This window comes from Phyllobacterium trifolii, from assembly GCF_014192095.1.
Taxonomy (GTDB): Bacteria; Pseudomonadota; Alphaproteobacteria; order Rhizobiales; family Rhizobiaceae; genus Phyllobacterium; species Phyllobacterium trifolii.
In genome coordinates this window covers 170,409-226,888 of sequence record NZ_JACHXN010000010.1, presented here as the reverse complement: position 1 = coordinate 226,888, position 56,480 = coordinate 170,409, and the positions used below count along the sequence as shown (strand labels likewise).

Below are 56,480 nucleotides of genomic sequence, written 5' to 3'. Positions count from 1 at the left end.
TCATCGTCGTTGAGGAGAATAAAAGCAACGAGGGATTGGCGACGGCATCCGGCATCGTGTTTGTCGTTGTCATGGGGATCGCATTGTTCGACCGTGGGCTGACAATGGCCTGGGCGGCAGTCGTTGGCTGGTTCAACTAAGACCTTTTGGGGAGCGGCCGCGCATTGCGACGACCTCCGGTGGCACCAAGAACCCATTTCAGGAGATCTCATTCGCTTCTATAATTGACACAAAGCCCAGTTTTGTGGGGCTTTTGCCATTCATGGGCTTCCAGATAGTACCAAGACATCCCAGATTTTTGTTGGTATATTTTCTGGTATTCTTCAACACACCCACAAATGTGACGCCGAACGGCTCGAAACTCTGGCGGCTTTCTTACCGACATAACAATAAGCAAAGCTGCTCTCGTTTGGCGTATACCCCGCCGTATCGCTCGCCGACGCCCGCAAAGAGCCCGACTCTTCGATCAAGCGTTCCACGATCGACCTTGAGGCGGGCAAAAGGGTGCTTTGTGTTTTCTGGTGGAATACACCCCTCTACAATATTTCTGGTATTCGCCGGGAAGAATGGTTCCCGTTCTTCGCCGTGCAGGCGGTTCCGCGCGACGGCACCCGTCATGGACACGCCAAGCACATGCTGCGCCTGCGCCGCGACGACGGCATCGGCAAGCCGGAGGCTGCTGAAGTCATCATCGTCAATTCGCATGACGGAACGAGCAGCTACCAGATGTTCGCCGCGATGCTGCTTTTCGTCTGCACCAACAGTCTGGTTGCGGGCGAGCGGTTCGAGGATGTTCGCGTCCCGCACAAAGGCAATATCCAGCATGACATCATCGAAGGCGTATATACCGTCGCGGAGGATTTCCCGCACCTGATCGACGCCAGTGAGACCATGAAAGAAATCACCCTGTCGGCGGACGAGCGCCGCGTGCTGGCCGAGGCGAGCCATGTCGCCCGCTATGGTGAGGAGGAAAGCCCCATCCGCCCCGAGCAGATCATCGAGCCGCGTCGTCGCGAGGACGCCGCGCAAAGCCTCTGGATGTCCTACAATGTCATTCAGGAGAATATGATAAGGGGCGGATTGAACGGGCAGCGGCGCAACGCCGAGGGCCGCATTCGCCGCAGTCAGACTCGCGCCATTAACGGCATCGACCAGAATGTGACCCTCAACCGCGCGCTCTGGACGCTGGCCGAGGGTATGCAGCGCCTCAAGACGCGATGACCCGGAAAGCCATAGAGTTGGGTTTCCGGCTCTACGGCTTTCCGCCTTTTAGGCAGTTTTACTACCTATGCGTGGCCCGGATCGAAATTCATGAGTACGAGGGGTCGATTTTCACGACGATTTTTGGCGCAACAACTCGCACGGATCAACGCCCAGCGCATCGGCTATTTGGCCAAGTACGGTCACGCTGGCCGAGACTTTGCCGCGTTCGATCGCGCCGACATAGCGCATACTCAAATCGGCCCGCGCTGCCAAATCTTCTTGCGTCAGGTTCTTTTCATGGCGAATGCGACGCAGGTTGACCGCCATGGATTCCTTCAAGTCCATGACAGATGGGAAGCAGAACCGGAACTATCGTTCTAGGAACGATAGTTCCTATTCGTCTCCGATGTGCTATATAGGCCGAGTATTGTAGCGGCAGACCAACGGGTAGGTGCGTTTGGTGATCAAGTTCAGTCGATCGTAGCTTGCTGTTAATGGCTCTCGCGGGATGTACCGCGACATACTCGCTCCACGGGGATTGATAGATGCTCCGCCGAAATGTCCAGCAGCCAGAAACGCCATCGCGGTCGCGTTACCAGCAAGCACCTATGTGCGAATGCCCGCATGCTGCTGATCTTTATGTCGGGCGTCAGGTTGCCGCCGTGCGCATCCATTCGAATGTGACGCAGGCCGAGCTTGCCCGCGCTGTCCGGGTAAGCCCGCAGCAACTGCAAAAATACGAGAACGGCAAGAACCGCATAAGTGCGTCCATGCTGTTTGAAATCGCGACATTCCTCGGCGTGCCTGTCAGCCGCTTTTTCGAAGGTCTGCCTGGAAATGAGAAGCAAAGCGGCGAGGTGGCCTCGCTTCCCGTCGACGAGCGGATCACATTCATAGCAAGCAGTGAGGGGCGCCGCCTCGTTGAAGGGGTGATGCGGCTGCCTCCTCGCACGCGCCGCCGCGTATCCTCGTTCATCGCCGCTTTGGGCGAGGAACTGGCAGCTCTGAACGGCGCCATGGCGTGCCCTGTGCCGAAGACGGAAAAAGGGTATGGCAGGGCACCGGACACATATGGGGCAGGGCGGACGGGCTCTACATCCGATGAGGATCGGGGATGAACATGGCGATCTCCGAGCCGCCGCCCGCCTTCAAGGTTGGTGACTGCAGGACAATCTCCCGTGACAAGAGGTCATGGCATCGCCTCGAGGCCGACCTTGTCCGGCGCAGCGGGCTTGCCAAGGAGGAGACGGCGATCACCTCCAGCCGTCACGTTGTCCTACTTAATGTGCAGGGCAACTGCGAGCGCGGCGAATACTTCATAGATGGCAGGAACGCCGGGTTTGTACCGCGAAAGCCCGGCGCAATCCTGTTTGTTCCCGCCGGATGCAGCTGGCGGGGCTGGGAAGCTGGCGCCTCGACAGCCGCCTATCTGGCAATCCAGGTCAACCCGGCACATGTGGCAGAGCTTCTTGCCGGGGGGCAACTCGACGCGCTGCCGTCGCTCTCGCCGGATCTCGGCTTCGAGGATCCCATCATACTGAACGCAGCGCGCGGGATAGGCGCAGAGATCCGTGACCGCAATCCTCTCAGCGCCATGCTTGTCGAGAGCTATACGGCGACGATCTTCGCCCAGCTGATGCGCAGGCAAAGATATCCGGCTGCTGTCCGCAAGGGCGGGCTCGCCCCGATGAACCTTAACCGGGTGATTCAGAGAATTGATGATGACCTCACGGCTGACTTGTCGCTTTTGCAACTGGCCGACCTTGCCGGTTTGAGCGTTCCTCACTTCTGCCGGGCGTTCAGGCAAACGCTTGGCTGTCCGCCCTATGCCTTCATTATCCGGCGCAGGATCGAGCGGGCAAAGGACTTTCTGTGCCATTCCTCGATGCCTGTCACCGATATCGCGCTGTCGTGTGGCTTCTCCAGTTCAAGCCACTTTTCCAATGCCTTTCGCCGGGAAGTGGGCACGACCCCCGTGGCATATCGCGGCAGCTGGCCGGGCAAAGCCTAGCAATGATTTACTGATCAGATTTCGCACCTGCATCAATTTACTGCAAGCACCCTTGCGCTGGCTGTCGCATCTTCGCAAAAAACAAACGAGGGTCTCCAGTGCATACTCAATCGGATAACGGTAAATTCAGCCCCTCATTTCTGACATCAATGCCCCGCTGCGCGTCAAAAATCTGAAGAAGCGCTTTGGCACGCTCGAAGTCCTCAAAGGGATTTCCATGACCGCGCAGCGCGGCGATGTCATCTCCATCTTGGGAAGCAGAGGTTCAGGAAAAAGCACCTTTTTGCGCTGTGGACTGGTAGATTACTCTGTCTGGAAGGCATTTCTGGAGTCCCAGATGGTGCGATGGCTGTGCTCTACGGCCCCAGAATTTCGGGCGGGCTTTTCGGTCCAGGTGTGGGCATCGGTTTGCGGAAGCAGGACAAGCAACTTGCCGCGCTCTTCAGTAGCGCGATCGGAGCAATCGACGCGGACGGATCGTTGAAAGCGATAAGCCTTAAATGATTTGGAGCGGATTTGGTGTCGAACTGAACCAATTTCGGCGACGGATTGGCAAGCGCTTTTAACTTCCTCCGAAGTATCATTCTTGACTTTACCGAAAATGAGTAACTCCGCACGAAACATGGTCTGCGCAATTGGGATCCAAGTGAGCGATTGACGACTTCGGCGCTGGCCATCGCTCGATCTTGCAACGTTCGAGGTCTGGGAAGGGGCGGAGCGGTCGATTCATGGGCAATTCCTTTGCTCCAATAAGCTATCGCTACGAAGTCGCGCTTCGAATTCGAATCCACCACTCTATATGTCGGCTATCGTCTTAGCCGCCTCGGTGACGTCGTTGTCAATGTCGTGCTGTCCCATTTCTTTGGTGATGCGATCAAAGATCTGGGCGCCGTGCTTGACAACGCGGTGAAGCCTGGCTGCCTGAGCCGGGCTTGAATCAGGGATCTCCAGAGTTTTAGAGACGTCATCTGGCGATCTGCCTCATGAACTTCATCAGCGAAACCATCCCGTCACCCGATTCAAAAAATAGTTGATTATTTTAGTCATAAATACTAAGCCGCTACCAACCGAAGATTGCGCCGCTCGACGGAGGCCAGGTTGATCGACGAGCCAGGGCCGTTTGCAGCGAATGTAGTGAAGGATTGCGGAGCGATGCGACCAACCCCCAAAAAGCATTCAACAGCCGGCAATTTTGCTGCGGTATTGAGAATAGGAGCTTTGGGATGTGCGCTGGTCGTGTGCGGTCCGACTGCATTAATAGCCTATGCTCAAGACAATATGGCTCCAGCGCCTCAGAACGAGGTTGCACCGCAGCCCCTACAGCAACCAGAGATAACCCAGTCGCCAATCATGCAGCCAACTGCACCAGTGGAGGGGAACCAACCTGGTCAGACGAATGGGACGCTGCCACATAATCTTTCGCCCTGGGGCATGTTCATGGCCGCCGACTGGGTGGTCAAGTCGGTGATGATCGGTCTCGCTTTTGCCTCGCTGGTCACCTGGACTGTCTGGCTGGCGAAGACGCTTGAGCTTGCCGGAGCAAGAGTGCGGGCCAATCGCGCGCTCAACGCCATCGGCAGTGCTCGCACGCTGCTCGAGGCTGAACGGTCGCTCGAAGGCCGCGGCGGCCCGGGCGCATCGCTTGTCAACGCGGCACGAGAGGAAGTGCGTCTTTCCCGTGAGGTTCAAGGATATGCGAACGCCGATGGTTTGAAGGAGCGCGTCGCCTCGCGCCTGTCGCGCATCGAGGCCCAAGCAGGGCGTCGCATGAGCCGCGGCACAGGAGTACTGGCAACCATCGGTTCAACTGCGCCCTTCGTCGGGCTTTTCGGCACGGTCTGGGGCATCATGAATTCGTTTATCGGCATTTCAGAGTCCCAAACGACGAATTTGGCAATCGTTGCGCCGGGCATCGCAGAAGCGCTTCTCGCCACAGCGATTGGACTCGTCGCCGCCATTCCGGCCGTTGTGATCTATAATGTTTTCGCCCGGTCGATCACCGGCTACCGGCAGCTGCTCGCCGATGCGTCGGCGGGGGTAGAACGTCTCGTCAGCCGCGATGTGGATTTTGCCACGGTGCCCTCGGCGCGCGCTGCTGCGGAGTAGGGAGGAGCGACAATGGCTGGTGGCATCAGGCACAACGTATCGGATGACGAGCTTCAGGAAAATCACGAAATCAACGTGACGCCGTTCATCGATGTCATGCTGGTCCTGCTTATTATTTTCATGGTAGCGGCACCGCTGGCGACGGTCGATATCAATGTGGATCTGCCAGCCTCGACAGCAACGCCCGCGACGCGTCCCGAGCAACCGCTCTACCTGACGCTCAAGGAAGACAAGTCTATCGCAGTCGGCAACGAAACGATTTCGCGCGAAACGCTTGGCAGTTTTCTGGATCAACGTACGCAGGGCGACAAGGAAACCCGGGTCTTTCTTCGTGCCGACCGGGCAGTTGACTACGGCGCCTTGATGGATTTGATGAACGGACTGCGCGACACAGGTTATCTCAAGATAGCTCTTGTCGGTCTGGAAAGTGTTTCTCCTCGACCCGCACCGACCGGTGAAGGCGTACAGTAGTGCATCAGCAGACAACAACTGCAACCAGAAGAGGTTTCCTGCGTCCAGATTGGCGCGAGGTTGGTCTTTGGTCGGTTGCGGGACTGGCGGTCATCGGCATTCATGCAGGTGCTGCGTGGTATGTTCAGAACTATCAACCTGAGACACCCGCAAGCGATATTGCCGCCGCCGTAATGATTGACATGGAGCCATTGCCGGCACCAGTGGTGCCAGAACCGGTTAAGGAAGAGCCGCCGGCCGAAGCTGAGCCAATCAAGCCGGATACCATGGAACAGGAAGCGGCAGCGCCCGAGCCTATCCCGGATGTGCAGCCGGAACCCGAGCCAATTAGTCCATTGGAAGAACTGATTCCGGATCAGCCTGAACCTGAGGTGGCCGAAGAGCCCCAGCCGGAACCAGAAGTGACCGACCCGCCCGAAGAACAGATCGAAGAGGTCGTGGAACTGCCAAAGGTAGAAGTGCCGCTTCCGGTGGTTCGTCCAACACCGAAAAAGCCCGACGTTCCGAAAAAGCAGGTTACCGAGAAGGTCGTGCAGAAGCCAGCGAAGAAAGCCAGCACCGCGACAGTCCAAGACGCGACGCCCCGGGAAGCAAAACAGCAACCAAGTGTTTCGAGAGCAGCGTCAGCGCGGCAATCGGAGACCTGGCGTTCAAGGGTGCAGTCTTATCTGGCGCGCAGAGCAAACCGCGCCCGTGCGGAAGGGCAGGGTACCGTCAGGATACGCTTTGTGGTTACCAATGATGGCGCGATCGTTTCGGCTAGTGTCGTCGGAAGCTCCGGCGTGCCTCAGTTAGACCAGAGCGTGCTTGAAACCATTCGGCGGGCGTCCCCAGTTCCGTCAGCGCCCGATGGAGTTGATGTATCGCGGCAAAGTTTTACCGTACCATTTCAGATAAGGTAGCCACTAACCCCTCGTGATCATGTCTGCGGCCTTTTCGGCGATCATGATCGTTGGTGAGTTGGTGTTACCCGAGGTGATCGACGGCATGATCGAGGCATCGGCCACACGCAGACCTTGAATGCCTCGCACGCGCAATTGCGGATCGACGACCGAGTCGGGATCAGAACCCATGCGGCAGGTGCCGACGGGGTGAAAGATGGTCGTGCCAACGGCACCGGCGGCTTCGACCAATTCCTCTTCCGTTTGATAGTCGGTGCCGGGTTTGAACTCTTCCGGATTGAAACGCTGCAATGGCTCTTGCGCCACAATATTGCGCGTGATGCGGATCGAATCCGCCGCGACGCGGCGATCGCTTACTGTTGTCAGATAATTTGGCTGTATGGCTGGCTGCAAGCGATGATCCGGTGACTTGACGTGTACGGAACCGCGGCTTTCGGGACGCAGATTGCAAACGCTCGCCGTGAATGCCGGGAAGGAGTGAACGCTTTCGCCAAACTTTTCCAGGGAGAGAGGTTGCACATGATATTGCAGATTGGCTGTCTCAAAAGAGGGGTCTGACCGGGTAAAAACGCCAAGCTGGCTCGGCGCCATCGACATGGGTCCCGAGCGGCTGATGAGATATTCCAGCGCAATCGCAGCTTTGCCAAGAAGGCGGTTGGCTTTCTCGTTGAGCGTAGGAATTCCGGTAACCTTGTAGGCACAACGCAGCTGCAGATGATCCTGAAGGTTTTCTCCGACATTGCGCCGTTCCAGGACCGTTTCAATACCTGCACTCTGCAAGATGTCGCCGCGACCGATGCCTGACAGTTCGAGAATATGTGGTGAGCCGATTGACCCCGCGGCCAGAATGACCTCGCGCCTGCATTGGATCGAACGGACAGCCCCGGCCTGTTCGAATTCAACACCTTTAACGGCCAAATCCTGCAGGATCAGCTTTCGTACATGCGCTCCGGTTTCAACCTTGAGATTAGGACGTCCCAGGGCAGGGCGCAGAAAAGCCTTTGCCGTGTTCCAGCGGATCCCGCGCTTCTGGTTGACCTTGAAATAGGAGGAACCTTCGTTGTCGCCGCGATTGAAATCGTCGGTACGAGGGATGCCGGCAGCTTCCGCAGCATCGCGGAATGCATCGAGGATATCCCAATGCAGACGCGCTTCTTCCACGCGCCATTCGCCACCAGAACCATGGAAATTGTCGGCGCCGAGATAGTAATCTTCAGACTTCTTGAAGTAGGGAAGGACATCATCCCAACCCCAGCCGCTACAACCGTCCTGTCGCCACAAATTATAGTCGCGCGCCTGGCCGCGCATATAAATCATGCCGTTGATCGAAGAGCAGCCACCCAAGACCTTGCCACGCGGATAACTGAGCGAGCGGCCATTTAACCCCGGTTCTGGTTCAGTGGTGAAGCACCAGTCCGTGCGCGGATTGGAGATGCAATAGAGGTAGCCAACGGGAATATGGATCCAGTGATAATTGTCCTTGCCGCCTGCCTCGAGCAGCAGCACGGAGACATCCCTGTTTTCGGAGAGACGGTTGGCGAGCGTGCAGCCGGCAGTGCCGGCTCCGATAACGATATAGTCGTAGGTTGACATTTCAGTTGTCCGGCTTGCTCTCGAGTCTTTTGCCGAAGCGCGAAGCATAAAGCTCACCGATGATGCCACGCCGAAACACAAGCACGCACACCATGAAGATGATGCCGGTGATCACGGTGACCGGAAACTCCGAAGTCGCGAGATAATTTTCGAGGGCGGCCACAAGCCCTGCACCAAAGATCGGTCCGACCAGCGTGCCAATGCCGCCGAGCAATGTCATCAACACGACTTCTCCAGACATCTGCCAGCTGACATCGGTGAGCGTGGCAAACTGGAAGACGATTGCTTTCAAACCACCAGCAAGACCGGTCAAGGCGGCAGACATGACAAAGGCAGCGAGCTTGTAACGTGCAACCGAATAGCCAAGTGAGATCGCGCGCGGTTCGTTTTCGCGTACGGATTTGAGGATCATGCCAAAGGGCGAGTTGATGATGCGCCAGATGATGAACATGCCGATGAGAAATACGGCAAGCACGAAGAAATACATGTTCAATGGCTGATTGAGGTCGATGAAGCCCAACAAGTAGCCGCGCGGTACCCCCTGAATACCGTCTTCGCCATGGGTGAAAGATGCCTGCAGACAGAAAAAGGCAAACATCTGGGCGAGTGCCAGCGTGATCATCGTCGAATAGATGCCCTGGCGCCTTATGGCAAAGAAGCCGATGATCAACCCGAGGATAGTTGCACCGAGTACACCGACAAGAATGCCGAGTTCGGTCGGAAGACCCCATTCCTTGACCGCATGCGCCGTGAAGTAAGCAGCGCCACCAAAGAAGGCGGCGTGACCAAAGGAAAGAATGCCGGTGTAGCCCAGGAGAAGATTAAAGGCGCAAGCGAAGAGTGCGAAACAAAGCACCTTCATGAGGAATACCGGATAAAAATAGAAAGGTGCGAGAATAAGCCCGATGATTCCGATCAGGATCAGCGTCGTTTCGAGTGTCAAAAGGCGTGGCTTCGGTGCAGATGTAACGGTCGCTTGCGTCATGTCATACATCCTTTCCGAACAGGCCCGCGGGTCGGACGAGCAGGACGATCGCCATGATGACGAAGATGACGATGCTGGACGCTTCCGGATAGAACACTTTGGTCAGACCTTCGAAAATACCGAGCATATAGCCGGTGATGATGGCACCTAGAATGGAGCCCATACCGCCAACAACGACCACGGCAAAGACAACGATGATCATGTTCGATCCCATGAGCGGGCTGACCTGGTAGATCGGCGCCGCCATGATACCCGCGAGCCCTGCAAGACCTGCGCCGAGACCGTAGGTGAACGTCAACAGGAGGGGCACGTTGATGCCGAAAGCACGTACCAAAGTTGGATTTTCGGTCGCTGCGCGCAGATAGGAACCAAGCCGGGTCTTCTCGATGAGCAGCCAGGTGCCGAGACAGACAACAAGGGAAGCAATGACAACCCATGCGCGGTACATCGGCAGGAACATGAAGCCAAGATTAACACCTCCAGCCAATGCGCTAGGAACTGCGTAGGGCTGTCCGGCCGCACCGTAGTAATAGCGGAACGTGCCTTCAATCACGAGTGCAAGTCCGAACGTGAACAACAGCCCATAGAGGTGGTCGAGGTTGTAAAGGCGTGACAGCGCGACCCGCTCGATGAGCGCGCCCGCCAGACCCACAACCAAAGGAGCAAGGATCAACGCCGGCCAGTAACCGATGCCGAGCTCCGCGAGCAAAAGATAGCCGACGAAAGCACCCAGCATGTACTGTGCACCGTGTGCGAAATTGATGACACGCAGCAAGCCGAAGATGATTGCGAGGCCCAGGCTGAGCATCGCGTAGAATGAGCCATTGATGAGGCCGATCAGCAATTGGCCGAGGAAAGCCTGGAGGGGAACGCCGAAGATCATGGTCATGTCGTCAGACTCCCAATGCTTCGTTGAGCATGGTCATGCGGTCGGGCAGCTCCCTGACGTGGAAATTGTCGATTATCTTGCCATGGTCCACCACATAGAAGCGGTCAGCGACCTTGCTGGCAAAACGGAAATTCTGTTCGACCAGGAGAATGGTCATGCCGCGCTGTTTCAGCGTCACAAGCACTTCGCCGATACGTTGGATGATGACCGGTGCAAGGCCCTCCGTCGGTTCGTCCAGAAGCAGCAGCTTGACGCCTGTGCGCAGAATTCGGGCAATGGCCAGCATCTGCTGCTCGCCGCCAGAAAGCTTCGTGCCAGGGCTGTTGCGTCGCTCCTTGAGGTTGGGGAACAGGTCGTAGATCTCGTCAATCGACATGCCGCCCTTGGCGACGATCGGCGGAAGATTGAGGTTTTCATCGACGGATAGCGTAGCGAATATGCCGCGTTCCTCCGGCACAAAGCCGATGCCTGCATGGGCGGTGCGATGCAACGGCACGCGCATCATGTCCTTGCCTTCGAAGGTGATCGTCCCTGTGCGTTTGCGGATGATCCCCATGATGGAGCGCAGCGTTGTCGTCTTGCCGACACCATTGCGGCCAAGCAGGGTGACCGTCTCGCCTTGGTGGATGTCGAGGTGGACGCCATGCAAGGCGTGACCTTCGCCATACCAGGCATGCAGGTCCCGGACGGAAAGCAGCGTGTTACTCATGTTCGGTCCCCATATAGGCAACACGCACGCGCTCGTCCTGACTCACGGTGCGATAATCTCCGGAGGTAAGGATTTCGCCCCGTTGCAGCACCGTGACTTTGTCGCAGAGGTCAGCGACGACCTTTAGATTGTGTTCCACCATCAAGATCGCGCGGTCTCTCGCCACCTCGCGAATGATATCCGAGACGATGTGCACGTCTTCGTGGCCCATGCCGGCCATTGGCTCGTCCAGCAACAGCACTTGCGGATCCAGCGCCAGCGTCGTGGCGATTTCGAGTACACGCTTGCGGCCATAGGACAGGTCGGCGGCGAGGTGGTTACGGGCATCTTGAAGGCCGACAGCCTCGATCAATTCCATTGCTCGTTCGTTGAGACGGTTCAGTGATCCCATCGGCAGCCAGAACTGGGTCGACAGTCGACCGGGGCGCTGCAGGGCAACGCGGACATTGTCGAGGATTGTCAGATGCGGAAACACTGCCGATATCTGGAACGAGCGCACAAGTCCCATTCGAGCCACCTTGGCCGGATCCGTCTTTGTGATGTCTTGGTCGAGTAGTGTGATCGTTCCGCTTGTCGGTTGCAGAAATTTGGTCAGTAGATTGAAAACTGTGGTCTTGCCAGCACCGTTCGGGCCGATCAGCGCGTGCACCTTGGCATGGTGCACATCGAGATCGACATTGTTGACGGCAACGAAGCCACCAAAGTCACGGCGCAGACCGCGAGCGGACAACACCACCCGCGAATCTTGACCTCCAGAGGCGCCGGGAGAGGATTGGCCTCCCCCGAACGCTGCATCATTCAGCGAAGCAGTCATTACTTGACCAGCGGGCAGCCGCTTTCGGCCGGTTTGATAAAGGCTTCGTCACCCGGGACTGTGGCCAGAACCTTGTAGTAATCCCAGGGCGCCTTGCTTTCATCCGGCTTCTTGACTTCCATCAGATAAACATCGCTGAACAGGCGGCCGTTGGGACCAACCTTCGCACCGCGGCCAAAAACGTCATCGACCGGCATTTCGTGCATCGCCGCCGCGACTTTCTCGGTGTCGTCGGTACCAGCCTTCTGAATGGCCTTCAGATATTGCGTCACGCCCGAATAGGTTGCTGCCTGAATCATGTTTGGCATGCGGCCCGTACGCTTGAAGAACTTCTGTCCGAACTCACGGGACTGATCGTCGCGATCCCAGTAGAAGCTTTCAGTAAGGGTCAGGCCCTGCGCCGCCTCCAGACCGAGACCATTTACTTCGGCCAGGGTAAATAGCAGCGCTGCGAGGCGCTGACCGCCGGACACGATGCCAAATTCAGCTGCCTGCTTGATGGCATTGGAGGTATCGAGACCGGCATTGGCGAGACCGATGACCTTTGCGCCGGACGATTGAGCTTGCAGCAGGAACGAGGAATAGTCGGTCGTTGCCAGTGGATGGCGAACCGAGCCGACGACCTTGCCGCCCTTGGACGTGACGAATTTGGAGGTCTGTTCCTCCAGCGAATAGCCGAAGGCATAGTCTGCAGTCAGGAAGAACCAGCTGTCGCCGCCCTGGGCAACCAGCGCGCCGCCAGTGCCGACCGCCTGCGAGTGTGTGTCATAGGCCCAATGGAAACCGTAAGGCGAGCACTGCTTGCCCGTGAGTTCCGTCGTGGCCGCACCGGTCACAAGGTCGATCTTCTTTTTCTCTTTGGAAATGCCCTGCACGGCAAGCGCCACCGAGGAAGTCGTCAGTTCCATGATGCTATCGACCTGTTCGGTGTCATACCACTGGCGGGCGATATTGGAAGCAATATCCGGCTTGTTCTGGTGATCTGCGGTGATGACCTCGATCGGTGCATCCAGCACCTTGCCACCGAAATCCTCGGCAGCCATCTTCGCTGCTTCGTAAGACCATTTGCCGCCAAAGTCCGCATATACACCGGACTGGTCGTTCAGGATGCCGATCTTGACCTTGCCATCGGAAATCTCGGCGCTTGCTGCAGGAATGACCGTGGCTGCCATCAGGGCAGCCGTTGCAATTGCTAGTAACTTCATTCGTATCTCCTCCCAAAGAATGACCGCTCACAGGATCATCGCATGATGGCTGTCGCGGACGGAACGGTTCAAATTGAAAACGTCAATAGAGATGCCGCGGATCCCGCCCGCATCCCGCTAGTTGTTTATCCTCCTCAATCCAGCTTTGGCTTTCCAAGCCGGACAATACTCATCCCCATGATTGCGCTGTTTCTTCCGACCGGCAACCATGATGTCGAAAAAACTCTAACATTGACAAATAGGTACACAAACATCTATTTATGCACATAATAAGTACAAAAATGTACATTTACTGAAAGAGTGCCATGCGGCAGTTTACCTGGGACGATCTGCAATATTTTCTCGCCGTTGCGCGTACCGGACAATTGACCACTGCGGCGCGAAGACTGCGCACCAATCATGTCACCGTTTCAAGAAGGATAGACCGGCTGGAAGAAGCCTTGTCGGCGCGACTGTTCGAGCGCAACCCGCGTGGTTATATCCTGACGGCGCTCGGCGAGAAGCTTATCGAGTCTGCCGAAATTGTGGAGCGCGAGGCCGATCGATTCCAGAACGAGGCTTCCGGGGGAACGATTTCCCTGAGCGGCGTCGTCCGTCTCAGTATATTGGAAGGGTTTGCCAATTTCTTCTTGGCGGACCGGCTGCCGCTGATGGCGCAGTCTTATCCAAGTCTTTCCATTGAAATGGTGACGATCCAGCAGATCGTGTCGCTCTCGCGGCGCGAGGCGGATTTGTCGATCACGCTGCATGCGACACGGACAGGTCCGTACCATCAGGAAAAGCTGATGCCCTACCGCCTGTTCATCTACGGATCGAAGGACTACCTCTCACGTCATCCGGAGATCAGACAGCAGTCAGACCTCTCCAGTCACCAGTTCATTGGCTATATCGAAGACATGATCTTCACGCCGGGCCTCGACTACATGCGCGAGATCTTGCCGGGGTTGCGCGCCTTATACCAGAGTTCCAGTATTTTCGCCCAGCTCAGCGCGACACGATCAGGCTTCGGGCTATGCATCCTCCCCTATTACATCGCCTGCAATTACCCCGAGTTGGTGCCGGTCATGCCAAAGCAGCTCCATCTCAACCGGGACTATTGGCTGATTTGCCACGAGGATATTGTCAGCACGCCGCGCATCCGCGTTTTGAGTAATTTCATCAAGTCCGAACTGGAGAACCAGACTGAGATATTTGCTGGTCAATCGCTTCTGGCGTGATCAGCCAAAGCGGTCGGGCGATAGTTTTGCGAGGAGTGCTTCGATGGCCCTTTCCGGATCTCGTCTCGCAATGAGCGCCGCTGCGAGCGTCGAGAGTGCAGGGGAGGTTTGAATGCCGTAACCGCCCTGACCGGCGAGCCAGAAAAAGCCATCGACCTCACCGTCGAAACCGGCCACGGGCGTCCGGTCCGGCGCGAAAGTGCGCAAACCCGCCCAGCTGCTCTCGACACGGGTGACCGGTATAGTGACGGCTTGTTCGAACCGATAGAGGCCTTCGGCGAGGATCATATCATCGACATAAGCATCATGCGGATCAACCGGTGTCTCATCGCAGGGTGAAACGAACATTCGTCCCCCATCGGGCTTCATGTACCAGGCTTCATTCACGTCATCCACGAGCGGCCAGCTTCTGGTGTCATGGCCGTCCGGAGCGGGCAATACTGCAATGGACCGCCGCATGGGCGTTAGTCCAAGCGGGCGAGCGCCGAAGAGTCCAGCAGTGATATCTGCCCACGCACCCGATGCGTTGACCACGGTTTTGGCGTGGAATGTGCGGTCGCCCGTCTCAACCTCCCATTCACCGGCGACCCGGTTAGCCCCAACAACTTCGCATTTTGTGTAAAGTTGAACGCCCAACCCGGTTGCTTTCCGCAGCCAGCCCTGATGCAGAGCGTTGACGTCGATATCCCAAGCGTCGTCCTGGTAGCACGCTGCCTTGACATGATCGCGATTAAGGATCGGAACCATGTCAATGGCGCGATCGATATCAATCGCCTCTATTCCAACGCCATTGCGGACAAAGTCTTCGCAAGCCTCAATACCATCTTCGCCAGCGACGGTTAGAGACCCGCGCCCGGTCAGCAACGGCGCTTGAAAAAGGCCGACATCGCGCTGTTGGAAAAGCGGTGCGCTGGCTTGGTTCAATCCACGAATAACATCATTGCCGTAGTTGGGAAGGAAGATGGCGGCAGAGCGACCGGTCGAGTGATATCCAGGCTGGGTTTCACGTTCAAGAATCACGACCCTATGTGTGTCGGCCAATGCGGCTGCGACACCCACACCGGCGATGCCCGCGCCAATCACAAGGACATCAGTTTCGATTATTTCGGTCATGCTGAACCCAGGTCTCTAAGGTAGGGATTGCCGGTGATGGATACGGCGAAGGCGCCAGGATCGATATCCGCAAAAATTAAACTTTCCGCATCATCGCTGCAGGCCGCGATCAGACTGCCATCGGGCGCGGCAATTCGTGAGTTTCCAGCAAACGTAAATCGTTCGTCAGCACCAGCATGATTGATGTAGGCGACGAAAATCTGGTTCTCGAAGGCGCGGGTTTGGATCATGTGATTGGCGATGAACGTTCCGGAAGGGCCGGCAGGAAGAGCTGTCGGCACAAGCACGGCGTCGACGCCGGCAAGGGCGAGCCGGCGGACGTTCTCTGGGAATTCCACATCGTAGCAGATCAGCATGCCGAGCTTCAGACCGCTCAATTCGACAATACAACTAACAGGTGTTTCCGGCTTGAAGAGCGATCGCTCATAATCGCCGTAAAGATGCGATTTGCGGTAGATCGCAGGTGTGGCGTGGCCATCGACAAATGCAGCGCTGTTATAAACGTCCGCGCCAACACGCTCTGCAAAACCCGCAACGATGGCGATGCCATTTGCCGACGAAATGGCTTGCAATGCCTTGATCTGGTCGCCATTCGCCGTTTCAGCCAATGCGGTGATTGCGTCTCCTGCGCCATAACCCGTGATGCAAAGTTCTGGCGTAATCAAAAGGTCAGCACCGCCTTGAGCCGCCTCAACAGCCGCTCGTTCGATGCGCCCGAGATTGGCCTGCACGTCACCGGAGACCGATTGCATTTGCAGAGCTGCGACACGCATCATGATTCATCCGACGCCATTGCGCCGAGCAGCTTGGGCAGATCGCCGAACTTCGCGACCAAAGAGAAGATGACGGCAGCGGTGAAAACGAAAAGTATGGTCACGGACGCCATTGTCGGCGTGTAGCCGTAACGCAGTGCATTGAAGATCTTGATCGGCAGCGTTTCCAGTGTGAAGCCAACGGTCATGTACGCGACGATGTATTCGTTGAGCGATAACACGAAGGCGAAAGCGTAACCCGATACGAGATAGGGCAGGATCAGCGGCAGCACAACCGTGCGAAAAATGGTTCTGTCATTGGCACCCATTGTGGCGGCTGCTTCGACAAACGAGCGGTCGATAGCCGAGAAGCCGAGCGATAAGGTGACCAATGGCAGAGTAACAAAAAAGATCGCGTGTCCGATGACCGCGGTCCACGGCTGGCCGTAGAAACCTGTCGTCGCCCAGAAGGTCAGCAGCCCGAGTGCCGTGATGACCGGAGGCAGGGTGAATGGCGCGATGCCAAGGACCTGAAATATGTTCGCCCACGGCGCGATGCGACGCCACAGAAACCACGACAACGGGAGGGCAATTAGGACAGCGAGCGCGGCCGAGGTCGTTGCCAGAACGACCGAGGCGATCAGCGCGCTGCGCCACTCAGGGTTGGCGAAGATTTCGCCATACCAGCTGAGGGAAAAGCCCTGTGGCGGAAAGGCCAACGTCTGCTTGGCATTGACCGATACGCCCGCCACAACGATCAGCGGCAAGCTGAGGAAGAGCCCGATGAGCAGGAAATAAAATCGCTTGAGCCAATGGGTCATGCCTTTTCTCCCTTGCGGCCGATGAGCAATGTCAATGCCACGAGGCCGAGCGTAACCAGCACAAGAAAAACAGCCATCGCCGCGGCAAAGGGCATATTGGACTGATAGATCGCCTGATCGGTGATGAGAACCGAAAGCGTCCAATGTTGCGGCCGGCCGAGGATCTGCGGCAACAGGTACGAGCCGAGCGCGAAGATGAAAACCATGATGAGCGTCGCCATGATCGTATTGCGCAGCGCAGGCACCAGTACGTTGAAAAAGGCACGGATGGGCGAAGAACCAAGGGTTCGCGCCGCCTCCATCAGAGTGGGATCGAGGCGAACGATGGCCGGGTAGAGCACGAGGATCGTGTAGGGCAGGGCTTGATAGACCATACCTGTCGGCACGGCGCCGAAACTCGGGAACAGCGCGACGGGCTGCTCAAGAAGCCCGATCTTTACGAGCAAATTGCTGAGGCCTGCCGTGCGCGAGAGCAACGTTGACCAGGCAAACCCGATAATCACCTCCGACAGCGAAAGCACCGAGAGAAGTGCAACAAGCCAGATCACCTGCAAGCGCCGTGTCAGCCGCGAAAGCAGGTAAGTGAAGGGCAGTGCCAGCACGACGCAGCAGATCGCGACGGTCACTGCAAGCATCAGTGAAAAGCCGAGTACGCCCCCGAAGAACGCGGTGAGGAAGCGCTCGTAGTTGGAGAAGACGAATGCTGGTGTGTAGAAGCCGCCTTCCTGCCGCTGAAAGAAGCTGACGGCAATCATCGTGCCAAAAGGCACAACGAAGAAGATGAGCAGCATGCCGGCAGGAAAGAACAGGGGCCCATAATCGGCGATGGATTGAGGTGGTTCGCGCTTCATTGCTTCAGCACCACGCAGACATCAGGGGACAGAGCGATGCCTACGGCCTGGCCGGCAGTAACCTCGGGCCGTTCGCGCGGGGTTGATACGGCAATGATCTGCTGGCCGCCGGCTTCGACAAACGTTTCGATTGTGCCGCCCAGATCGCGGACGAAGGTGACTGTTCCATCGATGGCACCATTGCCGGGTGCTGTCAGGTGGACGTCTTCGGGGCGCACCGAAATCGTGGCCTTCTGTGCGCCGGCGGGCAGGACAATGCCTTGAACCCGATGGCCGAATATGGTCGCCGCACCGGAACTGTCGACTTGAGTTTCGATCAGATTTGTCGAGCCGATGAAATCCGCAACGAATGTATCGGCAGGCTTGCGGTAAATTTCGATCGGTGAGGCCGCTTGCCTGATATGGCCGCCATTCATGACCACGACCGTATCGGCCATGGTCATCGCCTCGCGCTGATCGTGAGTGACGACGATGGTCGTAATTCCGAGCTTTTGCTGAAGCTGCCGTAGCTCCACTTGCATGGCTTCGCGCAACTTTGCGTCCAGCGCAGAGAGCGGCTCGTCGAGCAGGAAGATCTTCGGCGACAGCGCCAGAGCCCGGGCGATAGCGACGCGTTGACGCTGACCTCCGGATAGCTTCGACACCGGCCGGTCGCCATAGCCGGACAAATGGATGAGGGTGAGCAATTCGTCGACGCGTTTTTTCTGCTCTTCGCGGGATGCTCCGCGAATGCGCAGTGAGTAGGCAATATTTTCACCGACACTCAGATGCGGAAACAGCGCCAGCGATTGAAACACCATTCCAAGATTCCGCTTGTGCGTCGGAACGTCCGTAATATCGGCTCCGTCGAGCAGGATCGTGCCATTCGTGGGGTCTTCAAGTCCGGCGATCATGCGCAACAGCGTGGTCTTGCCGCAACCGGATGGTCCAAGCAGGCAAACAAAGGTACCGTGCGGCACCGACAGATGCACATTGTCGACCGCGGTGAATGCGCCGAATTGCTTGGTGACATTGTTCAAAACCAGTCCGGACATAAGTCCCCCGTCTCTTTGGTTGTGTTTTGGCGGCCCCACCCCTTGCAGCAAGCAAAGAATGAGGCCGCGCAGTGTATTAACCGACGATCAGCTCAGTCCATTTCTGATTCAGCCAGTCGGACTTGGTTGTATAGAGGTCATAGCGCGGAATGATCGGCTCGATATCAGAAGATACAGCCGCGAATTCCTTGTCGCTCAGATCGAGCAGTTCGCGTTTCACTGTCGGAGAAGTACCTACCTTGCGCGACAGCGTCGCCTGAATGGCAGGCTGGCTCATGTAGTCGATGAAAATATGTGCTTCGTCGACCTTCTTCGACGCGCGCGACAGAGCCCAGCAGCCGGAGTCCTGAACGCCGCCTTCCTTGGGGAAGGTGGAACGAACCGGATGACCCTCGGAGGCAGCGAGGCCCGTCACATCGTGGTAGTACTGACCCATCGGAATTTCGCCGGACTTCAGCGATTGTTCGAACTGGGCCTCGTCACGGTACCACAAGCGAACGTTGGGCTTGACCTCTGCAAGCTTATCGAAGGCCTTCAGCAGGCCTTCTTCCGTATCGAGGGCGTTGGTGCTGCCAAAGAAGGTCTTTGCCGTTATTTCCAGGAGGAAGGAGTTCGACACCAGTGCAAGCAAGCCAAGCTTGTCAGCGTTGGCCTTGTCCCAGAAAGCCGCCCATGATATGGGCGCCTCTTTGTAAACATCGGTGTTGGTAACGAGCGTGATGTACCATGAGACGGCGCCGATACCCGCGACGGAGCCATCGGGGTACTTGTTGACGAAGCGGTCAATGAGGTTCTTTGAATTCGGAATCTTTGCCAAATCGAGAGGCGTCCAAAGTTTGGTCGTCTGGCCCTTCAGCATTGCCACCTGCGACATCATCGAGACGTCGGCGGGAGCGGCTCCAGCTTTTGCAGCCTGCTCAAGCTGGACGAGCCAGGCTTCGCCTGTCGGCTCCGCGACGGATTCAACTGCAATGCCTGTCGCCTTGGTGAATTCCGGAAAGATGTTCTTGTCGAACGAGTCTTTGAAGTAGCCGCCATAGACGCCAACCTTCAGCGACTTGTCCTGCGCGCGCAGGATGTTTGGCATTGCCAGAACGGCGGCACCCATCACGCCGGCGCCGAGCACCGTGCGGCGACTGATGCTCTTCTTCAGAAAAGTGTCCATTTGTCGTATCTCCTTTTTAAAAGCCAGTTTACTGGCCGATTTCCCACTTCTGTTTTTGTCTGATGTTCAGCTGTCGTTCAATGCTGACGAGCGGTCCGGAGCTCCAATATCTTTGTATAGCGCGTCAGCGGATAGCACAGAACAAAATAGATTAGCGCTACCAATCCATAGACCGTGAAAGGTTCGAACGTTGCGTTGTTGATGGCATTCGACGTGCGCACCAACTCCTCAAAACCAATAATCGACGTTAGTGCAGTGCTCTTGATCAACTGCACCAGAAAACCGACCGTCGGTGCCCGTGTAATCGCGAACGCTTGCGGCAGGATGATGAGCCGCAGCTGCCCTATGTAATGCAAGCCGAGGCTGCTGCCCGCATCCCACTGGCCGCTTGGCAACGACTGCACGCCGCCGCGCCAGATTTCGGCGAGGTAGGCACTTGCACAGAGCGTTAGCCCAAGGACTGCGGCCGTCCACGCTTCAATACGGAAGCCCAGCAACGGCAGGCCGAAGAACAACAGGAACAACTGCATCAGCAGGGGTGTGCCTTGGAAGAGCCCGATGTAGTATTCGGCAGCGCGACGTAGCCAGCGTCGCTTGGATATACGAAGCAACAAAATCGCCACCCCGGCAATAGAACCGCCGGCAAAGGCCACGATTGAAAGCAGAACTGTCCAGCGAGCAGCCAGCAGCAGATTGCGCACGATGTCCCAGAAAGTGAATTCGATCATGCCATGCCTCCGGCGATCGCGCGTCGTCCCCCAGCAAACAACAAACGGCGAAGGCCGATGCTCATTCCGAGATAGACCAGGGTCACGATGAAATAGGTTTCGAAAGCGCGGAAAGTTCGCGCCTGCAGCATGTCCGCCTCGTAGGTGAGCTCGCGAACCGCAATCTGCGAAACAACCGACGACTCCAGCATCATGATGATGATCTGGCTGGTCAGTGCCGGGAAAATGACTTTCAGCGCCTGCGGCAGCACGATCTTGATGAATACGAGCCACGTCGGCAGACCCAGCGCCGCCGCAGCTTCCCTCTGACCTTTGGGTACGGCGTCGAGCCCGGAACCAACGATCTCGGTGGTGTAGGCGGTCATGTTCAGCGTCATCGCCAGCATGGCGGCAACGACCGGATCAAGACGAATGCCAAACCGCGGCAGCCCGAAGAAAATGAAGAAGAGCTGCACCAGAAATGGTGTATTGCGAATGAGCTCGACATAAGCCGCGACGGCCTTGCGCAAGATGGGATAGCGGCTGCGCTTGGCCGCGGCGCCGAATATGCTCAGGATGACGCCAGCAACCGTGGTGACAGCGATCAGGAAGATCGTCATCGCCGCGCCGCTGGCGATCATGCCGATTGCGCCATTCAGCCAGCCAAAGTCGAGCGCATAGCCCACAGATCAATCCTTGAGGTTTTCAGGATTGAGCGGTGTCTTCAGCCAGGCTTCCGAGCTCTTGTTGAGGCTGCCATCGCTCAGCATCTTGGCCACGGTGTCGTTGATGGCCTGCTTGAGGCGATCTTCCTTCTTGTTGAGGGCAATGTGCGACGGCGATGTCAGCAGCTGGAATTTCTGCTCGGGAGCCAGAGCTTCCTGGCGTGCAAGAACCTGTGCACCGACATCATTGCCGACTACCATCAATTGAGTCTGGCCGGAAATGAAAGCCTGGATCACTGAGTTGTAGTTGTCGAAGCGCTTGACGTCGGCCGAAGCCGGAACCACCTCGGTGAGCGACGTGTCTTCCAAGGTGCCACGATTTACGGCAATGCTCTTGCCCGCAAGATCGTCCTTGTTCTTCACTTCAAGGGCCTTCGGACCGATAACGGCAATATAGTAGGGCGCATAGGCTGCTGCAAAATCGATGACCTGTTCGCGCTCTTTGCTGTAACCGACACTCATAAGAAGATCGACGCGATGCTCGGTCAAATAGGGGATGCGGTTCTGTCCAGTAACACTGACTGGAACAAGCTTGACCTTCAGGGCATCGGCGAGCGCCTGGGCAACGTCCATGTCATAGCCCTTAAGCGTCATGTCGGCGCTGGCGGAAGAGAAAGGCGGGAAGTCGGCAAAGACGCCGACATTGAGGACGCCCGCCTTGGTGATGTCGTCGATCGCGTCGGCATTGGCCGCACCTATGCTCGCTCCGCTGATCAGCAGCAGGGCGGCAAAGGATGATCGCAGTGTTGTGTAGATTGTCATTTTATTCCCCTTCGTTGTTATTGTGATTGATGATTCTGGATGCATCAGCGCTTGCCCTGAACGAACGGGCTGAACACCATCAGGCTGAGGATTTCGAACAGCACCTGAGCACCCGCATGGGCTGTATTCGTCGTCGCATCATACTGTGGCGCGACTTCCACCACGTCACCGCCGACGAGGTTGATACCCTTGAAGCCGCGGATAAGCTCGAGTACTTCGCGCGTCGTCAGGCCACCGACTTCCGGAGTACCTGTGCCCGGTGCAAAGCTTGGGTCGAGACTGTCCACGTCGAAGGAAAGGTAGGTAGGACCATCGCCGACAATTTTTCTCGCCTTTTCGATAATAGCGGGAATGCCGAGACCGGTTACTTCTTCCGCATGAACGACCGTCATTCCGGATTCGTAGGAGAACTCCCACAGATATTCTGCCGATCCGCGAATGCCGATCTGGATCGTACGGCTCGGATCGAGCACGCCGTCGAGGACCGCATTGCGGAAGGGACCGCCATGATGGAATTTTGTCTGATCGAAGGCGCCGCCCGTATCGCAGTGAGCGTCGATATGGATCATGCCCACCGGGCGCTTCTTGCCGACAGCCTTCATGATGGGATGGGTAATCGAATGATCGCCGCCTACTGAGAGCGGTACAACGCCGGCCTCGACGATCTGGTTGATGTGACGTTCAATGTCATCATGGCTCTGCTCGAGCCTGTAACGACTGGCAAAAGGCACGTCGCCAATATCCGCAACGCGCAGGTCGAATACAGGCGCGCATTCAAGAACGTGATTGTACGGACCGATGCGCTCAATGGTCCGGAGCGCTCGAGGGCCGAAACGCGAGCCAGTGCGATTGGTAACGCCAAGATCCATCGGCACGCCAACCATGGCGACCTGGAGATTGCCGAAATCCGGATTGCTGGAATCGACGGGCATATGGGGAGCGGTCAGAAAGGTCGGCATGCCCGAATATGGTGCAAGGCGCGTACCGCTTTTTGAAAAGATCTTGTCTGCGACCTTGCGGAATGTCGGATCAAACAACTCACCGCCGTGGCTCTCACCATATTTCGCGCGCAGTTCGTTCAGCTTTTTCTCATCCCAAGATGCCATGACAAGTATCCCAATGTCGTAAGTGCGCGGGGATAATACGGATATGGCGTGTGTTGCTGATAGATATCCGTCGGTGTCTGTTCCCCGGGCATTTTGCCTCGTTGGACGTATTATCGGTGCAAAAGGCACAGAAAAGCAATTGACATTGTTATAGCTTATTGTGTGAATAAATCTCACATGACTTTCCGACAATTGACGGCTAATGGAATCCTATGACGCAAGGTCGCCTGCCCCCGCTGAACCCGTTGCGCGCCTTCGAGGCGACTGCCCGGCATGGCTCCGTGACTGCCGCAGCGCGTGAACTTAATGTTACACACGGCGCAATCAGCCATCAGATAAAAGCGCTGGAGGCTACTCTTGACGTCCAGCTGTTTGAACGTGGCGCCCAACGTCTCAAGCTCACGCCGCAAGGGGCGCTCCTCTTGCCGACGGTATCAAAAGCATTCGAGGATATTGCCGCGACGACTGCGCTGATCAAGCGCCCGACGACGAGCGGTGAACTCACGGTGACCTGCGTGCCCGCGCTGCTTTCGCTGTGGCTCATTCCCCGGATGAACCAGTTTACCGAGCAATATCCGGACATCAGACTGACGCTGATTGCGTCGAACGAGCCAGATCATCTGCACTCGTCGGATGTCGATGTCTGCGTGCTTTATGGTCATGGCAATTGGGCCGACTGTTGGATAAGGCTTTGGACGACACTCAAGCTCTTCCCCGTCGCAAGTCCAACGCTGCTCAATATGCGGCCTCTTCGCTCCGTGCGCGATCTGCGCAATCACGTGCTCCTGCACGGCGATGATGGACGGGAATGGAACACCTGGCTGGCCGCAGCCGATGCAACCGAGCATGCCCGTGGCGCACAGCATTTCATGAGCGATGCGCGCCTTTCGACGGAAGCGGCTGTTTACAGCCAAGGCGTTGCGCTGGGCGATACAATCACCGCCAGCCATCTCATTGCCAAGGGTGAACTGATCGTCCCATTTGACCTAACCGTGCCGGCGAACAACGCCTTCTACGTCGCCTGCCGCAATGAGGTGCGCAACGCACCGATCATCAAGGTTTTCATCGATTGGCTGTTTGCCTCGCTGGAGACAGATACAATCACCGAACCGCAAACCTCGGCGCGTCGGATCATCCGGCCACGCAACGGCAAGGTCAGTACTCAAGAGCGTCTGGCCACACCTCCATCCATCCCGACGACACGCCCGAAACGGCTGGATCGCGCGCTGAAACGCCGCGCAAAAATCGACATTCGATAGGACATTCCGATGACAGTTGCTTTACTCAACCCGCTTGTCACCCGCTTGTCGCCCCCGCCCATACCGGCTGTGCAGGCATGGGGCAAATCCTATGATGGCAGTCTTGGCCCGTTGATCGACCTGTCTCAGGCCGTTCCCGGCTACCCGCCGCATCCGGATATGCTGCGCTGGCTGGGCGAAGCTGCGTCATCGCTTACCTACACCAATTATGGTGCGATCGAGGGTGAGGCAGCTTTGCGCGAGGCCTACGCGGCACACGTGTCCGAGCTCTATGGTGCAGAGATTGCCGGTGGCAACATTCACATCACATCTGGCTGCAATCAGGCGTTCATCTGCGCGGTGATGGCTGTTGCGGCAGCGGGTGATACGGTGCTGATGAGCAATCCGTTCTATTTCAATCATGAGACGACGCTGTCGATGTTGGGAATCAAAACGGGCTTCATCGTGTGCGATTCTGCCAATGGTTTTGTTCCCACGGTGAATGCCGTCGAACGTGCGCTGACACCTGGCGTTCGCGCCATTGCTCTCGTGACACCCAACAATCCGACGGGTGCTGTTTATCCGCCAGCACAGTTGAAAGCTATTTTCGACGTCTGCCGGAAGATTGGGCTTTGGCTGATTCTGGACGAAACCTACCGCGATTTCCTACCCAACGACTTCGGCGCTCCGCATGGTCTCTTGAGGGAGGAGGGCTGGCAGGAAAATTTGATCCAGCTCTATAGCTTTTCGAAGTCCTTCTGCATTCCGGGACATCGGCTAGGCGCGCTGACCGCCAGCGAAAACGTCGTCGAAGAGATCGCCAAGATCATGGACAATTTGCAAATCTGCGCGCCGCGTGCCGCGCAGGGCGCCGTGGCGCGGGCCTTGCCGGCGCTCGTTCAATGGCGGGCAGGTAACCGGTTGGAAATCGAAGCGCGCGCCAGGGCATTGTCCGAAGTGATGACAGATCTTGACGGCTGGAAGCTCGAAGCAATGGGCGCTTATTTCGCCTTCATCCGCCATCCTTTCGAAGACCGGTCATCGACCGAGGTTGCGGAGCATCTCGCCAAGAAGGCCGGAATTCTCAGTATTCCCGGCGAATATTTTGGCGCAAAGCACTCTCAATTCCTGCGCTTTGCCTTCGCCAATGCCGATGCCGAGACCATCCGGCAGCTACGTGGCCGGATGGTCGATATCAGTCTGTGAACTAGCGATGGCGATCAGTCCGCCAGCTTGGTAAATCAGTAACCCAGTGCCGCTCCAGAACCTGATCGACTGTCTATAGCGCCGTTGTAGCGTGCGCCTTTGCCTGCTTCGATGTCGGTGAGGCTCTCGCCGCCAACCAGAATACCGGCAGCCTGCCCCCAGATCGTCCAGTCCTTGTCGATCTCGACATCATGGCCCATCTCGGTGAGAATTTTGCGCGTGTCAGACGAGAGGGCATAGGGCTCCATATAGACCTTGTCCGGTAGCCATTGGTGGTGGATACGCGGCGCGTCGATGGCTTCCTGGATATTCATGCCGTGATCTATGACATTGATAATGGCTTCGAGCGTGATCGTGATGATACGTGCGCCACCGGGACTGCCAATGACCATGAAAGGCTTGCCGTCCTTGGAAATGATCGTCGGGCTCATGGAAGAAAGCGGTGTCTTCTTCGGCTGAATGGCATTGGCTTCTCCCTGCACCAGCCCATAGAGATTGGCGGCACCCGGCTTGGCCGTGAAATCGTCCATCTCATTATTAAGCAAGATACCTGTTCCGGGAGCCACGACACCCGCGCCGAAGGAGCCATTGAGCGTATACGTGACAGCCACTGCGTTTCCCTCGTCGTCGACAATGGAATAATGTGTCGTCTCTTTACTTTCGCCAAAGCCCTTTGGCATCAGTTCCTGCGATACCCCGGCCTTGAACGGATTGATCTTCTCGCGAATTTCCTTGGCGTATTGCTTGTCGAGCAATTTCTTCACCGGATTATCGACAAAATCCGGATCACCAAGCGATGTGTTGCGATCGACATAGGCATGGCGCATGGCCTCTATCATTGCGTGAACAGTCTCGGCAGAACCGTATCCAAGATAGCCGAGCGGATAACCTTCGAGAACATTCAGGATCTCGCAGATGATGACACCGCCGGAACTCGGCGGAGGTGAGGAAACGATATCATAACCGCGGTAGTTGCATTTGACAGGCTCAAGTTCGCGCACGGAGTACTGTTCGAAATCGGCCTTTGCCAGAATGCCGCCTGTCGCCGCGCTGGCTTTCACGATGGCATCTGCAGTTGCGCCTTTGTAGAAAGCATCGGGGCCTTTCTCCGAGATGCTGGATAAAGTCGCGGCCAAATCGGGCTGGACCAGAGTCTCTCCGATCGCGTAGGTTTTGCCGTCCGGCTTCAAGAAGATGTCAGCGGATGCTTTATCCTTGGCAAGTTTCTTGGCGCCGCCCTGGAGCGAGGTGATGTCGCCCTGATCAAGTACAAAGCCGTCTCGTGCGAAACGGATCGCGGGCCCCATAAGTTCTTCCCGCGACTTGCTGCCATATTTGGCTCGGGCAGTTTCAAAACCGAGGACGGAGCCGGGCACTCCGACGGCGAGATAACCATTTGTGCTCAAACCCTTGACCATATTGCCCTTGTCATCAAGGTACATTGTCTTCGTCGAGGCCATCGGCGCGCGTTCGCGGAAATCAAGGAAAGTGGTCTTGCCATCTTTGAGACGGATGGTCATGAAACCGCCGCCGCCAATATTGCCCGCCGTGGGATAAACGACAGCCAGCGCATAGCCGACAGCAACAGCAGCATCCACCGCGTTGCCACCGGATTTCAGTACATCCACGCCGACCTGCGATGCGAGATGCTGCGCAGTGACCACCATGCCGTGCTCGGCCTTCACCGGTTCTGGCGATGCAGCAAATCCTGTCGTAGCGGACAGCAGGCTGATGCTGAATGTTGAAGCAAACACAGCGGTTCTCATAGATACACACTCCATGATTCTCTCTCCCAGTGGAATAACAGGACCCAAAGTGGAACTCTTCCTGTACGCATGTCCAGCGAAACGAAGCGGAACGGATGGCTCAAGCGTCTTGATCAAGCTCAGGATAGTGACGGAAAATTCCGGACTCATTGAAATCGAGGCGGCGATCCGAAGCAAGATACTTTTGGATGTTCGGTCGCTTTTCAACGGCATCGTGTACGGCAATAATTTTCGGATACCGCTCACCGAAATTTTTGGTGCCTCTCGGGAAGGCATAGCGCAACCCTTCGATGACCTGAAACAAGGAAAGATCGACATAGCTGAGTTTCGCACCGACTGCGAATTTATTGCCTTCAGGATTTTGTTCGAGAACGCGCTCGAAATAGGACATGAATTTTGGGATGCGATTTTCAATGAAGTCGGCCGAGCGTTGTTTCGCGGCCTCTTTTTGATCTTCGTAGTATTTAGTTGTCGCGATCGGGTGGTGTGTATCGTGCACCTCGGCCACAAAGTCGGTGATCGTCAACTGCAAGCCATTCGCGGTATAGCGCAATGCTTCGTCTTTCGGCGCCAGGCCCAGCTTCGGTCCGAGGTAAAACAGTATATTGGCGACATGCGATACGATCAAATCACCGTCTTTGATAAACGGCGGCGCAAAGGGAATGTAGGGCGCGGACTTGCTCTTAAGCAGCTTCATCATTGCTGCAGTGCCATCCGATTGGCGCGCAACGTCTATATATTCAGCCCCAGCCTCTTCGAGGGCCAATCTCACGAATTCGCCGCGCCCCTGCAATCCGTCCCAGTAATAGAGTTCGTAGGGCATAGAGATCCTCCTTCAGCCATGTCTGGGGTTATCGAAACATGGGAATGTGGCGGAGACCAGCGCTAAAGCACGCAGATTTTTGATGAGTGTTAGGCAGCTGTGCATTGTCACAATAGTTTCGCATCAAATCGATCAAACTTTCACATTGCGATCCTAGACATATTCCCGGTCGCGACAGCTTTGCATTGTTCAATTTGCTGTCTGAACACTCATTTTCAATTTCGGAACGGGGACTTCAGATGAAACATCTTGGTGTCAAATTCGCCGCAATGGCCTTGGCGTTGGGCCTTGGCGTCACGCCGGCGCTAGCGGAAAAAGTCAAATTCGAGTTCTGGCATGGACTGAGCGGCGACCTTGGCGAGCGGGTCAAGGAAACCTGCGACAAGTTCAATGCTTCGCAGTCAGATTATGAGATCGTCTGCACCAGTCAGAATGGCTATCCAGAGACCATCCAGAACGCTATCGCCGCCTATCGTGCCAAGAAAAACCCGGCCATCGTGCAGGTCTTCGACGTTGGTACGCTCGATCTGATGCTGTCCGGCGCTTATATTCCGGCGAAGAAGCTGATGGAAGACAACGGCTACAAGATCGATTGGGACAACTACTTCGGCGGTATCGCGCGTTATTATGCCGACTCCAAGGGAGTGCTGAATTCGTTCCCGTTCAATTCCTCGACGGCAATGTTCTACTACAACATCGACGCCTTTACCAAGGCTGGCATCGATGGTGCACCGCAGACCTGGGAAGACGTGGAAGCCGATGCGCGCAAGCTGAAATCGGCAGGCTTTGATTGCCCCCTCGGCTTCAGTTTCGACAGCTGGGCGACGGTGGAGCAGTTTTCGGCAATCCACAATCAGCCGATCGCTACCAAGAACAATGGCTATGACGGTCTCGACACCGAGCTTGTCTTCAATAAGACCAAAGTTGTGGACCAGCTGACATTCTTCAAGAAAATGACGGATGAAGGCCTGTTTCAGGTCAAGACTGCCCAGCTCGGCATGGATGTCGTACCGGCCTTCGCATCGCAGACCTGCCAGATGATTCAGTCGTCGGTCGCCGATCACGGAACGATTGGCAAGACGATCAAGCCGGGCACCAAGTGGGCCGTGACGATGCTTCCGGTCTGGAAAGGTACCGAGCGCAAGAACTCTCTCGTCGGCGGCGCGTCTCTCTGGGTTCTGAAGAACCGTCCTGAAGCCGAATATAAAGGCGCAGCAGCTTTCCTCAACTTCATCGCCCAGCCGGATATGGTTGAATGGTGGTCGACAGTCACAGGTTACATCCCCGTCACCAAGACCGGTTTCGACGCGATGAAAGCCAACGGCTTTTATGAGAAGCCGCAGTTTGCAGGCCGTGAGAAAGCTATTGAGAGCCTGACCTATACGCCGGCCGGCGATCTTACCCGTGGCATCCGCGTCGGTGGCTTCCCGCAGATCCGCAAGGAAATCTCCAATGCGATGGAAGGTATCTTCTTCGGCAAGATGACGGTTCAGGCCGGTCTCGACCAGGCAGTCGAGCGTGGTAACGCCATTATCCGCCGCTTCGAAAAGACCTATGCCGGTCAGACACTGAATTAGTCAACTTCTCTCATGGCCCGGAGCGTTCCGCGTCCGGGCCATTTGGTTTGCCAACTGACAAGATACGGGACCGGTCGAATCCATGAACAAGCGTGCTGTTTTCAAAAGCTGGTGGTTGCCCATCTTGTTCGCATTGCCGCAGCTACTATTGATCTTCTTTTTCTTCTATTGGCCGGCAACGTCGGTTCTCACCTGGGCGTTTTCCCTGGAGCCGGCGTTCGGCGGGGCAGGCGATCGCCTCTTTGTCGGGTGGGACAATTTCCGTGACGTTTTTGCGGACCGCGAATATTGGCAATCGGTTGCGCTCAGTCTTGTCTTTGCCTTTACCGCAACCGCGCTTTCGATGTTCATTGCTTTCGTGCTCGCGATCTGTGTGGATCGCCAGCTGAAAGGCTCAGGCATATTCAGGTTTTTCTACATCTGGCCCTATGCCATTGCGGCTCCCGCCGTCGGACTCGCATTTCGTTTCATCTTCGCTCCCGAAAGCGGCTTGATCGCCATCGTCAACACGTGGTCGCCGGATTTGTGGAACCCGGCCAAGTTTGGCAGCCATGCAATGATCCTGGTGATCATCTGTTTTGCGTGGAAATGGATCGGCTATAATTTCATCTTCATGACCGCGGGTCTTCAATCAATCCCGCGCAGTCTGATTGAAGCATCGTCGATGGATGGCTCCGGTCCGGTGCGCAGAGCCATCGATCTGCAGATCCCGCTGCTTGCGCCGACACTTTTCTTCTTGCTGGTGCTCAATCTTACCGAAAGCTTCGTCGGTCCTGACACCTATGGTATTGTCGATCTGACGACTGAAGGTGGCCCGAACGGGGCGACAAACGTCATGGTGTATCGCATCGTCAGCGAGGCATTCCAGGGCCTCAACTATTCTGGCGCAGCCTCTCAAAGCCTGATCCTCATAGGCCTGATCATGGTCTTCACCTTCATTCAGTTCCGCTTCGTTGAGCGGCGCGTCCATTACAAATAGGTCCGGCCATGATTGAACGCACTCCTATCCTCAACATGGTGACCTATTTCATCATGATGTTTGGATTGCTCCTGATTCTTGGGCCGTTCTGGATGATTTTTACGGCATCGACCCAATCGTTGGCGCAGGTCAACGCGGTTCCATTCAACCTTCTGCCTGGCACTGAATTCCTGCACAATCTTCAGGCGGCATGGCATCGGGCCAACCTTGGTCCAGCGATGCTCAACAGCTTGATCATGGCGCTGTTGGTCATGGTGGGCAAAATCATCCTTGCCTCGATCAGCGCCTTCGCCATCGTATATTTCAGAAGTCCGCTGCGCCATGTATTCTTCTGGCTGGTGTTCATGACCTTGATGCTTCCGCTCGAGGTGCGCGTCGTTCCGACATACAATATCGCCGCCGACGTTTTTGAGCCTGTACGCTGGCTGATCCAGACGCTTACTGGCATCGAGCTCTCGCTGCAATGGAACTTGCTCAACTCCTATTCGGGACTGGTCCTGCCGGTGATTGCAACGGCCACGGGTACGTTCCTCTACAGGCAGTTTTATATGACGCTCCCGGACGAGCTCACTGAAGCCGCCAAAATGGATGGCGCCCGGCCGCTTCGCTTCTTCATCGATATCCTGCTGCCATTGTCACGTACCAATATGCTGGCGCTGGCGACGATTATGTTCGTCTATGCCTGGAATCAGTATTTGTGGCCGAAGCTGATGACAACTGAGGCCGATTACCAGACCGCGATGGTAGCGATGACCACGCTTGTTCCCAATATCAACAGCCTGCCGGAGTGGAATGTTTCCATGGCCGGTGCACTCATCATCATGCTGCCGCCTCTGATCATTGTCGCTGCTTTGCAGCGCTGGTTCGTTCGTGGTCTGGTCTCGACAGAGAAATAAAAGGAAAGCTCATGGCCGAAATCAATATCCGGAACGTCCGCAAATCCTATGGCCGCACACAAATCCTGCATGGGGTCGATCTTGACTTCAAGTCTGGCGAATTCGTGGTGATCCTTGGCCCGTCAGGTTGTGGCAAGTCCACGCTGCTGCGCATGATTGCCGGGCTCGAGGAGATTTCCGCAGGCGAGATTTCGATCGACGGCACAGTCGTCAACAATCTTGAGCCGCGCGATCGTGGCTGTTCGATGGTATTTCAAAACTACGCTCTCTATCCGCATATGAACGTGGCTGCCAATATAGGCTATGCGCTAAAGGTTGCAGGTGTTCCGCGTGCCGAGCGAGATCGGCGTATCAGTGAGACTGCGCGTATTGTCGGGCTAGAGGAAATGCTGGATCGTAAGCCGGCGCAGCTTTCCGGGGGTCAGCGGCAGCGCGTGGCCATGGGGAGAGCGATCATCCGCGAACCGAAGGTGTTTCTGTTCGATGAGCCCCTTTCCAATCTCGATGCCAAGCTGCGGGTGCAGATGCGTGTAGAAATCCGCCGCCTGCACAAGCGCCTTTCAGCAACATCGGTATTTGTGACCCACGATCAGGTCGAAGCGATGACACTTGCCGACAAGCTGATCGTTATGAACAAGGGCCATGTCGAGCAGGTCGGCACGCCGCTGGAGATTTACCACCGGCCGCGAACGCGCTTTGTCGGGACGTTCATTGGTTCGCCAGCCATGAACTTCTTTGACAGCACCATCGCGCCAGGTGGCAAATTTGTGTTGCTCGACGGTATCCAAATCGCGATCGACCCGGTACTTGGCCGCGACAATGCAGATAACGCCGTATCTGCCGGGATCCGTCCGGAGCACTGCCGTCTGGTAAAAGCAGGAACGGCAAACAGCGTGCCTGCGACCGTCGATTTTGTCGAAGAGCTCGGCTCCGGACGCAATGTGCACGTTGACATTGATGGAACGATCTTTGCCGTCAGTGGCGATGAAAGTCAATTATTCAAGACGGGTGCGACGGTCGGCCTGCAATTGCCCTCCGAACACATTCATTTGTTCTCCAGGGACACCGGATTGCGTCTCGACGACGCGCCTGCGTTGAAACACACTACCAATCAATCGACCGTGGCAGCCTAGCTGTCCTGAAAGGAACAATAATGAATACGGAGTCCATCATTTCGGCCGTCGGCTTCTGCACTTATACCGGCGGCGGCAATTTCAGCGTGCTTGAAGACTCTTTGCGGACGATCAGTGACCTTGGCGCGAGCGCTGCTGAGTTGTCGCTTTATGGCGAAGAGCTCATTTCCGGTGGCCGCATCATTCCAAGCCGGTTGGAACGCCTGCTGGAAATTACCCGCCAATTTGACCTGCGCTATAGCGTACATGGCCAGATCATTTCCAATTTCATGGACAAGGAACATCTGGCGCTGCAGAAGGCCGTTGTGCGCGCCATGCTTGAACTGTGTAACCGTGTGGAGGCCGGCATTCTCGTCCACCATTGCGGACAGGCCAAGATGCCGGCACTGACGCGTATTGGCGATCTCGACCAGATGGAGCGCGATGCATTGGCAGAACTAGCCGAAGTCGCGAAGGGTTATGGCGTGCGGATTGCATTGGAAAATATTTTCGCACTCAACGACGCGGAATATCGCCAGACGCCGGCAAAGGTCGGTGAAACCGTCAGTGCTGTCAACAGTCCGAATGTCTGTGGGTTGATCGACTTCAGTCATGCTTATATCGAATGCACACGGCTTGGCCTCGATTGGCGCGAGCAGATCAAGGCAATGGCTCCCGTCACCGGGCACCTGCATGTTCATGACAGCTTTGGCCGCCCATACAGCATGACGAAGTTCTACCATCCGGCGGAAGCAACTGCACTCGGCATCGGCGACCTGCATTTGCCAATCGGCTGGGGCGACATTCCATGGGAAGAGATTTTCTCGGAACTCACATTCCTGCCGGATACGACGCTGATCATGGAAATTACGGAAAACCGTTTCGCCACCGAGCAGGCGGACAGTCTTGCGCGCGCTCTAAAGCTTATGGATCTGGCCAATAGCCGCCGAATAGCAGCGTAAATTCGTCAGTTGTGGCGGTTGCACCGCCACAACTGACCCTCATGGAATTGTAAACGGTTCGACTGCGGCATAGACCGCGTCCGGCACATCTACCTTCAGCAATTCCATGTTGCGGGTCAGGCTCGAGGCCTTGGCGGTGCCGATCAGAACGTTGGCAACGACCGGCTCCCGCAACGGGAATTGCATTGCCGCAGCGGCGAGCGGAATTGAGTTGGCTTCCGCAATTTTCTGCATGGCGCGAACGCGGCCGAGAATATCGTCCGAGGCAGGACCATAGTCGAAATTCGCGCCCGCAACCGGCCCCGTTGCGAGAATGCCGGAATTGAAGACACCACCGATCACCAGAGAAATCTGTTGTTTACGGCAGACTTCGAGCAAACCGCGCTCTGCGGAGCGATCCAGCAGTGAATAACGGCCAGCCAGTAAAATACAGTCTATCGGGTGCCTGGCAATCACGTCGAGACAGACTTCCACCTCGTTGACACCGAGACCATAAGCCGAGATCGCTCCCGATGATTTCAGTTCGTCCAGAGCGCGCATGCCGCTGTCCAGCAACTGACGTTGATAAATAGCATTTTTCTCCACGCCGTGCGTATAGACGCCAATATCGTGAACGTAGAGTATGTCGATCTTGTTCAGGCCAAGCCGGGCATAACTGAACTCGAACGAACGCATGATCCCGTCGTAGCTGTAGTCGTAGTCAACCGTGAAAGGCAGGGGATTGACGTAAGAGTAGTCCGGCACCTGATCTTCCGGAACGGGGCGCAGCAGACGGCCGACCTTCGTAGAAAGCACATATGTCTCCCGCGGCTTGCTGCGCAGAAAATCGCCGGTCCGCCGTTCGGATAGACCGAAGCCGTAAAAGGGCGCGGTGTCGAAATAATGCATTCCCGCATCCCATGCCGCCTGCAACGTCTCCATCGCTGCTTCCTGCGTACATTCCCGGTAGAGCCCGCCGATCGCCGCGCCACCAAATCCGAATTGCGTTACTGCGAGCGGCGTCTTGCCTATTGTGCGGATATCCACGGTTGTTCTCCTAGAATTTTTTCCGGCTATTTCTTGCGCAACGCATCTGCCAGAGCTGCGCCGAAAGCGCCTTGCGGCGAAGGTTGCGGCTTCTGGCCGCCTGACGCAGGAGCCGCCGTGCGCGATGGCTTGTCAACGGGACTGGGACCGCGCGACGTCTCGCTTCCCCCGCCATCCTTGCGCATTGTCAGGCTGATGCGGTTGCGTTTGGGATCGACATCGACAACACGTACTTTGACGACATCCCCAGCCTTGACGACCTCGTGAGCGTCTTTGACGAAGCGATCCGCCAATTGCGACAGGTGAACAAGGCCGTCCTGGTGCACGCCGATATCGACGAACGCACCAAAGGCGGCAACATTGGTGACCGTCCCCTCCAAGAGCATTCCAGGCTTCAGATCCTTTATGTTGTCGATGCCGTCGGCAAACGACGCCGTTTTGAATTCCGGCCGTGGATCTCGGCCAGGCTTTTCCAGTTCTGCAATGATATCCCGCACTGTCGGCAATCCGAAGCGCTCGTCGACAAATGCGCGGGGATCAAGCGCCTTCAATGCGCTGCTGTCACTCATCAGTGACCTGACATCGCGACCGCAAGCGCTGACGATCTTCTTGGCAACACCATAGGCTTCCGGATGCACCGCGGACGCATCCAGCGGTTCGGTGCCGCCGGGAATGCGCAGGAAGCCGGCGCATTGTTCAAAGGCGCGCGGCCCGAGGCGTGCGACTTTCAGGAGGTCGCGACGGGTTTTGAATGGGCCAACCTCGTCGCGATAGGCGATAATCGCTTCAGCAAGTGAAGCACCGAGGCCGGAAATGCGTGCAAGCAAAGAAGCCGAAGCGGTGTTGAGATCAACGCCGACGGCGTTGACCGCATCTTCGACCACGCCTTCGAGCGAACGTGCAAGACGGTACTGGTCGACATCGTGCTGGTACTGGCCGACGCCGATGGATTTTGGCTCAATCTTGACGAGTTCCGCCAGCGGATCCTGCAAGCGACGGGCAATGGAGACGGCGCCGCGAAGCGACACGTCAAGCCCCGGGAATTCGGCAGCCGCAGTGGCCGATGCGGAATAGACCGAAGCTCCGGCTTCACTGACGATCACTTTCAGCGGTTTGGGCGGCGGCATGTCTGCCAACATATCGGCGACGAGACGTTCGGTCTCGCGACTCCCGGTCCCGTTGCCAATCGCGATAAGTTCGATCTTGTGCCTGACAACGAGCTTTGCCAGCTCGGCCTGTGTTCCGCGCACATCATTACGCGGCGGGAAGGGGTACACGGTCGTGGTGTCGAGAAGCTTGCCTGTGCCGTCGATGACAGCAACCTTCACGCCTGTACGGATGCCTGGATCGAGACCCATCGTTGCGCGCGAGCCTGCTGGCGCGGCCAACAGCAAATCTTTCAGATTGCGGGCGAAGACGTGAATTGCTTCTTCCTCGGCGCGTTCACGCAACGCGGTCATAAGATCGACGGAGAGATTGAGCGAGAGGCGAATACGCCATGTCCAGCGTACCACCTCCATCAACCAGTTGTCGGCTGCAGCACCATTGGCGTGGACTGAATAGGCATCGGCGATCATTCGCTCGACTGGTTTAGTCGCGGCGTTGTCTTCAGCATCGACCTCAAGGTCGAGCGACAGCACCTCTTCGTTGCGGCCCCGGAGCATAGCCAGAGCCCGGTGGCTCGGCACAATTGCCCAGCGCTCAAAATGATTGAAGTAGTCTGAAAACTTCGCTCCGACGTCCTGCTTGCCGTCTATTACCTTGGCACGGAGAACCGCGCGATCTTGCATGTACTTGCGCAGACGACCGACGAGTTCGGCGTTCTCCGAAAAGGTCTCGACAAGAATATCCCGGGCACCTTCGAGCGCAGCCTTCACATCGGGAACGTCGTCGTTCAGGAAACGCTTGGCCAGCTCGGAAGGAATGGTGCGCCGGTCTGACAAGATTGTTTCCGCCAGTGGGCCAAGCCCGCGTTCGCGGGCAATCTCGGCCTTGGTCCGTCGCTTGGGTTTGTATGGAAGGTAGATGTCTTCCAGCTCCGCCTTGGTGACTGCGCCGGCAATCTTGCCTTCAAGATCGTCGGTCAGCTTGCCCTGGCTGCGGATGGACTCGATGATCGTGTCACGGCGCGCATCGAGTTCGCGCAGATAGATGAGGCGTTCGTCGAGCGTGCGCAGCTGCGTATCGTCGAGCCCGCCCGTGACTTCCTTGCGATAGCGGGCAATGAAAGGGACGGTTGCTCCGCCATCGAGAAGTTCTATCGCCGCATTGGCCTGTTCGGGCCGTGCGTTGATCTCGGCGGCGATGAGACGAGCGATACGGGCGGTGTTGGCAGCACTGGCAGTCACGAGGCATTCCCATAAAACATGATCGGGCGGCCAACATAGTGGCGCCCGACCATGACCGCAATCGCCGGGGAGAAATCCCTCAGGTCTTTTTCAGCAGCGATTTGGCTTCCTTGATGCCAAGAGCCTCGGGCCGTGAGCAACTTGTCTTGATGTCGATGAACTTCTTTTCCTCGCCGGAGCGGAGAATGGAGACCATCACATCGACACCGTGCAAGGCGCGCTCCAGCGAACAGCGTATGTCACGCCCCTGCAGGATTGCGACGGCCATGTCGGCAAGTCCGGCTGTGCGGTAGTTGGCCATCATGCCGGCGGGATGCTTCTGGTTGGGTGTACCGAAAGGATGCGTCCAGGGCTTGACTGGTTTTGCCTTCTTTCCTGGTTTTGCCAACTTGACTTCACCGCCAAAGAAGTTCGGATCGGGCAGGAAGATCGAGCCGTCAGTGCCGTAAAGCTCCATGTTCGGATGATGGTGAGCCCAGACATCCCAACTGGCTGACAAGGTCACCGAAGCGCCGCTTTCGAAGTCAAGCAGAGCTTGGATTGTCGTTGGCGTCGTCACCTTTATTGTCTCGCCCCTGCGTGGTTCGCTGGAGATTGTGCGGGTCGGCGTGGCCATCGATGTCAGCGCCGCGACACGCCTTATTGGGCCAATGAGGTTGATCAGATTGGCAATGTAGTAAGGGCCAAGATCGAGGATCGGCCCACCACCCGGACGGAAGAAGAAATCAGGATTGGGATGCCAGTGCTCCATGCCGTGGCTCAACACATGCGCTGTGCCTGAGGTGATGGTGCCGACCTGCCCGTCATCGACCAGTTTGCGTGCCAATTGGTGCGCACCGCCGAGATAAGTGTCCGGCGCGCATCCGGCTTTCAGGTTTTTCTTTGCGGCGAGCTTTTGCAATTCCAGCCCGTCCTTCAGCGATAGCGATAACGGCTTTTCTGAATAGAGATGTTTGCCGGCGGAGAGGATTTGCTTTGAGACGTCAAAGTGCGCGTCCGGGACCGTCAGGTTGACCACGAGATCGATGTCGTCGCTTGTCAGCAGTTCATCGATGCTACGGGCTTCGATGCCGTATTCTGAGGCACGTCCTGTCGCCGCCGTCTTGTTGATGTCGGCAATGCCACGGACTTCAATACCCTTGAAGAGCGGCGCAAGCCTCAGATAGGTCGTGGATATATTGCCGGCGCCGATGATGCCGATGCCTAATGTCTTGGCCATGTCGTTTGCTTTCTTCAGAACGCTTTCAGGGTACCGATGGAGCGGCGGGCGAATCGCTCATCGTCCGATGGATTGTCATGTTCCATGATGAAGTACTGCGCCGGCGTATCTCTGAGTGTTGATGTCAGCGCCTTCCAGTCGACAGTTCCATACCCGACGTCAGCCCAACCATCCTCGTTGGTATTCTGGCCCGGAGCAGCGATATCCTTGACATGCACCGCACTGATGCGTGAGCCATAGCTCTCGACCCACTGGAACGGATCGCCGCCGCCGCGGATGATCCAGGCTATGTCGGCTTCCCAGGAGATGCTTGGCGCTGCATCGAAGATCAGCTTTTGCGGAATAGAGCCATCAGGCAGCGCCTTGAACTCGAAGTCGTGATTGTGCCAGCCGAAGATATATCCGGCTTTGCTGTAGGTGGCATATGCCGCTTCCAGCCGCTCGCCGAAGGCTGACCAGCCCGCCGCATCCGTTGGGCGAAGGTCCACAGCAAGATGTGGACAATAGATTGCCTTCATGCCGAGCGTTCCGGCGATGTCGAGAACCTTCTGCGGTTCCTGTTCAAGGAGATCGATGCTGAAATGGCCCGATGGCATGGTCAGTCCATTGGCATCAAGTGCGGCCCTCGTTGCCTTGGCGTCGGCATAAACGCCGCCATAGCCTTCGACCTGCGCATAACCATTGCGCTTCAACATTTCGAGCGTCTTGTCGACTGGCGGAAAATTGCGGGAGCTGTAGAGCTGATAGGAAAAGTCGGTCACTTCATTTCTCCATGATGATGCTTGGGAATTTTCAAAGACGATTTTCTGTTACGGCGTCGAAGAGCGAGGCCACGGCGGGATTGAATGTCAGGAATACCTTTTCGCCGGGCTGGTAGCGCCTGCCGGAATCGACGCGAACCGAGATGGCTTTTCCTGCGACCTTCAACCAGACGAGGCTGTCGGCGCCCATGGGCTCGTCGAGATCGACGACTGCCTCGCAGGAGCGGCCCGCGGGACCGGGCTGGTCACTGATAGCGATGTGTTCCGGCCGGAAGCCGAAGATGACTGTATGGCCGGACGCCAAAGGTTGTTGCGCTTCATATCCTGCAAGCGAAATATCAAGATCGGCGACCCGGAAGACACGTGAGCCATTCGTCCCTGCGATCTCTCCTTTGAGGAAGTTCATGGCGGGTGAGCCGATGAAGCTTGCGACAAAGAGGTTGCGCGGTTTGTTATAGATCGTCAGCGGATCATCAAGCTGCTGGATCAGGCCGCCCTTCATGACCGCAATGCGATCCGCCAAGGTCAAGGCCTCGATCTGATCATGGGTGACGTAGATCATGGTATTGGCGAGTTTGTGGTGCAGCCGCTTGATCTCGACGCGGAGTTCCGAGCGCAGCTTGGCATCGAGATTGGAAAGAGGCTCGTCGAAAAGGAACACGTCAACATCGCGCACCAACGCCCGGCCGATGGCCACGCGCTGGCGCTGACCGCCGGACAATTCGGCAGGTTTACGTTGCAGCAGGGGACCTATTTGCAAGATTTCCGCCGCATGCGCGATGCGATTCTGGATTTCCGCAGCGGGCAGTCCAGCCACGCGCAACCCGAATGAAAGGTTCTTCTCTACAGTCATTTGGGGGTAGAGCGCATAGGACTGGAAGACCATGCCGATGCCGCGATCCTTGGGCTCCTCCCAAGTCACATTCTTGCCCTTGATGAAAATTTGTCCGTCGGAGATATCGAGCAGGCCGGCGATGCAATTCAGCAAAGTGGATTTTCCGCAACCGGACGGCCCGAGAAGGACGAGAAACTCGCCGTCCGCGACCTCGATATTGAGGTTTTTCAAAACGCTGATCGAGCCGAAATTGAGCGAGAGATCCTTGATTGAAACGCTATGCAATTTGGTCACCCTTTTACGGCGCCAGCGGCGATGCCTCTGACGAAATACTTGCCTGAAAAGAAATAAACGAGGAGCGGCACTGCACCGGTGAGAATGGTCGCAGCCATGTTGACGTTGTATTCCTTCACCCCTTGTGTCGAGTTGACGATGTTGTTGAGTTGCACGGTCATCGGGAAATTCTTGGTGCCGGCGAAGATCACGCCGAACAGGAAGTCGTTCCAGATGCCGGTCACCTGGAGGATCACAGCGACGACGAAAATCGGTAGGGACATCGGCAGCATGATTTGCAGGAAGATGCGCCAGAATCCGGCTCCGTCCACGCGTGCCGCCTTGAACAGCTCCGGCGGCAGGGAAACGAAGTAATTGCGGAAGAGGAGGGTAAGGATCGGCATGCCGAAGATGGTGTGGATGACGACGACACCCGTCAGAGTTCCGAAGATGCCGAGTTGTCGCGTGATGATGACGAGGGGATAGAGCATCACCTGATAAGGGATGAAGGCGCCGAAAATCAGCGCCGTGAAGAACAGCTCCGAGCCTTTGAAGCGCCAGTTGGAGAGGGCGTAGCCATTCACCGAAGCGATGATGATCGAGAGGATCACACTTGGGACCAGAATCTTCATCGAGTTGAAGAAGCCGACCTTGATACCTTCGCAGTAAAGGCCCGTGCATGCACTGTTCCAGGCCGTCGCCCAAGGTTGGAAGGTAACCTCGACCGGCGGGGAGAAAATGTTGCCCAGTCGAATCTCGGGCATACCCTTCAGTGAAGTCATAATCATCACATAGAGGGGAATGAGGTAGTAAATAGCTGCCACAAGGAGCGCTGAATAAATCATGATCGATGCGGGTGACAGGAAGCGCTTGGGTCGACTTCCTCGCGGCTCGGCGCTGGAGAGGGATGAGCTCATTTCGAGACTTCTCCTTTGCGATACCGGGGCCGGAATTCCAGCAGCGCCCAAGGTACGAGAATAATGAGCACTGTCGTGAGCATGATCGTCGAGGCGGCGAGGCCCTGACCCAGATTGCCACGCGAGAACATCAGGTCGTAGACGTATTTCGCGGGGACCTCCGAGGATATGCCTGGCCCGCCATTTGTCAGGGCGACGACGAGATCATAGACCTTGACGATAGTCGCCGAAATGATGACGAGCGTGGTGATGAAGACCGGTCGCATCATCGGAATGATGATGAAAAGATAGGTTTTCCACGCCGGGATCCCGTCAACGCGCGCTGCCTTCCAGATTTCATCGTCAATGTTGCGCAAACCCGCGAGCATCAGTGCCATGACAAGGCCCGTGCCTTGCCACAGACCCGCGATCACAATGGCATAGATGGTAAAACGGCCATCGGTCAGGATAGGGAAAGTGAAGGTTTCAAAACCGAGGTCGCGAACGACCTTCTGCACGCCATAGGCCGGGGTGAGTATCCATTGCCAGACAAGGCCGGTAACGATGAACGATAGAGCATGCGGGTAGAGGAATATGGTGCGGAAGGTATTTTCGAAGCGGATTTTCTGATCCATCAATGCAGCGAGAATAAATCCGAGTACCAGCGAAAAGCTCAAAGACAAAACACCGAAGATAGCGAGGTTCTTAAGGGAAACGGTCCAGCGCGACGTCCGGAAAAGCCGCACATACTGATCCATCCCGACGAAATCGAGCGTTGGCAGAGAGCGCGAGGATGTAAACGAATAGACAACCGTCCATAATGTGCAGCCGACGAAGACAACAAGCACTGTGACGATCATCGGCACCGCCGCGATTTTGGCGTTCAGATTGCGTAGGGGGGCAAACGGGCGCCGGCTCCCAGCCATCGAAGTCTCCATTCCTGACACTGGATGCCGGACTCGAGAGGCCGGCATCGCTGCTACGGTGGTCGCTCGAGTTATTTGGCTTCGCCGATGATCTCGACATAGCGCGCCTGTGCATCCTCGACCGTCATGCTCTTGTCGGCGAAGAACTCCGTCGTCAGATCTTCGATCTGACCCTGCGTATCGGAGGAGAAAGCCTGTTCGTATGAAGGCAGCACATTGTTGCTGTCCGCCAATATCTTGATGCCCTTTTGCATGCATGCATTGGCAGTCTGCATGTCGACGTCGCCGCGTATTGGCAGCGAGCCCTTGGCGAGATTAAATGCAACCTGCGTCTCCTTGGAGACAAGCATGCTGGCAAGCTTCAGTTGGGCTTTTGTGATCTCGGGGTTCGCGTTTTTCGGAAAATAGAAGGCGTCGCCTCCTGTATCGAGGACGGGATGAACCCCGAGGCCCGGAAGGCAGTCATAATCTGTGCCCGCGACCTTTCCGGCCACGCCGAATTCGCCCTGTGCCCAATCGCCCATGATTTGCCCTGCGGCTTTTCCCGTTAGAACGAGAGACGTCGCTTCGTTCCACTGCCGTCCCACGTAGCCGGGGTCAGCAAGGTCTCGCGCGTCGGCAAAAGCCTGCCAAACGGCCTTCATTTCGGGACTGCCAGCGGCTTCGGTGCTCTTTTCATCCATGATCTTGAGATAGAGGTCCTTGCCGCCAAGGTTGGCCAGCATCACGCGGAACACGCCGTCGATCTGCCACGCATCACCGGTCGCAAGCGGGATGATGCCTTTTTCCTTTAGCTTAGGTGCTGCAGCGACGAATTCGTTCCAGTTCGTGGGGACCGCTGCGCCGGCTTCTTTGAAGGCGTTGGGATTGATCCACATCCATTGCCAGGAATGGATGTTGACCGGAACGCAATAAATCTTGCCCTCATACTTGCAGGCATCGAGCAGCTTGGCGGGGCGAATAAAATCGGCCCAGCCTTCTTTGGTAGCAAGCTCGGTCAGGTCTGTCATCAACCCGGCCTTGACCAGATCTTCGGCATCGCGGCCAGTATTCAACTGGGTGGCACCCATTGGATTTCCGCCAAGAATGCGGCTGACGATGATCGGGCGGGCTGTACTGCCGCTGCCGGCGATCGCGCCGTCCACCCATTTGTCGCCGCCCAATTTGTCGTAGGATTCGGCGAGAACCTTGGCAGCGGCCGCCTCACCGCCAGAAGTCCACCAGTGAGTGACTTCCAGGTCAGCAGCACCAGCCTGGCTGGCTGTGAAAAGAAATGTCGACGTGGCAAGAGCGGTCAAGACAGAACGGTAACGCATCGTATCCTCCCAAATCTGAAACGTTACAGGTAGGCTAGTGTAAAGCGCCATCAAGTGCAATCGCTGAAAGTCAATTTTTTCGAGATTGACGTTGCGGATTTGTTGATTTGCCAAATAATGCTGTAAATTCAGGGTAATAAACAATTGTGACTATGCTGTGCGATTGCCAAGTGGCGTCAATATCGTCTAGGATCACGTTGTGCCACCAGCCAAAAAATTCGGATTGCAGTATTTTTGTAAAACGATACAGATACCATCAAAGGAAGGCTTGAACAGCCGATTGAATATGAAGACGACAGAAGGCGATCAGAAACCTGTAATCGGTACTGCCGAACCTGTTGAGGGCGAGAGGCCGACGTTGAAGACGATTGCCTTCATGGCCGGCCTTGGTGTCACCACTGTTTCGCGCGCGCTCAAGGATGCGCCGGAAATTGGCCAGGCGACCAAGAATCGGGTTCAGCTGATCGCCAAGCAGATTGGATACCGGCCCAACCGTGCCGGTGTGCGTCTTCGCACCGGCAAGACCAATGTCATCAGCCTCGTGCTCAATGCCCAGTCGGAGATCATGGGACTTACCTCAAACATGGTCTATGGAATTTCCGAAGTGCTGTCGGAGACGCCCTACCATCTGACCGTGACGCCTTATTCGGTGAAAAATGACCCGATGCAGCCAATACGCTACATCGTCGAAACGGGCTCGGCGGACGGGATCATCATGTCGCGTACGGAGCCGAATGACCCGCGCGTCCGCTACCTTACAGAACATGGCATTCCGTTCGCTACGCATGGCCGGACAGAGATGGGGATCGAGCATCCGTTCCATGATTTCGACAACGAGGCCTTCGCCTATCTCTCGGTGAAGAGCTTGTTGGCGAAAGGACGTCGCAGGATCGCCATGCTTGCGGGCCCGTCGCCTTCGGTCACTTATTACCGGCATCTCCATCGGGGTTTCTCGCGTGCGGTGGAGGAGGGAGGCGCGAGTACGGTTGCTGTGTCCGATATTGATGTCGATACCTCGCTGGGCCGTATCAGGAACCGGATGGAGGAGATCATGTCAGCCTCAAACCGCCCCGACGGCATTGTCTGCTGTAGTGGCAGCGCGGCCATTGCTCTGGTTGCAGGTATTGAAGCCGCCGGACTGAAGATTGGCGGGGATGTCGACCTTGTCTCAAAGCAGTCGACCGATGTGCTGCAATGGTTCCGCCCGCAAATCATCGTGTTCAATGAGGATGTTCGCCATGCCGGACGTGAACTGGCGCGAGCAGTATTGCGAAGGATAGCCGGGGTCGATGCTCGGGAACTACAGAGTCTCAGTTACCCTGATGAACACGATCTGCGCTCGTGAAGTGTCACGGATCGTTCAGAGTTCCTCCAAGCATAGCTCGAATGTGATGCAGACGGGGTTTTCACCACGAAGCAGCTCCCCGCGTGTGACATTGCCCTGGGTGTCGACCATGACGATTTCGACACGTGTTCCGGTTGACTGGCACGTGACGAAGCCTCGGGTAACGAAGACTTCGGTTGCGATATCGTCTACTTTGGAACCATCCCCATAGCGTGCGCCGATCAGGCTGCCTATGCCGCCGCGCAATTTTGCTGCGGCGAAGTCATGTTTCCGGCAGATCGCCTCCAGTGCAAGGATGATGTCCTCATTTGGGCAAACACGTGCGATCACCGTGCGCGGACCATTGTTGGCGGCAATCGTCGTTTTTAAAGGTACCGGATGAAAGAGTGTGAAGGCGGTCTCTTCATCGGGCTCCGATACCATTCGCACGTCCTCGACACCCCAGGCAATTGCATGAATGGGCCGGCTGATGATCGTTTCATGCGGTAGGATATGTCCAGCACCGCGCTTGCCGTCTTGTTCGGTCCAGATGGCATGGCAATGGATAAAAGAGGCGCCGTCACGCTCGCCGAAGGTAACATTACCGTTCTCAAGCCGCGTTTCGCCAGCTGGCGAGAATAGGTCGCTGTACCAGGCAGCGTGATGCCCGTCCGTCGCAAGCGCCGGCATAATATAGTGGAATGGATTGAAAGCCCCGCCGGTAAGAACAAGTGAAGCCGCTGTAACGCCGCCCGCCCGAAGCGGCCGGGCAATGGCGTCATTCATGCTTTGGCCAGGCTCAAGCGTGAATTCCAGCCGTCGGCCGACGCCCTCAAAACTCTCGAAGCGTTTTAAGCGTGGAGGCCCAGGTTGTCGCAGAAACCGCTCAGACACCGGTCACCGCCGCAAGCCGTCGCAGGATGAGTAGCATATTATAAATTCCAAATTCCGTTCACAGGCCGCCAAGTTGTGGCATAGTTCCACAAACGAATAAAATGATCCACAATATGGATCAATACGAGGAATTGGGATGGAGCAAGAGGTCAGACCGGTAGCAGGTCTCAACGGTTCGCAAAGCGTCGATAGGGCGCTTGGCCTCTTGAGCCTTGTCAGCTATTCCGGCGATGACGGCAGCACCTTGACTGATATCGTGGAACAAAGCGGCCTCAACAAACCCACTGCGCGTCGGTTACTTCTGGCGCTCATACGCTCTGGCCTGCTGGAACAGGACACTTTGACCCGACGATACTATCTCGGTCAGGAAGCTTACGTACTTGGCACCCTTGCGACACGGCGCTATGGCCTTCTACAAATCTCCCGCGACAGCCTTGGTTTTCTGTCGGCGAAAACACAGGACACCAGCTTCCTTTCTATCCAGCGCGATAGCTACGCCGTTTGTCTGCATCGCGAGGAAGGCACTTATCCGATTCGCACCCATGCATTGCAGGCTGGCTATCGCCATCCCTTGGGCGTGGGCGCCGGGTCACTGGCGATCCTGGCTGCGATGCAGGATGACGAGGTTGAAGTCATTTTAGCCGTGAATGAAGCCGCCCTCCTGACCGAGTATCCAAATCTTTATCCCGACCGCATTCGCGCTGACGTTGCCGCGGCGCGTGAAAACGGCTTTGCCCTCAACCCCGGGCTTATCCTTACCAATTCCTGGGGCATCGGTCTCGCCATTCGCTATCCGGATGGTCGACCAGCCGGCGCCCTTAGTATTGCAGCCATCGACAGTCGCATGCAGCCCGCACGTCAAGCAGAACTCGCTGCTTTGATGCAAGGTGAGACGAGAAAAATCGAAGCGCGGCTCGCCCATCTTCAACCTCCCAATGATCGGCCAAAACGACCGTATGTTTCGAAGGTGGCGCCATGACTGCGAAACATGGATTGGTTGTCGAACCCATGTCAAAACGTGTGATGAATCTTTACGGGTTTCTCGCCCAATCAGCACGGCGCTTTCCGAAGGAGATTGCACTTGTCTGGGGCGAAAAAACATGGACATGGGCGCAACTGCAGCGCCGTGTCAACGCCATGGCCGCGGCGTTGCAAAAGGAATACGGCGTAGTCAAGGGGGACCGGGTTCTCGTTCAATCACAGAATTGCAACCAGATGTTCGAATCCATGTTCGCCTGTTTCCAACTTGGAGCGGTGTGGGTTCCGACTAACTTCAGGCAGACATCCGACGAAGTGGCCTTTTTGGCGGCAGCAAGCGGCGCGAAGGGCATGATCTGCGGTTATTCATTTCCAGAACATGTCGAAGCCTGCCGGCAAACCTGCGTAGAGATGAAATTTGTCATTGCGATCGGAAAAGCTGATTTTGCTGATGATTACGATGATATTGTGGATCGTTTCGATAATGAAACGGTGACGACTGCCCCTGTGGATCATGATGATCCGTGCTGGTTCTTTTTCACCTCTGGCACGACTGGGCGGCCAAAGGCTGCTGTATTGACCCACGGTCAGATGGGATTCGTAGTGACCAATCACCTGTGCGACTTGATGCCGGGCACGACGCACGACGATGCCTCGCTCGTAGTCGCACCCTTATCGCACGGCGCCGGGATTCATCAGCTGACGCAGGTCGCTAGAGGTGCAAAAACCATTCTGCTGCCAACAGAGAAGCTTGATGTTGCCGAAGCCTGGCGGCTTGTCGAAGAATGGCGCGTGAGCAACATGTTTACCGTGCCGACGATCCTTAAAATGCTGACCGAACATCCCGCCGTACAGGAGCGGGATCATTCGTCATTGCGCTATGTAATCTATGCGGGCGCACCCATGTACCGGCCGGATCAGATCAATGCCCTAAAGACGCTGGGGCGGGTGATCGTGCAGTATTTTGGACTGGGAGAGGTGACCGGCAATATTACTGTGTTACCGGCCACCGAGCATCATCTGGAACACAGCGAAGATGCGCGCCCGGGCACCTGCGGTTATGCACGCACCGCAATGCAAATATCGATCCAGGATGATAACGGAAATGAAGTTTCGCCCGGCGTAACCGGCGAGATTTGCGTGATCGGTCCAGCCGTTTTCGCTGGTTATTACAATAATCCGGAGGCCAATGCGAAAGCCTTTCGCAATGGCTGGTTCCGCACCGGCGATCTCGGACACATGGATGAAACGGGATTTCTCTTCATCACAGGACGAGCCTCAGACATGTATATTTCTGGCGGCTCCAACATTTATCCGCACGAGATCGAGGAGAAGTTATTGACGCATCCGGACATCAGCGAAGTGGCGGTACTGGGTATTCCGGATCCGGTATGGGGCGAGGTCGGCCTTGCGGTCTGTGTTGCTCGCCCCGGTACTGCGCCGGAAGTGGAGGAGATCATTACCTGGCTCGGCGACACGATAGCTCGCTACAAAATACCGAAGCGGCTTGTGTTCTGGCCGGAGATGCCGAAATCCGCCTATGGCAAAGTCGCCAAGAAGCTGATCCGCGAACAGCTCATCAAGCGCCGCGAACTCGATGAACCGGCGGAACAGTAATCAACAGAGCGCATTCTTCCTTTACCATCGGTTTTGTTGCATTGCAGCAAATTGGTTGCATTGCAGCAAAAATTCCGTACTCTTGCAAGAATCGGGAGGAGCCACTGTTTGCAAAGGATGCCAGCATGCTCCAGGTTGTAATTCTCATTTGCTCAACAAGTCTGTCGCCGATGGATTGCCAATCGAACACGGCGCTGGATGTCATTTACGGGCCACAGACCAGCAACGCCATGATGTGCGGGATGCAGGGACAGGCTTTCGTAGCACGCACAGCCATTGTCGGACGTTCGCCTAACGAGTTCATCAAAATCAGATGCTCACCGTTGAAGCCCATCAAGGCGGCTCTGCGACAATAGCATTCGATGCGCGTGCCTCAGGCGGTGTCCCTGTTGACGTTGAGGATTTCGCGCTTGCCGACATGATTGGCAGGGCCAACCAGCCCTTCCTTTTCCATCCGCTCCACCAAAGAAGCGGCGCGGTTGTAGCCGATCTGCAGCCGTCGCTGGATGTACGAGGTCGAACATTTTTTGTCACGCAGCATGACTTTGACTGCCTGCTCGTAGAGCTCGTTCCCATCTTCTGCGGCCATGGCGCCCTTGTCGAAGACCGCACTATCGTCAGTGTCCGCGTCTTCTTCATCGCTTTCGTCGGCAGTTACGGTGTCGAGATAGTCGGGCTGCCCTTGAGTCTTCAGATGCGCAACGACCTTTTCGACTTCTTCATCTGAAACGAAAGGACCGTGGACGCGCGCGATACGGCCGCCACCGACCATATGCAGCATGTCGCCCTGGCCTAGCAACTGCTCAGCACCCTGCTCGCCGAGAATGGTGCGGCTGTCTATTTTGGATGTGACCTGAAACGAGATGCGGGTCGGGAAATTAGCCTTGATGGTTCCGGTGATCACATCGACCGAAGGGCGTTGAGTCGCCATGATCAGATGGATGCCGGCGGCACGTGCCATCTGGGCGAGGCGCTGGATCGCTCCTTCGATATCCTTGCCTGCCACCATCATCAGGTCGGCCATTTCATCGACAATGATGACGATATATGGCATCGGCGTGAGGTCCATTGCCTCCTGCTGATATTGCGCTTCGCCGGTTCCCTTGTCGAAGCCGGTTTGCACGGTGCACATCACCGTCTCGCCCTTTTCCTGCGCGCTGGTAACGCGGGCGTTGAAACCATCGATATTACGCACGCCGAGCTTCGACATTTTTCTGTAGCGGTCTTCCATCTCGCGCACAGCCCATTTTAGAGCCATGACTGCTTTCTTTGGATCGGTGACGACAGGGGTAAGAAGATGCGGGATGCCGTCATAGATGGACAGTTCAAGCATTTTTGGGTCGACCATGATCAGACGGCACTCGTCCGGGGTCAGCCGGTAGAGCAGCGATAGAATCATCGTGTTGATGGCGACCGATTTTCCGGAACCGGTCGTACCGGCTACGAGCAGATGCGGCATCTTGGCGAGTTCGGCGATCACAGGCTCACCACCAATGGTCTTGCCAAGGCAAAGTGCGAGTTTGAATCTGGTCTTGTCGAAATTATCGGACGCGACCATCTCGCGAAGATAGACGGTCTCTCGCGTCGTATTGGGCAATTCAATACCGATAACATTGCGCCCGGGAACAACAGCGACACGAGCGGACAGCGCCGACATGGAACGGGCGATGTCGTCGGCAAGACCGATGACACGCGAGGATTTCACGCCCGGCGCTGGTTCGAATTCATAGAGTGTGACGACCGGGCCGGGCCGCACATGGATGATCTCGCCGCGAATGCCGAAATCTTCCAGCACGCTTTCGAGAAGCCCGGCGTTCTGTTCGAGCGTTTCCTGCGAAATGGTGACGGCATCATGTGTGATCGCCTCTTGCAACAGGGTTACCGGCGGCTTTTCGTAAGTGCCGCGCGGGGCCGGAAAAATGCGTGGTTTAACGGGATCCGCTACCGCAATCTGCCGTGGTGGGAGCGGGGCTTGGACAGGTGCAATCTCTCGGCGCCGGCTGATGCTGCGCTGGGAAGTGACAGCGGGAACGGGTTCGGGAATTGCGTTCAAACCCGCATCAACGTTATCGCTCTCCCCCAGTTGCTGTTCAGGCGTCGGCGCGGCATGGTGGTTCACCTCCACGCGCATTGCGTCGAGTGGTGGCGACATGAGTGGCGGTTTTAGTGTCGCAAAGGGCTCAACCACGCGGAAGCGAGCGGTGATTTCGTCGGGGCTGAATCTCGGCATTGGTTTGACAGGGGAAGGAGCTGCAACTAATGTAATCCCTCCTATAAAGTCAGCGGATTCGAAGAATGCGTAGTCCGATACATAAGCCAATGGCGAGCGTTCGGGCGCCGGAGTTTTGATTTTCGTGTGGGCCTCGGCAACTGCGGGACCTTGCGGCACGACAACCGCGAGAGGTTGAGCTGGTATTGGCGTCTGGCCGAAGAGGAGGGACCCTCCGGACTCAGGATCGCGAACGCGAGGGGGTACGACGATTGCTTCCACGTTCCTTGCCGGTTTTGCAGAAGCCGGACGTTTCGCATCCGCCTTCGGTGCCATGGTAACTTCTGTCGGTGCCGGGTCCTTGTTTTTCAAGAGTTCGCTGTCGGGTGTCCGGGTGAAACGGACATTCTCGGATAGTGAAAACATACGCTTCGAAATCGGCGCAAACGATGCGCCTGCATCAAATCCGCCTGCCGGAACTGGTACCGGCGCTGCCGCCGACGCTGACCCGGATGTCGCGGGAGCGATCGGCCGTTTGACCGTAACGCTCTCATAGAGGGTGCCTGAATTTGCGTTGGTAAGGTCTACCGGAGGTGACGGAGGAAGCGGCACGTGGACCAACCCTTCACCGCCGCTGTTTTCAAACTCATATTCATCTGCTTTTACTGGAAAATTTGTTCTGGGGATACGCATGATGCCTGCAGCGGAACGATGTGAGATTACCGAAGGGGTGCTCATCTGAATAGAAAACCAAGGTTAACAACTTGCTACTTTTGGCGAGAGCGTCTCGATTTCATGCGCAAATTGTCTGCCATTCATGCTAGGAACTTACATTCTGTAGTTCACGCAAATTTCACATCAGAAAGCAGTTTGTAATGGCGATCAAATTCGCATTGAAAGATACCACTTCGAAGTCCCCGACCGAGACAAAATCCATCGCATCAAAATCAACAGAAATGCAGGCATCGGATACCAAGGATGCACCCGATAGCGATCTGTTCGAGCCCAAGCCGGCCGACCAAAAACGCAAAAAGAAGAAGTGGTAAAATAGTGTAGTTGCCCCAATAAATTGGTTAAATTGCGTTAACTATAAAGTCCTTGACGCGACTCGGTCCTTCCCTCAATTTGGTTACGGTTTTTGAGGGTAACAGGCCAAATAGGCGTTACACAGATTTTGCGGTGTTAGTATCGAGCTGCAGCGTTAAATTGTTGTCCAGCGTTACCCTTTTGGTATTTCTGTCGAATCGGCGCATCATTCCAGAGCGCGGTCAGGCAGTCTATTAACAGGCGCACAGGATCAACACGTGACTTTATTGAATACAGCGCAGACAAACCGGACTGTTGATGCCCAGTTACAAGGCGTTTCATCCCTGCCTGTCGCCTTGCCGGCTGACCGCGCGATCGCGGCGGATGCCGAGATGCTCTCAGCGCAGTTACATGCGATGCGCAATCGGTTGTTTCCGCCGACTGCCCAGAAGACTTTGCGTAAGTTCACCAGTGGCGAGGCTGCGAAGCTGATTGGTGTATCCGACGGTTATCTGCGGCAGCTCTCGATTGCGGGCGAGGGGCCGCAGCCGGAAACTGGAAGCGGCGGTCGCCGGCTTTATACGCTTGCCGAGATCAATGCGCTGCGCCGGCATCTTGCCGAGGCTGGCGGTGCCAAGGCGAAAACGTATCTTCCGCATCGCGACCCCAGCGCCAACGAGCATATGCAGGTTATCGCGGTCACCAATTTTAAAGGCGGCTCCGGCAAGACAACGACGAGTGCACATCTTGCGCAACATCTCGCCATGGCCGGGTTTCGGGTGCTGGCTGTTGATCTTGATCCACAGGCATCGATGTCGGCGCTTTTCGGTTACCAGCCGGAACTCGACCTCACCGGAAATGATACGCTCTATGGCGCAATTCGTTATGATGGCGAACGCAGGCTGCTGCGCGATATCATCTGCAAGACCTATTTCGATGGTCTCGATCTTATCCCTGGTAATCTCGAACTACAGGAATTCGAACACACGACACCGCAAATGCTGGCGGATCGGCAGCATGGCACGCAGAGTGTCGAGCAGCAATTGTTCTTCGCGCGTGTTCAGGCCGCGCTGGATACGGTGGCGGATGATTATGATGTCGTCGTCATCGACTGTCCTCCGCAGCTAGGGTTCCTGACGCTTTCGGCGCTTTGTGCGGCTACATCGGTGCTGGTGACGGTTCATCCGCAGATGCTTGATGTTGCCTCTATGAGCCAGTTCCTGTTCATGACAGCAGATCTTCTCGCCGTCGTGCGCGAAGCGGGCGGCGAACTTAACTTCGATTTCATGCGCTATCTCATTACGCGCTTTGAGCCCAATGATGCACCTCAGCAACAAATCGCAGGTTTCCTGCGCTCCTTGTTCGGCGAGCGCGTGCTGACGAACTCGGTTGTCAAATCGACGGCTTTCTCGGATGCGGGCCTGACCAAGCAGACGCTTTATGAGGTTTCTCGCGACAGCTTCACTCGCGCTACCTATGACCGCGCGTTTGAATCGCTGACTTCCGTCAACTCTGAAATCCAGGGCCTGATCTTCAAGGCCTGGAACCGGCCGGGGTGAGGGCGCGATGATGGCCGACAAAAACCGTAGGGATCAGCTCAAGGCGCTGTTTGAGACAGTAGAGACTAATTCGGCGCCCGAGCAGCAGCCAGCCGAGCTCGCCCCAACGCGGCAGAGCGCTTCGGTAGAGCCGTTGAAGCCGCGTGCCGCTTCTGGTGCGATCAAGGCGATGGGCCTGTCGCTGGGCGGAATATCGAAGGAGATCGAGGATGCACGACGACTGAAGGAGAGCTTCGAGGGTAGCGAGCGGGTCGTCGAGCTCGATCCGGCGCTTGTCGAGAGCTCATTTATCGAAGATCGGCTCAGCCACGATTCCGGATCCGATGACAGTTTCGAGGAGCTGGTCGAAAGTATCCGGCAGAATGGACAGCAGGTTCCTATCCTTGTTCGCCCGCATCCGGAAAAGCAGGGCCATTACCAGACAGCTTATGGCCATCGCCGCCTGCGCGCTGCTCGACGTGTCGGAAAGCCCGTGCAGGCTATCGTCCGCAATCTCACCGATGTGCAGCTTGTCCTGGCGCAGGGCAAGGAAAACACCGAGCGGCGCGATCTATCCTTCATCGAACGTGCTTTCTTTGCCCGCAATCTTGTCGAGCGGGGCTTCGAGCGCGGTCTTGTGCAGGATGCACTATCCCTGGATAAGGCAGAGATGACGCGGTTTCTTCAGGTCGCGGCAGCTGTACCAGCACTGGTGGTTCGCGCTATCGGACCCGCGCCAAAGATCGGCCGGCCACGGTGGGTCCGGTTTGCTGAGTTGCTCAAATCCGGTGACGCGCAGGCTGCTGCGCTGAATGAAATCGCGCTGGAGCCGTTCAGTGCCGCTGACAGCAACGCACGCTTCAACCGCGTCTTCGAGCGGCTCCTGAAAAACGTCGAGCCTGTCGCACCGGCGCCGCGCAATACGCCGTCGGTCGTTGGCACTAAATCCTCAAGCCCCAGCGCAATCGCGCAGTTGAATTCAGACAGGGGAAGACAAGTTCTGACCTTTGCCGATCATATTCCGCAAGATTTTGCGGTATTCGTAACGGGAGAGCTCGAGACTTTGCTTGCCCGCTACAATAGCCGGTCACGTGACAAATAGCGCTGCGACTTCAGTCGCTACAAGGCCGGTTGGTTGAGTAAGCACTAAGCCCAAAACCGGATTGCGGTTATGGACAGTTTAAAAGGACGAGAGAAGGAAAACAACGGCAAGAAAAAAGGCCCCCAGAACGTTACCGCCCCGGAAGCCCTCTTCAATGTAGCAATTTTAGAGAATCACTTCCACCCAGACTTGTCAAGAGTCGGACGCGTTTCGGCATGCCTTTTCATTGCCTCAACTTGAGGTAAGGACCATGACTGATCGTTTTGCAACGACGCCATTTGGCGGTCGTTCGTTGTCGCACGCCATGTTTGCTGTGCAAGAAAAGACAGCACGGGCTCGCGAAAAACTGGCGGGTACGGACAGAAACCACCCGGAGAAGTGGGCGCTGTTGCGGTCATTGACCGAGGCTCGTACAGCGTTTTTCCTTTCGGACCGCACAATTGCCGTTCTGGAAGCATTGCTGAGCTTCTATCCCGAGACACTGCTGGACGGCAGTGCACCACTGATTGTCTTTCCGTCCAATGCGGAGCTTTCCATGCGTACCCGCGGCATGTCCTCCGCGACAATTCGCAGGCACCTTTCAGCACTCGTCGAGACCGGCCTGATCATTCGTCGTGACAGTCCCAATGGCAAACGCTATGCGCGGCGCGGCGAAACCGGCGAGATCGAACATGCTTTTGGCTTTGACCTCTCACCATTGGCGCTACGAGCGGGCGAAATCGGGGCCCATGCGGCTCAGGCAAGGGATCTGGCGCGAGCCGTTCATCGTGTACGCAGCGAAATCACCATCCATCTTCGAGATGTATCCAAGACCATCGATGCCGGGCTCAGCGAGGAACGTACGGGTGACTGGGAAACATACGCTGATGAGCTGGCAGCGCTTTCGGGACGAGTAAGCAGGCATCTGCCACTGGAGACGCTTCGGGTGCGATGCGATGCCCTTGCAAGCTTGAGAGAGAGAGTTGAGAAAACTTACCTGGCATCGCTTTCAGACAAAGAAATGAGCGCCAGTGACTCTTCTTTTGAGCACCATATTCAGAATTCAAATATAGACCACCAATTTGAAAGGGCCCACGAAACAGGCCAGAAGCAATCCGACGAGCTACAATCCCAAAACAACGCGCCCGGGCGGATAGTTGCGCTGAGCAAAATGAGAAATCGCTTGGAAGCGGCACGGCGAAATAGAAACCGTGGTGACGGCGGTTTGACCGGTGACAGGCCGAACCTTGAAACGAGATCGGTGCCAATGTCACTGGAGGCGGTGTTGAGTGCTTGCCCGCAGATCATCGATTATTCCCGTGACGGCATCGAGGACTGGCGCGAGCTTGTGAATACGGCGGGACTGGTTCGCTCGATGCTCGGTGTATCACCCGATGCCTGGCAAAGGGCGCGCGATACCATGGGTGATATCAACGCGTCGATCACGATTGCTGCCATTCTTGAACGTATCGGTGATATCCGTTCACCCGGAGGCTATCTCAGGGCACTGACCGATCGCGCCGAAATCGGCCAGTATTCAGTGCTTCCGGTGATCAAGGCGTTGGATGGAGAAAAGCGGGCGTGAGTGGCTTCTCTACCTTGCCAGTCGCACCGTTGGCAGAGACGTTGCAATTCAGCCTTGCAAAAGGGGTGGTTGTCGAGAATGGGAATGGCGGTTTTGCCGCTTCGGATGGCTCTATTGTGAGGTCAATGTGCTGGCCGGAATATTAGCCTCACCATCTCAAATCGCATCCATTTTTGAACATTGCGACTGTGATGATGGATATGGTCAACTGAGGCTCTGGCTGCCTCGCGTTGCCTTGATTTTTGTACTTGTAATTACTACCGGTTGCCCGCTCTTATCGTTGATTTCGACGTCGATACTTTATGAATTTTTAGGAAGCGTTCCATGGATGTTATGGGCCCGAAAATATCTGAGAAGCTTGGTCCGGATGAAGACAAACCTGGCATTCCCGTTATTGCCATCATCGGTATCCCGCTTCTAGCTCTACTGATTGTGCTGTTGTTATGACTTGGCTTTGCTTTGCAGCGTCAGCAGGCCGACTTGACCAAGACGTATTCCGAACGCACAGCCGAGTTTCTCGCCCGGGACCTGGCCGATCAATTGGGACAATTGCTAGCTGCGGCTATACTTATGGGATGGGACCATGGTTCAGGAATGCGGCTTCAGAGCAAGAGTTTCTGGATGCTTATGCGGAAGACGCTGCGCTGCCTGCCGTGCCCGGCAATGGGTTGACGGCCTGAAGAAACCCGTCCTTGCGGCCCGCGCCCTTAATCGACGCGGCCCCGTGCGGCGACAGGCTCAATCTCAACCACTTCGTTGCCTGAAATCAGCATGACCTGATCGAACAGGTTCGAGACGACACAGGCGTGATTGGGAATGATACGAAGCCGATCTCCGATCCGGGGCTTCTCCTCACAGGCTGAAAAATCGATCGCGCCATGTTCCTCGCTGAGCGAGGTAATCACTGCATCCGGATAGCCAACAATAT

Annotated in this window: 56 protein-coding genes and 1 pseudogene (2 of these 57 cut by a window edge); 27 read left to right on the top strand and 30 right to left on the bottom strand. The window is 56.4% G+C overall.

Features of this window, described 5'->3' with window-relative positions:
* Together FHS21_RS16915 and FHS21_RS16910 are read left to right on the top strand one after the other, a co-directional pair.
* Positions 1 to 140 carry the 3' portion of a hypothetical protein gene (locus FHS21_RS16915; RefSeq protein ID WP_183663232.1) on the top strand. It extends 19 nt beyond the left edge of the window, so only the last 140 of its 159 coding nucleotides appear in the window; the start codon falls outside the window, past its left edge; the stop codon is at positions 138 to 140.
* A 364-nt stretch (positions 141 to 504) separates the two neighbouring features.
* The gene (locus tag FHS21_RS16910; RefSeq protein ID WP_312879890.1) at positions 505 to 1,221 is read left to right on the top strand and encodes a DUF932 domain-containing protein; all 717 of its coding nucleotides are present in this window, start codon (positions 505 to 507) and stop codon (positions 1,219 to 1,221) included.
* 111 nt (positions 1,222 to 1,332) lie between these two features.
* On the opposite strand, the gene FHS21_RS16905 is transcribed toward FHS21_RS16910, so the two are convergent.
* Complete coding sequence (locus tag FHS21_RS16905) at positions 1,333 to 1,548, bottom strand: helix-turn-helix domain-containing protein (RefSeq protein ID WP_112532534.1); 216 nt, start codon at positions 1,546 to 1,548, stop codon at positions 1,333 to 1,335.
* A gap of 200 nt (positions 1,549 to 1,748) precedes the next feature.
* On the opposite strand from FHS21_RS16905, the gene FHS21_RS16900 reads away from it, so the two are divergent.
* The 7 genes and pseudogenes from FHS21_RS16900 (at position 1,749) to FHS21_RS16870 (ending at position 6,693) form a co-directional block, all read left to right on the top strand.
* Positions 1,749 to 2,321: a helix-turn-helix domain-containing protein gene (locus tag FHS21_RS16900; RefSeq protein WP_183663229.1), complete on the top strand. Its 573-nt coding sequence runs from the start codon at positions 1,749 to 1,751 to the stop codon at positions 2,319 to 2,321.
* Entirely contained in the window at positions 2,318 to 3,214 is an 897-nt protein-coding gene (locus tag FHS21_RS16895; protein ID WP_183663226.1) for an AraC family transcriptional regulator, read from the top strand. The genes FHS21_RS16900 and FHS21_RS16895 overlap by 4 nt, the downstream gene beginning before the upstream one ends.
* 136 nt (positions 3,215 to 3,350) lie before the next feature.
* A pseudogene (locus FHS21_RS16890) lies at positions 3,351 to 3,506 on the top strand (ATP-binding cassette domain-containing protein); the annotation flags it as partial.
* Positions 3,507 to 3,559: 53 nt separating this feature from the next.
* A complete protein-coding gene (locus tag FHS21_RS16885) occupies positions 3,560 to 3,718 on the top strand; it encodes a type 2 periplasmic-binding domain-containing protein (protein ID WP_183663223.1) in 159 nt (52 codons plus the stop codon).
* A 648-nt stretch (positions 3,719 to 4,366) separates the two neighbouring features.
* Positions 4,367 to 5,320 carry a tonB-system energizer ExbB gene (exbB, locus tag FHS21_RS16880; RefSeq protein ID WP_183663220.1) on the top strand — a complete coding sequence of 318 codons (954 nt, stop codon included), beginning with the start codon at positions 4,367 to 4,369 and terminating at the stop codon, positions 5,318 to 5,320.
* Positions 5,321 to 5,332: 12 nt separating this feature from the next.
* The gene (exbD, locus tag FHS21_RS16875; RefSeq protein WP_112531377.1) at positions 5,333 to 5,791 is read left to right on the top strand and encodes a TonB system transport protein ExbD; all 459 of its coding nucleotides are present in this window, start codon (positions 5,333 to 5,335) and stop codon (positions 5,789 to 5,791) included.
* Positions 5,791 to 6,693, top strand: coding sequence for an energy transducer TonB family protein (locus FHS21_RS16870; RefSeq protein ID WP_112531378.1), 903 nt, complete (start codon positions 5,791 to 5,793; stop codon positions 6,691 to 6,693). Before exbD ends, FHS21_RS16870 begins: the two co-directional genes overlap by 1 nt.
* Before the next feature lie 3 nt (positions 6,694 to 6,696).
* Here FHS21_RS16870 and FHS21_RS16865 read toward each other — a convergent pair whose 3' ends face one another.
* The 6 genes from FHS21_RS16865 to FHS21_RS16840 all read right to left on the bottom strand — a co-directional run bounded on the left by FHS21_RS16865 (position 6,697) and on the right by FHS21_RS16840 (position 12,888).
* On the bottom strand, positions 6,697 to 8,286 hold the full coding sequence (locus FHS21_RS16865) for a GMC family oxidoreductase (protein WP_183663217.1): 1,590 nt from the start codon (positions 8,284 to 8,286) through the stop codon (positions 6,697 to 6,699).
* A gap of 1 nt (position 8,287) precedes the next feature.
* Positions 8,288 to 9,280 carry a branched-chain amino acid ABC transporter permease gene (locus tag FHS21_RS16860; RefSeq protein WP_210283546.1) on the bottom strand — a complete coding sequence of 331 codons (993 nt, stop codon included), beginning with the start codon at positions 9,278 to 9,280 and terminating at the stop codon, positions 8,288 to 8,290.
* Positions 9,273 to 10,160: a branched-chain amino acid ABC transporter permease gene (locus FHS21_RS16855; RefSeq protein WP_183663211.1), complete on the bottom strand. Its 888-nt coding sequence runs from the start codon at positions 10,158 to 10,160 to the stop codon at positions 9,273 to 9,275. The genes FHS21_RS16860 and FHS21_RS16855 overlap by 8 nt, the downstream gene beginning before the upstream one ends.
* A gap of 4 nt (positions 10,161 to 10,164) precedes the next feature.
* On the bottom strand, positions 10,165 to 10,869 hold the full coding sequence (locus FHS21_RS16850) for an ABC transporter ATP-binding protein (protein WP_183663208.1): 705 nt from the start codon (positions 10,867 to 10,869) through the stop codon (positions 10,165 to 10,167).
* Complete coding sequence (locus FHS21_RS16845; protein ID WP_210283554.1) at positions 10,862 to 11,599, bottom strand: ABC transporter ATP-binding protein; 738 nt, start codon at positions 11,597 to 11,599, stop codon at positions 10,862 to 10,864. Before FHS21_RS16845 ends, FHS21_RS16850 begins: the two co-directional genes overlap by 8 nt.
* An 83-nt stretch (positions 11,600 to 11,682) precedes the next feature.
* Entirely contained in the window at positions 11,683 to 12,888 is a 1,206-nt protein-coding gene (locus tag FHS21_RS16840; protein WP_112531383.1) for an ABC transporter substrate-binding protein, read from the bottom strand.
* Between the two features lie 42 nt (positions 12,889 to 12,930).
* On the opposite strand from FHS21_RS16840, the gene FHS21_RS30430 reads away from it, so the two are divergent.
* Both FHS21_RS30430 and FHS21_RS16835 read left to right on the top strand, forming a co-directional pair.
* Positions 12,931 to 13,158, top strand: coding sequence for a hypothetical protein (locus FHS21_RS30430; protein WP_112531384.1), 228 nt, complete (start codon positions 12,931 to 12,933; stop codon positions 13,156 to 13,158).
* 35 nt (positions 13,159 to 13,193) lie between these two features.
* Positions 13,194 to 14,105 (top strand): LysR family transcriptional regulator, encoded by a 912-nt coding sequence (locus FHS21_RS16835; protein WP_183663205.1) that lies wholly within the window; start codon positions 13,194 to 13,196, stop codon positions 14,103 to 14,105.
* Here FHS21_RS16835 and FHS21_RS16830 read toward each other — a convergent pair whose 3' ends face one another.
* The 10 genes from FHS21_RS16830 to speB all read right to left on the bottom strand — a co-directional run bounded on the left by FHS21_RS16830 (position 14,106) and on the right by speB (position 23,141).
* Positions 14,106 to 15,218, bottom strand: a complete 1,113-nt coding sequence (locus tag FHS21_RS16830) for an NAD(P)/FAD-dependent oxidoreductase (RefSeq protein WP_183663202.1) — start codon at positions 15,216 to 15,218, stop codon at positions 14,106 to 14,108.
* Positions 15,215 to 15,994: a carbon-nitrogen hydrolase family protein gene (locus FHS21_RS16825; RefSeq protein ID WP_183663199.1), complete on the bottom strand. Its 780-nt coding sequence runs from the start codon at positions 15,992 to 15,994 to the stop codon at positions 15,215 to 15,217. Before FHS21_RS16825 ends, FHS21_RS16830 begins: the two co-directional genes overlap by 4 nt.
* Entirely contained in the window at positions 15,991 to 16,791 is an 801-nt protein-coding gene (locus FHS21_RS16820; protein ID WP_112531388.1) for an ABC transporter permease, read from the bottom strand. The genes FHS21_RS16825 and FHS21_RS16820 overlap by 4 nt, the downstream gene beginning before the upstream one ends.
* The gene (locus tag FHS21_RS16815; RefSeq protein WP_183663196.1) at positions 16,788 to 17,642 is read right to left on the bottom strand and encodes an ABC transporter permease; all 855 of its coding nucleotides are present in this window, start codon (positions 17,640 to 17,642) and stop codon (positions 16,788 to 16,790) included. Before FHS21_RS16815 ends, FHS21_RS16820 begins: the two co-directional genes overlap by 4 nt.
* Complete coding sequence (locus tag FHS21_RS16810) at positions 17,639 to 18,676, bottom strand: ABC transporter ATP-binding protein (protein WP_183663194.1); 1,038 nt, start codon at positions 18,674 to 18,676, stop codon at positions 17,639 to 17,641. Before FHS21_RS16810 ends, FHS21_RS16815 begins: the two co-directional genes overlap by 4 nt.
* Positions 18,677 to 18,752: 76 nt before the next feature.
* A complete protein-coding gene (locus FHS21_RS16805) occupies positions 18,753 to 19,841 on the bottom strand; it encodes an ABC transporter substrate-binding protein (RefSeq protein ID WP_183663191.1) in 1,089 nt (362 codons plus the stop codon).
* A 77-nt stretch (positions 19,842 to 19,918) separates the two neighbouring features.
* Positions 19,919 to 20,569, bottom strand: a complete 651-nt coding sequence (locus FHS21_RS16800) for an amino acid ABC transporter permease (RefSeq protein WP_183663188.1) — start codon at positions 20,567 to 20,569, stop codon at positions 19,919 to 19,921.
* Positions 20,566 to 21,234: an amino acid ABC transporter permease gene (locus FHS21_RS16795; protein WP_183663185.1), complete on the bottom strand. Its 669-nt coding sequence runs from the start codon at positions 21,232 to 21,234 to the stop codon at positions 20,566 to 20,568. Before FHS21_RS16795 ends, FHS21_RS16800 begins: the two co-directional genes overlap by 4 nt.
* Before the next feature lie 3 nt (positions 21,235 to 21,237).
* The gene (locus tag FHS21_RS16790) at positions 21,238 to 22,035 is read right to left on the bottom strand and encodes a transporter substrate-binding domain-containing protein (RefSeq protein ID WP_183663182.1); all 798 of its coding nucleotides are present in this window, start codon (positions 22,033 to 22,035) and stop codon (positions 21,238 to 21,240) included.
* Between the two features lie 44 nt (positions 22,036 to 22,079).
* Positions 22,080 to 23,141: an agmatinase gene (gene speB / locus FHS21_RS16785; RefSeq protein WP_183663179.1), complete on the bottom strand. Its 1,062-nt coding sequence runs from the start codon at positions 23,139 to 23,141 to the stop codon at positions 22,080 to 22,082.
* Positions 23,142 to 23,353: 212 nt separating this feature from the next.
* Here speB and gcvA point away from each other — a divergent pair, with 212 nt between their 5' ends.
* Entirely contained in the window at positions 23,354 to 24,400 is a 1,047-nt protein-coding gene (gcvA, locus tag FHS21_RS16780) for a transcriptional regulator GcvA (RefSeq protein ID WP_183663176.1), read from the top strand.
* 9 nt (positions 24,401 to 24,409) lie between these two features.
* Positions 24,410 to 25,585, top strand: a complete 1,176-nt coding sequence (locus FHS21_RS16775) for an aminotransferase (RefSeq protein ID WP_183663173.1) — start codon at positions 24,410 to 24,412, stop codon at positions 25,583 to 25,585.
* Between the two features lie 35 nt (positions 25,586 to 25,620).
* Here the strand turns inward: FHS21_RS16775 and ggt are convergent, their stop codons facing one another.
* On the bottom strand, positions 25,621 to 27,351 hold the full coding sequence (gene ggt / locus FHS21_RS16770; RefSeq protein WP_224506467.1) for a gamma-glutamyltransferase: 1,731 nt from the start codon (positions 27,349 to 27,351) through the stop codon (positions 25,621 to 25,623).
* A 100-nt stretch (positions 27,352 to 27,451) separates the two neighbouring features.
* Positions 27,452 to 28,174, bottom strand: coding sequence for a glutathione S-transferase (locus FHS21_RS16765; protein WP_183663170.1), 723 nt, complete (start codon positions 28,172 to 28,174; stop codon positions 27,452 to 27,454).
* A gap of 239 nt (positions 28,175 to 28,413) precedes the next feature.
* Between FHS21_RS16765 and FHS21_RS16760 the strand changes: the two genes are divergently transcribed.
* From FHS21_RS16760 to FHS21_RS16740, 5 genes are all read left to right on the top strand, one after another.
* Positions 28,414 to 29,751 (top strand): extracellular solute-binding protein, encoded by a 1,338-nt coding sequence (locus FHS21_RS16760; RefSeq protein WP_183663167.1) that lies wholly within the window; start codon positions 28,414 to 28,416, stop codon positions 29,749 to 29,751.
* Between the two features lie 82 nt (positions 29,752 to 29,833).
* A complete protein-coding gene (locus FHS21_RS16755; protein WP_183663165.1) occupies positions 29,834 to 30,730 on the top strand; it encodes a carbohydrate ABC transporter permease in 897 nt (298 codons plus the stop codon).
* A gap of 8 nt (positions 30,731 to 30,738) precedes the next feature.
* Positions 30,739 to 31,626 carry an ABC transporter permease subunit gene (locus FHS21_RS16750; RefSeq protein ID WP_183663161.1) on the top strand — a complete coding sequence of 296 codons (888 nt, stop codon included), beginning with the start codon at positions 30,739 to 30,741 and terminating at the stop codon, positions 31,624 to 31,626.
* Between the two features lie 11 nt (positions 31,627 to 31,637).
* Positions 31,638 to 32,759 carry a sn-glycerol-3-phosphate import ATP-binding protein UgpC gene (locus tag FHS21_RS16745; RefSeq protein WP_183663157.1) on the top strand — a complete coding sequence of 374 codons (1,122 nt, stop codon included), beginning with the start codon at positions 31,638 to 31,640 and terminating at the stop codon, positions 32,757 to 32,759.
* Positions 32,760 to 32,779: 20 nt separating this feature from the next.
* The gene (locus tag FHS21_RS16740) at positions 32,780 to 33,700 is read left to right on the top strand and encodes a sugar phosphate isomerase/epimerase family protein (protein WP_183663154.1); all 921 of its coding nucleotides are present in this window, start codon (positions 32,780 to 32,782) and stop codon (positions 33,698 to 33,700) included.
* Between the two features lie 39 nt (positions 33,701 to 33,739).
* Here FHS21_RS16740 and FHS21_RS16735 read toward each other — a convergent pair whose 3' ends face one another.
* The 8 genes from FHS21_RS16735 to FHS21_RS16700 all read right to left on the bottom strand — a co-directional run bounded on the left by FHS21_RS16735 (position 33,740) and on the right by FHS21_RS16700 (position 43,300).
* A complete protein-coding gene (locus tag FHS21_RS16735) occupies positions 33,740 to 34,726 on the bottom strand; it encodes an aldo/keto reductase (protein ID WP_183663151.1) in 987 nt (328 codons plus the stop codon).
* Positions 34,727 to 34,752: 26 nt separating this feature from the next.
* Positions 34,753 to 37,074 carry a Tex family protein gene (locus FHS21_RS16730; protein ID WP_183663148.1) on the bottom strand — a complete coding sequence of 774 codons (2,322 nt, stop codon included), beginning with the start codon at positions 37,072 to 37,074 and terminating at the stop codon, positions 34,753 to 34,755.
* A gap of 79 nt (positions 37,075 to 37,153) precedes the next feature.
* Positions 37,154 to 38,293: a Gfo/Idh/MocA family protein gene (locus tag FHS21_RS16725; protein WP_112531406.1), complete on the bottom strand. Its 1,140-nt coding sequence runs from the start codon at positions 38,291 to 38,293 to the stop codon at positions 37,154 to 37,156.
* 14 nt (positions 38,294 to 38,307) lie between these two features.
* Positions 38,308 to 39,054 carry a sugar phosphate isomerase/epimerase family protein gene (locus FHS21_RS16720; RefSeq protein ID WP_183663145.1) on the bottom strand — a complete coding sequence of 249 codons (747 nt, stop codon included), beginning with the start codon at positions 39,052 to 39,054 and terminating at the stop codon, positions 38,308 to 38,310.
* A 31-nt stretch (positions 39,055 to 39,085) separates the two neighbouring features.
* On the bottom strand, positions 39,086 to 40,174 hold the full coding sequence (locus FHS21_RS16715; protein ID WP_210283545.1) for an ABC transporter ATP-binding protein: 1,089 nt from the start codon (positions 40,172 to 40,174) through the stop codon (positions 39,086 to 39,088).
* A 5-nt stretch (positions 40,175 to 40,179) separates the two neighbouring features.
* Complete coding sequence (locus tag FHS21_RS16710) at positions 40,180 to 41,079, bottom strand: carbohydrate ABC transporter permease (protein WP_183663139.1); 900 nt, start codon at positions 41,077 to 41,079, stop codon at positions 40,180 to 40,182.
* The gene (locus tag FHS21_RS16705; RefSeq protein WP_112531410.1) at positions 41,076 to 41,984 is read right to left on the bottom strand and encodes a carbohydrate ABC transporter permease; all 909 of its coding nucleotides are present in this window, start codon (positions 41,982 to 41,984) and stop codon (positions 41,076 to 41,078) included. Before FHS21_RS16705 ends, FHS21_RS16710 begins: the two co-directional genes overlap by 4 nt.
* A 71-nt stretch (positions 41,985 to 42,055) precedes the next feature.
* Positions 42,056 to 43,300, bottom strand: a complete 1,245-nt coding sequence (locus FHS21_RS16700) for an ABC transporter substrate-binding protein (RefSeq protein WP_112531411.1) — start codon at positions 43,298 to 43,300, stop codon at positions 42,056 to 42,058.
* Positions 43,301 to 43,586: 286 nt separating this feature from the next.
* On the opposite strand from FHS21_RS16700, the gene FHS21_RS16695 reads away from it, so the two are divergent.
* Positions 43,587 to 44,645 carry a LacI family transcriptional regulator gene (locus FHS21_RS16695; protein ID WP_183663136.1) on the top strand — a complete coding sequence of 353 codons (1,059 nt, stop codon included), beginning with the start codon at positions 43,587 to 43,589 and terminating at the stop codon, positions 44,643 to 44,645.
* A 15-nt stretch (positions 44,646 to 44,660) separates the two neighbouring features.
* On the opposite strand, the gene FHS21_RS16690 is transcribed toward FHS21_RS16695, so the two are convergent.
* Entirely contained in the window at positions 44,661 to 45,410 is a 750-nt protein-coding gene (locus FHS21_RS16690; protein WP_183663133.1) for a PCC domain-containing protein, read from the bottom strand.
* 244 nt (positions 45,411 to 45,654) lie between these two features.
* On the opposite strand from FHS21_RS16690, the gene FHS21_RS16685 reads away from it, so the two are divergent.
* The 3 genes from FHS21_RS16685 to FHS21_RS16675 all read left to right on the top strand — a co-directional run bounded on the left by FHS21_RS16685 (position 45,655) and on the right by FHS21_RS16675 (position 48,469).
* Positions 45,655 to 46,497, top strand: coding sequence for an IclR family transcriptional regulator (locus FHS21_RS16685; RefSeq protein ID WP_112531414.1), 843 nt, complete (start codon positions 45,655 to 45,657; stop codon positions 46,495 to 46,497).
* Positions 46,494 to 48,113, top strand: a complete 1,620-nt coding sequence (locus FHS21_RS16680; RefSeq protein ID WP_183663130.1) for an acyl-CoA synthetase — start codon at positions 46,494 to 46,496, stop codon at positions 48,111 to 48,113. Before FHS21_RS16685 ends, FHS21_RS16680 begins: the two co-directional genes overlap by 4 nt.
* A gap of 125 nt (positions 48,114 to 48,238) precedes the next feature.
* Complete coding sequence (locus FHS21_RS16675) at positions 48,239 to 48,469, top strand: hypothetical protein (RefSeq protein WP_114432309.1); 231 nt, start codon at positions 48,239 to 48,241, stop codon at positions 48,467 to 48,469.
* A gap of 17 nt (positions 48,470 to 48,486) precedes the next feature.
* Here FHS21_RS16675 and FHS21_RS16670 read toward each other — a convergent pair whose 3' ends face one another.
* The gene (locus tag FHS21_RS16670) at positions 48,487 to 51,015 is read right to left on the bottom strand and encodes a DNA translocase FtsK (protein ID WP_183663128.1); all 2,529 of its coding nucleotides are present in this window, start codon (positions 51,013 to 51,015) and stop codon (positions 48,487 to 48,489) included.
* Positions 51,016 to 51,197: 182 nt separating this feature from the next.
* Between FHS21_RS16670 and FHS21_RS16665 the strand changes: the two genes are divergently transcribed.
* From FHS21_RS16665 to FHS21_RS31210, 5 genes are all read left to right on the top strand, one after another.
* On the top strand, positions 51,198 to 51,368 hold the full coding sequence (locus tag FHS21_RS16665) for a hypothetical protein (RefSeq protein ID WP_162702020.1): 171 nt from the start codon (positions 51,198 to 51,200) through the stop codon (positions 51,366 to 51,368).
* A 324-nt stretch (positions 51,369 to 51,692) separates the two neighbouring features.
* On the top strand, positions 51,693 to 52,907 hold the full coding sequence (gene repA / locus FHS21_RS16660; protein WP_183663263.1) for a plasmid partitioning protein RepA: 1,215 nt from the start codon (positions 51,693 to 51,695) through the stop codon (positions 52,905 to 52,907).
* A gap of 7 nt (positions 52,908 to 52,914) precedes the next feature.
* Positions 52,915 to 53,988: a plasmid partitioning protein RepB gene (repB, locus tag FHS21_RS16655; RefSeq protein WP_183663125.1), complete on the top strand. Its 1,074-nt coding sequence runs from the start codon at positions 52,915 to 52,917 to the stop codon at positions 53,986 to 53,988.
* A gap of 250 nt (positions 53,989 to 54,238) precedes the next feature.
* Entirely contained in the window at positions 54,239 to 55,552 is a 1,314-nt protein-coding gene (gene repC / locus FHS21_RS16650; RefSeq protein ID WP_183663122.1) for a plasmid replication protein RepC, read from the top strand.
* Between the two features lie 324 nt (positions 55,553 to 55,876).
* A complete protein-coding gene (locus FHS21_RS31210) occupies positions 55,877 to 55,999 on the top strand; it encodes a hypothetical protein (protein ID WP_281386107.1) in 123 nt (40 codons plus the stop codon).
* Positions 56,000 to 56,259: 260 nt separating this feature from the next.
* Here the strand turns inward: FHS21_RS31210 and FHS21_RS16645 are convergent, their stop codons facing one another.
* Positions 56,260 to 56,480: the end of a D-TA family PLP-dependent enzyme gene (locus FHS21_RS16645; RefSeq protein WP_183663119.1), read on the bottom strand. It continues 838 nt past the right edge of the window; 221 of the gene's 1,059 nt are visible here — the last part of the coding sequence; its start codon lies beyond the right edge, outside the window; its stop codon occupies positions 56,260 to 56,262.

What these genes read in the sequence shown, in the direction of transcription:
- speB (WP_183663179.1), bottom strand. Translation starts at nt 23,141, where the DNA reads ATGGCATCTTGGGATGAGAAAAAGCTGAACGAACTGCGCGCGAAATAT.
- FHS21_RS16775 (WP_183663173.1), top strand. Translation starts at nt 24,410, where the DNA reads ATGACAGTTGCTTTACTCAACCCGCTTGTCACCCGCTTGTCGCCCCCG.
- exbD (WP_112531377.1), top strand. Translation starts at nt 5,333, where the DNA reads ATGGCTGGTGGCATCAGGCACAACGTATCGGATGACGAGCTTCAGGAA.
- gcvA (WP_183663176.1), top strand. Translation starts at nt 23,354, where the DNA reads ATGACGCAAGGTCGCCTGCCCCCGCTGAACCCGTTGCGCGCCTTCGAG.
- FHS21_RS16790 (WP_183663182.1), bottom strand. Translation starts at nt 22,035, where the DNA reads ATGACAATCTACACAACACTGCGATCATCCTTTGCCGCCCTGCTGCTG.
- FHS21_RS16750 (WP_183663161.1), top strand. Translation starts at nt 30,739, where the DNA reads ATGATTGAACGCACTCCTATCCTCAACATGGTGACCTATTTCATCATG.
- FHS21_RS30430 (WP_112531384.1), top strand. Translation starts at nt 12,931, where the DNA reads ATGATGGCTGTCGCGGACGGAACGGTTCAAATTGAAAACGTCAATAGA.
- FHS21_RS16680 (WP_183663130.1), top strand. Translation starts at nt 46,494, where the DNA reads ATGACTGCGAAACATGGATTGGTTGTCGAACCCATGTCAAAACGTGTG.
- FHS21_RS16900 (WP_183663229.1), top strand. Translation starts at nt 1,749, where the DNA reads ATGCTCCGCCGAAATGTCCAGCAGCCAGAAACGCCATCGCGGTCGCGT.
- FHS21_RS16805 (WP_183663191.1), bottom strand. Translation starts at nt 19,841, where the DNA reads ATGGACACTTTTCTGAAGAAGAGCATCAGTCGCCGCACGGTGCTCGGC.
- FHS21_RS16885 (WP_183663223.1), top strand. Translation starts at nt 3,560, where the DNA reads ATGGCTGTGCTCTACGGCCCCAGAATTTCGGGCGGGCTTTTCGGTCCA.
- FHS21_RS16705 (WP_112531410.1), bottom strand. Translation starts at nt 41,984, where the DNA reads ATGGCTGGGAGCCGGCGCCCGTTTGCCCCCCTACGCAATCTGAACGCC.
- FHS21_RS16865 (WP_183663217.1), bottom strand. Translation starts at nt 8,286, where the DNA reads ATGTCAACCTACGACTATATCGTTATCGGAGCCGGCACTGCCGGCTGC.
- FHS21_RS16725 (WP_112531406.1), bottom strand. Translation starts at nt 38,293, where the DNA reads ATGGCCAAGACATTAGGCATCGGCATCATCGGCGCCGGCAATATATCC.
- FHS21_RS16755 (WP_183663165.1), top strand. Translation starts at nt 29,834, where the DNA reads ATGAACAAGCGTGCTGTTTTCAAAAGCTGGTGGTTGCCCATCTTGTTC.
- FHS21_RS16675 (WP_114432309.1), top strand. Translation starts at nt 48,239, where the DNA reads ATGCTCCAGGTTGTAATTCTCATTTGCTCAACAAGTCTGTCGCCGATG.
- FHS21_RS16685 (WP_112531414.1), top strand. Translation starts at nt 45,655, where the DNA reads ATGGAGCAAGAGGTCAGACCGGTAGCAGGTCTCAACGGTTCGCAAAGC.
- FHS21_RS16815 (WP_183663196.1), bottom strand. Translation starts at nt 17,642, where the DNA reads ATGAAGCGCGAACCACCTCAATCCATCGCCGATTATGGGCCCCTGTTC.
- exbB (WP_183663220.1), top strand. Translation starts at nt 4,367, where the DNA reads ATGCGACCAACCCCCAAAAAGCATTCAACAGCCGGCAATTTTGCTGCG.
- FHS21_RS16830 (WP_183663202.1), bottom strand. Translation starts at nt 15,218, where the DNA reads ATGACCGAAATAATCGAAACTGATGTCCTTGTGATTGGCGCGGGCATC.
- FHS21_RS16760 (WP_183663167.1), top strand. Translation starts at nt 28,414, where the DNA reads ATGAAACATCTTGGTGTCAAATTCGCCGCAATGGCCTTGGCGTTGGGC.
- ggt (WP_224506467.1), bottom strand. Translation starts at nt 27,351, where the DNA reads ATGAGAACCGCTGTGTTTGCTTCAACATTCAGCATCAGCCTGCTGTCC.
- FHS21_RS16905 (WP_112532534.1), bottom strand. Translation starts at nt 1,548, where the DNA reads ATGGACTTGAAGGAATCCATGGCGGTCAACCTGCGTCGCATTCGCCAT.
- FHS21_RS16850 (WP_183663208.1), bottom strand. Translation starts at nt 10,869, where the DNA reads ATGAGTAACACGCTGCTTTCCGTCCGGGACCTGCATGCCTGGTATGGC.
- FHS21_RS16855 (WP_183663211.1), bottom strand. Translation starts at nt 10,160, where the DNA reads ATGACCATGATCTTCGGCGTTCCCCTCCAGGCTTTCCTCGGCCAATTG.
- FHS21_RS16825 (WP_183663199.1), bottom strand. Translation starts at nt 15,994, where the DNA reads ATGATGCGTGTCGCAGCTCTGCAAATGCAATCGGTCTCCGGTGACGTG.
- FHS21_RS16670 (WP_183663128.1), bottom strand. Translation starts at nt 51,015, where the DNA reads ATGCGTATCCCCAGAACAAATTTTCCAGTAAAAGCAGATGAATATGAG.
- FHS21_RS16695 (WP_183663136.1), top strand. Translation starts at nt 43,587, where the DNA reads ATGAAGACGACAGAAGGCGATCAGAAACCTGTAATCGGTACTGCCGAA.
- FHS21_RS16700 (WP_112531411.1), bottom strand. Translation starts at nt 43,300, where the DNA reads ATGCGTTACCGTTCTGTCTTGACCGCTCTTGCCACGTCGACATTTCTT.
- FHS21_RS16765 (WP_183663170.1), bottom strand. Translation starts at nt 28,174, where the DNA reads ATGCCCTACGAACTCTATTACTGGGACGGATTGCAGGGGCGCGGCGAA.
- FHS21_RS16820 (WP_112531388.1), bottom strand. Translation starts at nt 16,791, where the DNA reads ATGACCCATTGGCTCAAGCGATTTTATTTCCTGCTCATCGGGCTCTTC.
- FHS21_RS16895 (WP_183663226.1), top strand. Translation starts at nt 2,318, where the DNA reads ATGAACATGGCGATCTCCGAGCCGCCGCCCGCCTTCAAGGTTGGTGAC.
- FHS21_RS16800 (WP_183663188.1), bottom strand. Translation starts at nt 20,569, where the DNA reads ATGATCGAATTCACTTTCTGGGACATCGTGCGCAATCTGCTGCTGGCT.
- FHS21_RS16740 (WP_183663154.1), top strand. Translation starts at nt 32,780, where the DNA reads ATGAATACGGAGTCCATCATTTCGGCCGTCGGCTTCTGCACTTATACC.
- FHS21_RS31210 (WP_281386107.1), top strand. Translation starts at nt 55,877, where the DNA reads ATGGATGTTATGGGCCCGAAAATATCTGAGAAGCTTGGTCCGGATGAA.
- FHS21_RS16745 (WP_183663157.1), top strand. Translation starts at nt 31,638, where the DNA reads ATGGCCGAAATCAATATCCGGAACGTCCGCAAATCCTATGGCCGCACA.
- FHS21_RS16860 (WP_210283546.1), bottom strand. Translation starts at nt 9,280, where the DNA reads ATGTATGACATGACGCAAGCGACCGTTACATCTGCACCGAAGCCACGC.
- repB (WP_183663125.1), top strand. Translation starts at nt 52,915, where the DNA reads ATGATGGCCGACAAAAACCGTAGGGATCAGCTCAAGGCGCTGTTTGAG.
- FHS21_RS16810 (WP_183663194.1), bottom strand. Translation starts at nt 18,676, where the DNA reads ATGTCCGGACTGGTTTTGAACAATGTCACCAAGCAATTCGGCGCATTC.
- FHS21_RS16840 (WP_112531383.1), bottom strand. Translation starts at nt 12,888, where the DNA reads ATGAAGTTACTAGCAATTGCAACGGCTGCCCTGATGGCAGCCACGGTC.
- repC (WP_183663122.1), top strand. Translation starts at nt 54,239, where the DNA reads ATGACTGATCGTTTTGCAACGACGCCATTTGGCGGTCGTTCGTTGTCG.
- FHS21_RS16710 (WP_183663139.1), bottom strand. Translation starts at nt 41,079, where the DNA reads ATGAGCTCATCCCTCTCCAGCGCCGAGCCGCGAGGAAGTCGACCCAAG.
- FHS21_RS16665 (WP_162702020.1), top strand. Translation starts at nt 51,198, where the DNA reads ATGGCGATCAAATTCGCATTGAAAGATACCACTTCGAAGTCCCCGACC.
- FHS21_RS16835 (WP_183663205.1), top strand. Translation starts at nt 13,194, where the DNA reads ATGCGGCAGTTTACCTGGGACGATCTGCAATATTTTCTCGCCGTTGCG.
- FHS21_RS16690 (WP_183663133.1), bottom strand. Translation starts at nt 45,410, where the DNA reads ATGAATGACGCCATTGCCCGGCCGCTTCGGGCGGGCGGCGTTACAGCG.